At 37.6% G+C, this 57,671-nt stretch carries 53 protein-coding genes and 1 pseudogene (1 of these 54 running past the window's edge); 28 read left to right on the forward strand and 26 right to left on the reverse strand.

The window, feature by feature from the left end:
• Positions 1–165: 165 nt before the first annotated feature.
• Both AC4IF5_RS08655 and moaA read right to left on the reverse strand, forming a co-directional pair.
• A complete protein-coding gene (locus AC4IF5_RS08655) occupies positions 166–1,362 on the reverse strand; it encodes a molybdopterin molybdotransferase MoeA (protein WP_490733593.1) in 1,197 nt (398 codons plus the stop codon).
• Between the two features lie 8 nt (positions 1,363–1,370).
• On the reverse strand, positions 1,371–2,360 hold the full coding sequence (moaA, locus tag AC4IF5_RS08660; protein WP_490733595.1) for a GTP 3',8-cyclase MoaA: 990 nt from the start codon (positions 2,358–2,360) through the stop codon (positions 1,371–1,373).
• 354 nt (positions 2,361–2,714) lie between these two features.
• Here moaA and AC4IF5_RS08665 point away from each other — a divergent pair, with 354 nt between their 5' ends.
• The 3 genes from AC4IF5_RS08665 to AC4IF5_RS08675 all read left to right on the forward strand — a co-directional run bounded on the left by AC4IF5_RS08665 (position 2,715) and on the right by AC4IF5_RS08675 (position 6,660).
• Positions 2,715–3,581: a helix-turn-helix domain-containing protein gene (locus AC4IF5_RS08665; RefSeq protein ID WP_490733597.1), complete on the forward strand. Its 867-nt coding sequence runs from the start codon at positions 2,715–2,717 to the stop codon at positions 3,579–3,581.
• Between the two features lie 436 nt (positions 3,582–4,017).
• On the forward strand, positions 4,018–5,481 hold the full coding sequence (locus AC4IF5_RS08670) for a tetratricopeptide repeat protein (protein ID WP_490733599.1): 1,464 nt from the start codon (positions 4,018–4,020) through the stop codon (positions 5,479–5,481).
• A 759-nt stretch (positions 5,482–6,240) separates the two neighbouring features.
• Complete coding sequence (locus AC4IF5_RS08675; RefSeq protein WP_490733601.1) at positions 6,241–6,660, forward strand: hypothetical protein; 420 nt, start codon at positions 6,241–6,243, stop codon at positions 6,658–6,660.
• Between the two features lie 222 nt (positions 6,661–6,882).
• Here AC4IF5_RS08675 and AC4IF5_RS08680 read toward each other — a convergent pair whose 3' ends face one another.
• The 5 genes from AC4IF5_RS08680 to AC4IF5_RS08700 all read right to left on the reverse strand — a co-directional run bounded on the left by AC4IF5_RS08680 (position 6,883) and on the right by AC4IF5_RS08700 (position 10,391).
• Entirely contained in the window at positions 6,883–7,320 is a 438-nt protein-coding gene (locus AC4IF5_RS08680) for a hypothetical protein (protein ID WP_490733603.1), read from the reverse strand.
• Positions 7,321–7,327: 7 nt separating this feature from the next.
• Positions 7,328–7,675: a DoxX family protein gene (locus AC4IF5_RS08685; protein WP_490733605.1), complete on the reverse strand. Its 348-nt coding sequence runs from the start codon at positions 7,673–7,675 to the stop codon at positions 7,328–7,330.
• 232 nt (positions 7,676–7,907) lie between these two features.
• Positions 7,908–8,321, reverse strand: a complete 414-nt coding sequence (locus tag AC4IF5_RS08690) for a hypothetical protein (RefSeq protein WP_490733607.1) — start codon at positions 8,319–8,321, stop codon at positions 7,908–7,910.
• Between the two features lie 334 nt (positions 8,322–8,655).
• On the reverse strand, positions 8,656–9,267 hold the full coding sequence (locus tag AC4IF5_RS08695) for a response regulator (protein WP_490733609.1): 612 nt from the start codon (positions 9,265–9,267) through the stop codon (positions 8,656–8,658).
• A 5-nt stretch (positions 9,268–9,272) separates the two neighbouring features.
• Positions 9,273–10,391: an ATP-binding protein gene (locus tag AC4IF5_RS08700; protein WP_490733611.1), complete on the reverse strand. Its 1,119-nt coding sequence runs from the start codon at positions 10,389–10,391 to the stop codon at positions 9,273–9,275.
• 877 nt (positions 10,392–11,268) lie between these two features.
• Between AC4IF5_RS08700 and AC4IF5_RS08705 the strand changes: the two genes are divergently transcribed.
• The 8 genes from AC4IF5_RS08705 to AC4IF5_RS08740 all read left to right on the forward strand — a co-directional run bounded on the left by AC4IF5_RS08705 (position 11,269) and on the right by AC4IF5_RS08740 (position 19,624).
• Complete coding sequence (locus AC4IF5_RS08705) at positions 11,269–11,622, forward strand: helix-turn-helix domain-containing protein (protein WP_490733612.1); 354 nt, start codon at positions 11,269–11,271, stop codon at positions 11,620–11,622.
• Between the two features lie 483 nt (positions 11,623–12,105).
• On the forward strand, positions 12,106–13,380 hold the full coding sequence (locus AC4IF5_RS08710; protein WP_490733614.1) for an aminotransferase class I/II-fold pyridoxal phosphate-dependent enzyme: 1,275 nt from the start codon (positions 12,106–12,108) through the stop codon (positions 13,378–13,380).
• Positions 13,373–14,005: a TetR/AcrR family transcriptional regulator gene (locus AC4IF5_RS08715; RefSeq protein ID WP_490733616.1), complete on the forward strand. Its 633-nt coding sequence runs from the start codon at positions 13,373–13,375 to the stop codon at positions 14,003–14,005. The genes AC4IF5_RS08710 and AC4IF5_RS08715 overlap by 8 nt, the downstream gene beginning before the upstream one ends.
• Positions 14,006–14,104: 99 nt before the next feature.
• Entirely contained in the window at positions 14,105–15,190 is a 1,086-nt protein-coding gene (dnaX, locus tag AC4IF5_RS08720) for a DNA polymerase III subunit gamma/tau (protein ID WP_490733618.1), read from the forward strand.
• A gap of 32 nt (positions 15,191–15,222) precedes the next feature.
• Positions 15,223–15,801 carry a hypothetical protein gene (locus tag AC4IF5_RS08725; RefSeq protein ID WP_490733620.1) on the forward strand — a complete coding sequence of 193 codons (579 nt, stop codon included), beginning with the start codon at positions 15,223–15,225 and terminating at the stop codon, positions 15,799–15,801.
• A 396-nt stretch (positions 15,802–16,197) separates the two neighbouring features.
• Positions 16,198–17,280 carry a chorismate mutase gene (locus tag AC4IF5_RS08730; protein WP_490733622.1) on the forward strand — a complete coding sequence of 361 codons (1,083 nt, stop codon included), beginning with the start codon at positions 16,198–16,200 and terminating at the stop codon, positions 17,278–17,280.
• Between the two features lie 183 nt (positions 17,281–17,463).
• Positions 17,464–18,390 carry a ribosome small subunit-dependent GTPase A gene (rsgA, locus tag AC4IF5_RS08735; protein WP_490734077.1) on the forward strand — a complete coding sequence of 309 codons (927 nt, stop codon included), beginning with the start codon at positions 17,464–17,466 and terminating at the stop codon, positions 18,388–18,390.
• Positions 18,391–19,207: 817 nt separating this feature from the next.
• Positions 19,208–19,624 carry a nucleoside-diphosphate kinase gene (locus AC4IF5_RS08740; RefSeq protein WP_034722935.1) on the forward strand — a complete coding sequence of 139 codons (417 nt, stop codon included), beginning with the start codon at positions 19,208–19,210 and terminating at the stop codon, positions 19,622–19,624.
• A gap of 80 nt (positions 19,625–19,704) precedes the next feature.
• Here AC4IF5_RS08740 and AC4IF5_RS08745 read toward each other — a convergent pair whose 3' ends face one another.
• Positions 19,705–21,549 carry an alpha-L-fucosidase gene (locus tag AC4IF5_RS08745; RefSeq protein ID WP_490733625.1) on the reverse strand — a complete coding sequence of 615 codons (1,845 nt, stop codon included), beginning with the start codon at positions 21,547–21,549 and terminating at the stop codon, positions 19,705–19,707.
• A 607-nt stretch (positions 21,550–22,156) separates the two neighbouring features.
• On the opposite strand from AC4IF5_RS08745, the gene chrA reads away from it, so the two are divergent.
• The 4 genes from chrA to AC4IF5_RS08765 all read left to right on the forward strand — a co-directional run bounded on the left by chrA (position 22,157) and on the right by AC4IF5_RS08765 (position 24,945).
• Complete coding sequence (gene chrA / locus AC4IF5_RS08750; protein WP_490733627.1) at positions 22,157–22,381, forward strand: MNIO class RiPP chryseobasin precursor ChrA; 225 nt, start codon at positions 22,157–22,159, stop codon at positions 22,379–22,381.
• Positions 22,382–22,384: 3 nt separating this feature from the next.
• Positions 22,385–23,482 (forward strand): MNIO family chryseobactin maturase, encoded by a 1,098-nt coding sequence (gene chrH, locus AC4IF5_RS08755; protein WP_490733629.1) that lies wholly within the window; start codon positions 22,385–22,387, stop codon positions 23,480–23,482.
• Between the two features lie 30 nt (positions 23,483–23,512).
• A complete protein-coding gene (chrI, locus tag AC4IF5_RS08760) occupies positions 23,513–24,001 on the forward strand; it encodes a chryseobasin maturation helper ChrI (RefSeq protein ID WP_490733631.1) in 489 nt (162 codons plus the stop codon).
• 314 nt (positions 24,002–24,315) lie between these two features.
• Positions 24,316–24,945, forward strand: a complete 630-nt coding sequence (locus AC4IF5_RS08765; RefSeq protein WP_490733633.1) for a hypothetical protein — start codon at positions 24,316–24,318, stop codon at positions 24,943–24,945.
• A gap of 77 nt (positions 24,946–25,022) precedes the next feature.
• On the opposite strand, the gene rpe is transcribed toward AC4IF5_RS08765, so the two are convergent.
• Both rpe and chrP read right to left on the reverse strand, forming a co-directional pair.
• Entirely contained in the window at positions 25,023–25,673 is a 651-nt protein-coding gene (gene rpe, locus AC4IF5_RS08770; RefSeq protein WP_490733635.1) for a ribulose-phosphate 3-epimerase, read from the reverse strand.
• A 108-nt stretch (positions 25,674–25,781) separates the two neighbouring features.
• Positions 25,782–26,855, reverse strand: a complete 1,074-nt coding sequence (gene chrP / locus AC4IF5_RS08775; RefSeq protein WP_490733637.1) for a chryseobasin maturation metalloprotease ChrP — start codon at positions 26,853–26,855, stop codon at positions 25,782–25,784.
• Positions 26,856–26,906: 51 nt separating this feature from the next.
• On the opposite strand from chrP, the gene AC4IF5_RS08780 reads away from it, so the two are divergent.
• Positions 26,907–27,611, forward strand: a complete 705-nt coding sequence (locus AC4IF5_RS08780; RefSeq protein WP_490733639.1) for a DUF4294 domain-containing protein — start codon at positions 26,907–26,909, stop codon at positions 27,609–27,611.
• A 26-nt stretch (positions 27,612–27,637) separates the two neighbouring features.
• On the opposite strand, the gene AC4IF5_RS08785 is transcribed toward AC4IF5_RS08780, so the two are convergent.
• Positions 27,638–28,054 (reverse strand): NUDIX domain-containing protein, encoded by a 417-nt coding sequence (locus AC4IF5_RS08785; protein WP_490733641.1) that lies wholly within the window; start codon positions 28,052–28,054, stop codon positions 27,638–27,640.
• Between the two features lie 207 nt (positions 28,055–28,261).
• A complete protein-coding gene (gene mnmC2 / locus AC4IF5_RS08790) occupies positions 28,262–28,936 on the reverse strand; it encodes a tRNA (5-methylaminomethyl-2-thiouridine)(34)-methyltransferase MnmC2 (RefSeq protein ID WP_490733643.1) in 675 nt (224 codons plus the stop codon).
• A gap of 85 nt (positions 28,937–29,021) precedes the next feature.
• Here mnmC2 and AC4IF5_RS08795 point away from each other — a divergent pair, with 85 nt between their 5' ends.
• The 4 genes from AC4IF5_RS08795 to AC4IF5_RS08810 all read left to right on the forward strand — a co-directional run bounded on the left by AC4IF5_RS08795 (position 29,022) and on the right by AC4IF5_RS08810 (position 32,352).
• A complete protein-coding gene (locus AC4IF5_RS08795; protein ID WP_490733645.1) occupies positions 29,022–30,092 on the forward strand; it encodes a branched-chain amino acid aminotransferase in 1,071 nt (356 codons plus the stop codon).
• 275 nt (positions 30,093–30,367) lie between these two features.
• Positions 30,368–30,880, forward strand: a complete 513-nt coding sequence (locus tag AC4IF5_RS08800) for an FKBP-type peptidyl-prolyl cis-trans isomerase (protein WP_490733647.1) — start codon at positions 30,368–30,370, stop codon at positions 30,878–30,880.
• Positions 30,881–30,961: 81 nt separating this feature from the next.
• A complete protein-coding gene (locus AC4IF5_RS08805) occupies positions 30,962–31,999 on the forward strand; it encodes a peptidylprolyl isomerase (RefSeq protein ID WP_490733649.1) in 1,038 nt (345 codons plus the stop codon).
• 131 nt (positions 32,000–32,130) lie between these two features.
• Complete coding sequence (locus AC4IF5_RS08810) at positions 32,131–32,352, forward strand: hypothetical protein (RefSeq protein WP_490733651.1); 222 nt, start codon at positions 32,131–32,133, stop codon at positions 32,350–32,352.
• Positions 32,353–32,442: 90 nt separating this feature from the next.
• Here AC4IF5_RS08810 and AC4IF5_RS08815 read toward each other — a convergent pair whose 3' ends face one another.
• The 8 genes from AC4IF5_RS08815 to AC4IF5_RS08850 all read right to left on the reverse strand — a co-directional run bounded on the left by AC4IF5_RS08815 (position 32,443) and on the right by AC4IF5_RS08850 (position 41,733).
• Positions 32,443–32,688 (reverse strand): hypothetical protein, encoded by a 246-nt coding sequence (locus AC4IF5_RS08815; protein WP_490733653.1) that lies wholly within the window; start codon positions 32,686–32,688, stop codon positions 32,443–32,445.
• Between the two features lie 986 nt (positions 32,689–33,674).
• Positions 33,675–35,033 carry a M20/M25/M40 family metallo-hydrolase gene (locus AC4IF5_RS08820; RefSeq protein ID WP_490733654.1) on the reverse strand — a complete coding sequence of 453 codons (1,359 nt, stop codon included), beginning with the start codon at positions 35,031–35,033 and terminating at the stop codon, positions 33,675–33,677.
• Positions 35,034–35,035: 2 nt separating this feature from the next.
• Positions 35,036–36,394, reverse strand: coding sequence for a M20/M25/M40 family metallo-hydrolase (locus AC4IF5_RS08825; protein WP_490733656.1), 1,359 nt, complete (start codon positions 36,392–36,394; stop codon positions 35,036–35,038).
• Between the two features lies 1 nt (position 36,395).
• A complete protein-coding gene (locus tag AC4IF5_RS08830; protein WP_490733658.1) occupies positions 36,396–37,802 on the reverse strand; it encodes a M28 family peptidase in 1,407 nt (468 codons plus the stop codon).
• A gap of 55 nt (positions 37,803–37,857) precedes the next feature.
• Entirely contained in the window at positions 37,858–39,102 is a 1,245-nt protein-coding gene (locus AC4IF5_RS08835; RefSeq protein WP_490733659.1) for a DUF1015 domain-containing protein, read from the reverse strand.
• Positions 39,103–39,104: 2 nt separating this feature from the next.
• Entirely contained in the window at positions 39,105–40,070 is a 966-nt protein-coding gene (locus AC4IF5_RS08840; RefSeq protein WP_490733661.1) for a D-2-hydroxyacid dehydrogenase, read from the reverse strand.
• Positions 40,071–40,194: 124 nt separating this feature from the next.
• Positions 40,195–41,259 carry a 3-phosphoserine/phosphohydroxythreonine transaminase gene (gene serC / locus AC4IF5_RS08845; protein WP_490733663.1) on the reverse strand — a complete coding sequence of 355 codons (1,065 nt, stop codon included), beginning with the start codon at positions 41,257–41,259 and terminating at the stop codon, positions 40,195–40,197.
• Between the two features lie 123 nt (positions 41,260–41,382).
• Positions 41,383–41,733, reverse strand: a complete 351-nt coding sequence (locus AC4IF5_RS08850) for a 4Fe-4S binding protein (protein ID WP_490733665.1) — start codon at positions 41,731–41,733, stop codon at positions 41,383–41,385.
• 59 nt (positions 41,734–41,792) lie between these two features.
• On the opposite strand from AC4IF5_RS08850, the gene AC4IF5_RS08855 reads away from it, so the two are divergent.
• From AC4IF5_RS08855 to AC4IF5_RS08865, 3 genes are read left to right on the forward strand one after another with little or no spacing between them, the layout of a single operon-like run.
• Entirely contained in the window at positions 41,793–42,827 is a 1,035-nt protein-coding gene (locus AC4IF5_RS08855; RefSeq protein WP_490733667.1) for an acyl-CoA reductase, read from the forward strand.
• 47 nt (positions 42,828–42,874) lie between these two features.
• Complete coding sequence (locus tag AC4IF5_RS08860; protein ID WP_490733669.1) at positions 42,875–43,315, forward strand: peptidylprolyl isomerase; 441 nt, start codon at positions 42,875–42,877, stop codon at positions 43,313–43,315.
• Between the two features lie 36 nt (positions 43,316–43,351).
• A complete protein-coding gene (locus AC4IF5_RS08865) occupies positions 43,352–44,041 on the forward strand; it encodes a Bax inhibitor-1/YccA family protein (RefSeq protein WP_490733671.1) in 690 nt (229 codons plus the stop codon).
• 623 nt (positions 44,042–44,664) lie between these two features.
• Here the strand turns inward: AC4IF5_RS08865 and AC4IF5_RS08870 are convergent.
• From AC4IF5_RS08870 to AC4IF5_RS08890, 5 genes are all read right to left on the reverse strand, one after another.
• On the reverse strand, positions 44,665–44,913 hold the full coding sequence (locus AC4IF5_RS08870; RefSeq protein WP_490733673.1) for a DUF6952 family protein: 249 nt from the start codon (positions 44,911–44,913) through the stop codon (positions 44,665–44,667).
• Entirely contained in the window at positions 44,913–45,221 is a 309-nt protein-coding gene (locus tag AC4IF5_RS08875) for a thioredoxin family protein (RefSeq protein ID WP_292014833.1), read from the reverse strand. Before AC4IF5_RS08875 ends, AC4IF5_RS08870 begins: the two co-directional genes overlap by 1 nt.
• 141 nt (positions 45,222–45,362) lie before the next feature.
• Positions 45,363–45,995 (reverse strand): peroxiredoxin, encoded by a 633-nt coding sequence (locus tag AC4IF5_RS08880; RefSeq protein WP_490733675.1) that lies wholly within the window; start codon positions 45,993–45,995, stop codon positions 45,363–45,365.
• A gap of 145 nt (positions 45,996–46,140) precedes the next feature.
• Positions 46,141–49,080, reverse strand: coding sequence for a M16 family metallopeptidase (locus AC4IF5_RS08885; RefSeq protein ID WP_490733677.1), 2,940 nt, complete (start codon positions 49,078–49,080; stop codon positions 46,141–46,143).
• A 31-nt stretch (positions 49,081–49,111) separates the two neighbouring features.
• Positions 49,112–50,305 carry a pyridoxal phosphate-dependent aminotransferase gene (locus AC4IF5_RS08890; protein WP_490733679.1) on the reverse strand — a complete coding sequence of 398 codons (1,194 nt, stop codon included), beginning with the start codon at positions 50,303–50,305 and terminating at the stop codon, positions 49,112–49,114.
• Between the two features lie 329 nt (positions 50,306–50,634).
• On the opposite strand from AC4IF5_RS08890, the gene rsmG reads away from it, so the two are divergent.
• The 5 genes from rsmG (at position 50,635) to AC4IF5_RS08915 (ending at position 57,512) form a co-directional block, all read left to right on the forward strand.
• Positions 50,635–51,270, forward strand: coding sequence for a 16S rRNA (guanine(527)-N(7))-methyltransferase RsmG (gene rsmG / locus AC4IF5_RS08895; protein ID WP_490733681.1), 636 nt, complete (start codon positions 50,635–50,637; stop codon positions 51,268–51,270).
• Between the two features lie 62 nt (positions 51,271–51,332).
• Complete coding sequence (locus tag AC4IF5_RS08900) at positions 51,333–51,740, forward strand: hypothetical protein (RefSeq protein WP_490733683.1); 408 nt, start codon at positions 51,333–51,335, stop codon at positions 51,738–51,740.
• Positions 51,740–52,276, forward strand: a complete 537-nt coding sequence (locus tag AC4IF5_RS08905; protein WP_490733685.1) for a DUF922 domain-containing protein — start codon at positions 51,740–51,742, stop codon at positions 52,274–52,276. The genes AC4IF5_RS08900 and AC4IF5_RS08905 overlap by 1 nt, the downstream gene beginning before the upstream one ends.
• Positions 52,273–54,960, forward strand: coding sequence for a PD-(D/E)XK nuclease family protein (locus AC4IF5_RS08910; RefSeq protein WP_490733687.1), 2,688 nt, complete (start codon positions 52,273–52,275; stop codon positions 54,958–54,960). Before AC4IF5_RS08905 ends, AC4IF5_RS08910 begins: the two co-directional genes overlap by 4 nt.
• Positions 54,961–55,145: 185 nt before the next feature.
• On the forward strand, positions 55,146–57,512 hold the full coding sequence (locus tag AC4IF5_RS08915; RefSeq protein WP_490733688.1) for a patatin-like phospholipase family protein: 2,367 nt from the start codon (positions 55,146–55,148) through the stop codon (positions 57,510–57,512).
• Positions 57,513–57,595: 83 nt separating this feature from the next.
• Here the strand turns inward: AC4IF5_RS08915 and AC4IF5_RS08920 are convergent.
• A pseudogene (locus AC4IF5_RS08920) lies at positions 57,596–57,671 on the reverse strand (cytochrome-c peroxidase); it runs 1,005 nt beyond the window's last position.

Below are 57,671 nucleotides of genomic sequence, written 5' to 3' on the forward strand. Positions count from 1 at the left end.
TTCTCTGGTTCTTCAGAATTTAATTATTATCTAATTTAATACTAAATCCTTTTGCAAATCTAAAGGCATTCGTGGCATTATATTTTTAATTCATATAATAAAAGTATCAGTAATTTTTTTCGCCACGAATGCACGAATGATTTTATTAATGGATTCGCAGTGTTTTTAATAATTATATTTCCATATTTTGTAAACTTCTCCCTTTCTAAAATTATTCTGTCCCAAAGAAAGTTCCATAAAAGCATTCGTGTCGGCAAGATGTGAAAAATCTCCTGATCCGTTCGTATTCACCGACTCGGCAGTAAGCTGTCCCAATTGATTGACACTAAGCTTTACCTGCGCAAAATACTGAAGTGGAAAAGGAAAATCAATATCGTTCTGTAAAACGGCAAACTGAGGTGAGCTCCCGGAAATTGCCAGCGATTTTTCCAACCATGGTATAAAATACCGGTGCAGGCACATGAATACCGAAACAGGATTTCCGGGAAACGCAAAAACAAGCTTCTGCTCTTGATTTTTACCAAACCAGAAAGGTTTTCCCGGTCTTTGCTTTATTTTGTGAAAAAGCTTTTCTATTCCCAGTTCTTCGCAAGCTTTAGGTAAATAATCAAATTTTCCCATGGATACTCCGCCACTCATAAGAACAACATCATATTGATGAGTACAGCGGGATAGCTCTTTTTTAATTTCCTCATAATCATCTTTAAGATGGAGAGTATCTGCTTCAATATTATATTTTTTCAAAACGGACTGTATCGTAATTCCGTTCGAGCGTCTTAATTGGTATGGGCTTGGTAGGGATTCAGGATCTACCATTTCATCCCCTGTGGAAATGATGACAATTTTAGGGAGCTTTTTTACGGATATAGAAGTTTTTCCAATGGATGAAGCTATTCCTATGATGGCGGGAGTGATGATCTGATTGGCTTTCACCAGAACTTCGCCTTTCTTTTTATCTTTTCCTTTCAGGTGGATATTCTGCCCTTTTTTTATATCCACGTTCAGATTGGCGATTCCGTTATCCAGGGATATATCTTCATAACGGATAACAGTATCTACAGAATGATCCAAAGCGGCCCCGGTCATGATTTCAATACATTCATTCCCGGAATCAATAGAAATGGAAGGTTCTCCCGCGGATTGTACTCCTTTGACTATGAAAGATCGGATTCCTTTTTCATACGCATCAAAGCGGATTGCGATCCCATCTACCGTGGGTCTGTCAAAGGGCGGGAAATCCCGGTCTGCCGTAAGGCCTTCTGCTAAAACCCTTCCTGATGCCTGATCATATGAAATATATTCTTTTCCAAAATCCTGGATTTGGGAAAGTATAATATCTTCTGCCTGTTGTACGGTGATCATTTCCATAGTTATCCTCCTATTGTAGCCATAGACTGATGAATTTGTGAAACTGTCATAGTTTGTTTTTCAGCTTCCCATCCGTCTTTGGGCTTATGATGTATACTGTTGATGATTATATTGCTAAGTTCTTCATCGCTCGCTCCGGAACGGATCATATCTTTTAAATTGATCCCACCGCCTTCATACAGGCAGGTTCTCAATATACCGGAAGGAGTGATCCGTATCCTGTTACAGTCTCCGCAGAATGAACGTGTGTAGGCGGCAATGATTCCAACATCTCCTGCAAAACCTGGTATTCTGTAGTTGTATGAGGTGGAGCTTTTAGGGTCCTGCACCTTCTCTATATCAGGAAAATGGTCTTTGATATAATGGTAAATTTGCGGATAATTCCACTTGGGCGCTATGTCAGAGTCATTATTTCCATTGAAGGGCATTTCTTCGATAAAACGTACATCTATTGGAAGTTCTCTGGTAAGCCGGACCAAAGGAACAATATCCTCAATGTTGCGGTCCTCCATTACTACCGTGTTTATTTTCACTTTGATATGGTGCTTCAATAAACTTTCCAGTGTTTTCATTACCTTATCAAAACTTTTTCGGCGGGTTATCTCGAAGAAACGGTCTTCATCCAGCGTATCAAGACTGAGATTGACAGATTTTACTCCGAATTCTTTAAGCTTTGGAATATACTGTACGGTCAGAAGCCCGTTTGTAGTTAAGCTTAAATCTCTAAGCCCATTAAGAAGTGATATCTTCTCAATAAGACCGATACAGTTTTTTCTTACAAAAGGTTCACCTCCGGTTATTCTGATCTTATCAACTCCAAGACCTGTAAATACGGAACATATTCTGAGCATTTCCTCATCGGTCATCAGGTCGTTCTGCTTGATCCATGCAAGTCCGTTTTCCGGCATGCAATAAGTGCATCGGAGGTTGCACCGGTCTACAACGGCCAGTCTCAGATAATTGATATGTCTTCCGAATTTGTCTGTTAACATGTTTACAGGAAAAAGAACCTTATACAAATATACTTATTGTTTTAACGATAGTCCAAAAATATCAATACTGAAAATTAAGCCTGAAAAGAGAAGCTGATAAGTTTTAAAATCAGGGAACATAAGGAGATAGAGCAGGATCGTTCCTGATTTTATGTGATACCTTCATGATAAACTATATGAAAAGATGATATTCTTGTCACGGTTTCTGATATTTCTAAACGGGTAAGAAGGATGTATCTTTGCGCGCTGTTGAAAAAAACGGGAATTAATAGATTACCTTGTGTAAAAGAAACAATATATAGGGTATTTTCATAAATTAGTATGCAGTATTGCTTGTATTGTAAAAAGAATGGTATGATAATAGAAAAGGAACTGATTAATAAAGATTCGGTAGAGGAGGTATTTAACAAAGGAATAGATGTCGTTTTTCAGGATGAGATCAGTGGAGAGTCGTTAAATTTTTTCCCTGATAACTGCTTTACCATTATCCTTCTGGATGCATGTAAGGGTGGAAAATGCATTACCGGTCTTGATCAATATGATTTAAAAACTCAGCAGTTATTCATACATCTTCCCAAAAGAGAATACAAATGGGACCTGGCTCCGGACACTATGGGAAGGAGGCTTATCATTAATGATGCTATTCTGAGGACATTTTCACCCACCCTTAAATTTACTTTTTCTTCCTACAGCAAATACGAAATGATACAGCCTGATGATGAAACTTATCACCGGTTCAGTCTGGAGTTTAATGCCATTAGGAAAGAAATTGCTGCCGATGTTGTTTTCCCGGAACTTATCAATGCAAGAGTACGTCTTTTGGCCCTGATTATTAATCTGTGGGTAGAACATGCTTATGGCAATAAAGCGCTGAGCACCCCGGATAATCTTGCTTTTCGTTTTCATATGCTGGTAGACAAATATTATAAAACCCAGAAGAATGTGGCCTTTTATGCCGAAGAATTGTGTATTACCCCAAATTATCTGGGAGTAATCTGCCGGAAGCAATATAAAATTTCGCCGCTTGAATTCATTAAAGAAAGAATCATTCTTGAAGCGAAAAATTTACTCCATAGCTCAGATAAGTCAATTAAACAAATAGCTTTTGAACTGGGCTTCCAGAACTTTTCTCATTTTTCCTATTTATTCAGGGTGAAAACAGGTTCTACTCCGAAAAATTATAGAAAGAAACTGGAAGAGAAAGATTCTGATCCTGAATAAACATAAGTCACTGTGCGAAATACACTTACTGTATTTTCTCCAATGCTGATTGTTTAAGAAATGTTTTCACTGTTTTTTTGCCATTAGTGCACGGATAAAATCATTAGTGTATTATTGACGATTAAATATTTACGTTTTACCACAATCTATTGGTTATTGTAGCCTTGTTTCCTGTATAACAGGTCCGGATTATTTTTGCTGATCCGTACGATGGCCGTATCTTCATCCATAGTGAAATCTTGAGTTTTTGTCACAATATTAAAGATCAGTTCTCTTTGGAGCCATGAGAAAATGAAATGATCTTAAGGATTGGAATGTTATTTGTAATGCAATACAGAAGTTTTTGACGGATAGAATGGATTAGAAGTCAGATATTACACATACATAACAAATGAATTAGGATTAACAATGATGGTTTTTTTTAAAAATAACAAACATGCTCCCACCTCAAAATAAACTCAACAGAATATACCATTTCCCGGGTACTTTTCTTGTACTATTGATTTATTGTTTTTTAGGCAGCAGGTTGGTATATGCACAGGGATCCTTTTCTCCTAAAAGATTTGACAGTATCCTGCTTAAAAGAACAGAATCATTGCGTATTCAGGGAGATTACGAGAACCTTGTACGTCTTAATAAAGACTATCTGAACATGGCAGAAGAAAAAGAATACAAAGAGGGTATTATTCTCTGCTATATCAATATTTCCAATATCTCTGCAACGATAGGGAACTATAAAAGAGGGCTGTCTTATCTTTTCCTGGCTGAAAAAGAACTTAAAACAGTTAACAGTCAGGCCCTGAAGGCCAGACTTTACCAGGAACACGCTCAGCTGAACGGAGTGATCGGTCTGTATAAAAGTGCGCTCGACCTTAATGCAAAAGGATTGTACTATCTGAAAAATGTTTCCGATCAGGAGAAAAAGAAATTTTACCTCTATAGATTATATGCCCACAGGGCTGATTTTCTGTATAAAGCCAATAGACCGGATTCAGCTTATATTTATTTACAGAAAGGAAAAAGAATCGACGGTAAAGGATTTCTTCTGAATACTCTTCTTGCCAGACATCACCTGCAGTACTCAAAAATGTTGGATTCTACCCGGATCTATCTTCAGAAAGCTTCAGAAAAAATGGTTACCACAGGTAAGGTCAACATACAGAACGGTTTTTTGTATCTGACCTATGGAGATTATTATTATGAGGTGAAAGATTATCATACCGCTTTGGATTACTACAATAAGGCTCTGGATAATTATAGTAAGACCAACAGGCTTTATAATATACCGGGGATATATGAATCCCTTGCGAAAACGTATAAAATGCTGGGTGAGCCTGAAAAGGAGAAAGAAGCTATGCAGAAATATGCGGAAGAAAAGAAAGAGCTGGAAAATATTCAGAATGAAGCGATTAATATTTCGATAGACCATATGCTTGCGGATAAAGACGAAGAATCAAACGCTTTTCATAAGCGGATCTATCTTTACGGCGGTATTATTCTGGGATTGTCTGTTCTGATATTTATCCTGCTTTACAGGCATAACAGAGGACTTAGAAGAAGAAAGAACAAGTTCAAAAGCGAAGCGCTTTCACTGAAAAGCAGAATCAATGACTCATTTGATGAATTGGTGATGCTGGCTAAAAAGAATGATTCAACATTCCTGACACGGTTTCAGGAAATCTATCCCGGTTTCTGCCCGAAGCTGTTGGAGATCAATCCGAAATTGGGACCTTCAGAGCTTACTTTCTGTGCCATGATCAAACTCAACTTTACTTCCAAAGAAATTGCGGAATATACCTTCATCCAGCATAAGTCTGTACAGCAGAAAAAGCACCGTCTCCGAAAGAAGCTGGATGTACCCAGTGACCAGGAACTGTTCATTTTCTTTGATTCCTTATAATGTCGGAAGCCCTGTCAGGTTTACATTGACATCTATTGAGAAATATGAAGAGCGTGACAATGGTTTTCCGTTACCGTATTTTGTTGCTTGTTTGTAATGCATTTTTGTCAGACTGATATAAAAAAAGATGTATATAGGTGGTACATAGACATCCATGCTTTTCTTGCCTGGCACTCTAAAATAAATTACTCTTTTAGGAAATTGTTTGATTGGGTTTCTGTCTTAATGTTTAAGAGGTGACTCATGATGGCTGTAATTTCTTTTTTATGTTCGGGATGGCATGGCATTCCTGATATATCCTTAATAGAAAATTCTTTAATGGAACTTTTGCCATTGGATTTGAAAGAGCAGGATATTTATGAGTAAATGTTTGTTTTTGCTTTTTGATGTGGTTCCTGTTTTTCCTTTTATGATCTGGCTGGGTTCAAAAAACCGGCTGAAGAGTACCCGTCTGTTTTAATTTTACCTTAAAAGGCCGTGAAAAGGCTTTAGTAGTAGGAAAACAGTAAATGTGGTACATATGTAGTAGGAGAATATTGTTATTGTTTTTAATAAGTTTTTAAAATTTGCAGCATGAAAGAAGGGGGAGAAAAATTAACCAAATAAAGATTCTAAAAACACAAAATGATATCCCCCTCTTTTAATAAAACGATCTCAGGTATGCTGGAAAAATGTAAGACGAGCTTCATCAGAAAAAATGTTTTGAATTAGGAAATAAAATCATAAATTAAAGTAAAATTCATTCAAAAATTAAAACATATGAAAAACACAAAATTTTTAATTACAGCAATGACAGTTGTAATGTTTGCTTCAGGAGTTTCAGCACAGATCACCCCAAAAGGGGCAGGTTCAGATAAAGATAAACATGGATGTAAAGGATCAGCAGGATATACCTTTTCGGTAATAAAGAATGACTGCGTAAGACTTTTTGAACAAAAGATACAGCTGAAAGAAGTAGACTCCAGGAAATCATATACTTCCAATGCGGCGATCATCCTGAGTGAAGACGGGAAAAAAGCAGAGCTGTTCCTGCCTTCATCTGACGGAAGCCTTATTCTTGAAAAAACAGCCTCGAAAAAAGCTGTTGTTTATAGAAAAGGGCAGTATACTTTGACAAAAGTTAAAAATAAAAATGCCTACACACTGAAACTGGCTAATAAATTAGTTTTTAAAAGTTAAAAAACACAATTGATAGAACAATCTCAATCTTCATAGAGTATTACCACACCAATAAAATGGTGTGAATAGAGGCTGGATCAGAAATGAGCCAGCCTTTTATTTAAAGCTACAATGTATGAATAAAAGAATTTTTGCATTCGTGGCAAAAAATAAGAACAGCATAATAATAAGCAAACATCTTTCAGTCTTTATTACATCAGGATAGTTTGGAAAGAGGTATGCTTATCTGGCCTGCCCGATATCGAGTCGTTCAAATTTTCCTTCGTTGTTTTTATGGAACTTAAAAAATACAGGAAATGTTCCCCATTGTCCCGCCTTAAAATTGCCATAAATATCCTTGCCGTTATTTTCAACACGGTCTATACTCAGAAACAATTCTTTACCCAGGGCATTTGAGAAAAAAGACTTAAAATTCACTGTATTTCCATCGTCGGTCATGACAGGATTTTCTGTGAAGAAACCATACCAGCTTTTATCACCTGTCTGTAATGCTTCTATAGCTTGTTTTACGGCTGTGTCTGTTATTTTTGATAGATCCATTGTCTGTTGTTTTTTTAAAAGTTGTGTTTTGTTTTTTTGTTTTTCCTTAGAAGGGGTTTGTCCACAGGCGATGAATGAAAAGCTTATGGCCAACAGGGTAATCAGTAGGTGTTTTTTCATAGCTGTTTCAATTTTTAAGAGGATGCTGCAGGTAAATGATGATCAGATTCAGACACAGGAAGGGAAGTTCTATTACCATGCCTTTTAGATCCTTATTCATCAAGTGAAAGCAGATGATCAGCAGTATGCCGGCTGCCATCAGAAAATTTCCCCAGACAAATGTTTTGGGAAATAAGATCATGACGGAAGCGAGTAGGGTGACAGCTCCATTGATCATAAGTCCGGTTTTGTCAAAACCCCATTTTCCAAACATTTCTGCCATTTCAGGCTTTCCCGAAATCATTGCTATTCCCTGTTTAAAGCCCATAAAGACAGCAACCAGGATCAATACGGAATTAATAATCTTTACAATCATTTTCAGTGTTTTATAGTGTATTAATTTTTAATGATACCTTAATAGTTTTAAGTCAATCATTAATAATACAAATATGAAGGAAATGAATGACTTACGAATGGTGAATTTTTCGGAAAATTACATTTCTTAATCAGATCTTGCCTTAAATAGCCGTCATTGGATCGTTGCTCATCACAAAAGAAGACCACAGTTGATTGTAAACTGTGGTCTTCTACAACTAAGAACTATTTAACTACGATTCTGTTTTCAGGTAACCAAAATGTAAAGTTGGCTCTTTTCCGAATAAGCAGGAGAAAATATTCTGAAATTCGTGAATATATTTACATTTTATGGCATTACCATATATTTTAAGTCCCTCCAGTATTTTTCTGGAGCTCAGGTCGATGTCGTATTTTATAAAGGTCTCCGGTCTTTCATACCGTATCCGTTGATCTGAACTGTAAGTTCTTGAAAATCCTAATTTTTCAAGCCATTCCTCTGTTATTTTAATAGGCTTTATAGAATCTGCCGGAACTGAAAGGCTTTGAATATCATTTTCAATTTTAACAAAATATGCCTGCCCGATACTCTGAAAAATCTCAGTGATCGTATAAATCTGGTTTTTGTACTCGACTAAGTTTTTGATTTTTAGATCTGCTACATTCATAATATTTTGATTTTTAGTAATGATAGGGTCATTTATAAACTGCAAATATTATGCCTTGCATTGCTTCGCTAAGCCTTGTTTTAGTGATGATTAGGTTAAATTTTTAATATGAAAAATTAATATTATGTTAAAAGATGTGGATTTATCATCAATACAGGAAATGGATGCTGAAATCCAATGTGGTATCTGTGTGGTACTATATTTTTTCCTTTCCTGGAAGTGCTGACTGTTGATAGCTGCAGAGCTGTGGTAACAGATAGCATAAGGACCACTATGAAAGCATTCCAGGAATAAGCACGAAGAAGATATCCGGTACCGCTTCTATATAAGAAGATCAATGCATCATGTCATACACTTTGATCAGCTCAGCGATATTATTTACATCAAGCTTCTGAAAGATTCTTTTTTTATAGGTACTTACAGTAGACATCTGAATATTGAGCCTGTTGGCGATTTCAAGATTTCCATTTCCGTCAGCCAGGAGTTTAAAGATTTCATATTCCCTTGAGGACAGCTTTTCTGAAGGATTGTCCCTTTTATTCTGAATGATAAGCCCTATCAGGTCTGCAGGATAGAAATAGCCCTTTTCGATCACGGTCTTTACTGCATTTTTTATTTCTTCCTCACTGCTTTGTTTGTTCAGATATCCTTCGGCACCTTCTCTGATGTATTGTATGGCAACATCTTTATCATATCCTGAGAATACAAGGATTTTGATCGTTTCCTGGATGCTTTTGAGCTCGGAGATCATTTTTTTGTATTGCGTTCCAGGCATGTCAATATCTAAAATAAGAAGGCTGTAATGCTGAGTAGCCAGCATGTTTTTGACCTGTTCATAGTTTTCTGCAAAATCGATTATAAGGTCAGGATAGGCGGATTCCAGTACCAGGGCGGTTCCTGCTCTTACTACGTAATGATCATCAGCGATTAAAAGTCTTTCATTCATATAAATCAGTTTTTATAGAGTGTGATTTCCACAACAGTTCCTTTAGGGTGATTTTGCGAGAAGCTCATTTCAGCATTCATTTTTTTGACCAGATGGATCACCATATGCAGTCCGAGCCCTTTTCCTTTAAAGCTTGGTGTTTCCAGTTTAGGATTTCTGAACAGGTGCATATAAGTAGTTATCTGGTCTGCAGACATTCCTGCACCCGTATCTGATATGGTTATGGTGGATTTTTGATTGTTTTCTGTAACATTCAGCATGATTTCTCCTTCAGAGGTGTTTTTGACTGCATTATCAAGGATATTATGAATAACAGCTGTCAAAATACTTTCATTTACTGTGGTGTAAACCTTGTTTTCTGCTGTATTGATAATGGTGGTTCCTCTCTCTTTTGCAATTTCACAGAATAACCTTTTCTTGATTTCCAGAATTCTGTTAATAGGATACTCATGCTCTTCAAGAATATTCTCAGCTTTGTAAAGTTCGGTATATTCCTTTAAGTTCAGCGTGAACTGATAAAGCTGTTCAGATGACTTATAAATACTGTCAAAATATTTTTTCTGAAGTTCTGCATCATCTGATTCATGAAGCTTTTGAGAAAGCATGGCGATGAACCTTATCGGTGTTGTAATGTCATGACTGATGGTCTCTACCAGTTTTTTCTGGTATTCAGTCTCCCTTTGCAGATCACTTTTTATACTTTCAAGTGTAAGAGAAGTTTCCTTAAGCTCTGAATTTTTATTGTGAACGATCTGCTTCAGAGCTTTGTTTTTTATCCTTAAAAAGTTGGTCATCAGCTGGACTATGACAATAATGGCAATCAGAATGATGACTGAAAGAGAAACCCGGAATAATAAAGTCTGATAAAAAAGAGGGGGAATCCTGAACCGAACCGTTTTCTCTTCAAACTTTCCAGTGGGAGAAACCAGCATTCTTACGCTAAGAGTATATTCTCCCGGACTGAGGTTACTTATGGCGTATTTCAGTTCATTTCCGGTAGCAACCGGTTCCCACTCCGCGTTTTCTTTACCGGATATTTTGGCTTCTATGTAAAGATTTTCCGGATTTGAGAAATCGCAGATGTTGATATACAAGCAAGCAAAAAACAATGCCCAAACTTTCATATGTGCAAAACTGATCTATACTTTTTGCATCAAAGCAAAAAGCGGTTAATAATAGTTTTTGTACAAGTCGAAGTTTTTTTAATAGGTAGGAACGATTGAGAATAAATTTTTATCATTAAGCTTTCTTGGTCTTTTTGTGTCTTAGATTTTTATGTTGTAAAAATAGTGAATTTATAGACATAAACAGGCATGTCCGGAATTGTTTTCATATGAGTTTTATCTGTATTTATTAGGTCTGGATAGGATTTGACAGGTTTGTTTGTAGAATTATTTCTACAGAAAGTGAGTATTTATTCTATAAAATAAATTTGTTATAGGGTCCTTAATGTAATTTCCGGTTTTTCGGATGTGTCGGTTATTGAAAAATTTCAGGACTGAAGTGAAAAGGATATTGTTGTATATGATTTTGATTTTCAGTTGTTTTTTTTTGAATTTAAATGAGGTTTTCATACGGTTGGAATTGAAAATTACAGAAGGGTTTTTAGCTTTAAATTAATATGGTATGCTGTATCGTTTTTGTAGTAAAAGTTTTACAAAAGGACTGTGTTAATTCTACATAGAATTTTTGATCCGGTTGAGCTGTGTTCTTACTTTTGCAAAACAATTCCGGCACTCACGTAATGAGGCCTGATCAATTAAAAATGATTCTGAAAATACAAATGATGCACATCGAACAAAAGATCTCTTTTTAAGAGATCTTTTGTCGCTTTTAGTGCAAAAAACAGAAAACACCACTATAGTATTCCTTAAAGCTTCTGCATAGGCGCTAAAGCCTGTTTTTATAGATAGTGAGCTTTTAAATATCCGAAAAGTTCACCATGTTGTTTTATTTCTTATTATTAAATTTATATATTTAAATAGATCATAAAATACAAAGATGAAAAGAAGTGAAGAGATTACCCAGCAGTATTTTGCCTTTTTGGAAAGGCACATTCAGGATGTTGTTTCCGGAACGGTTCCTGAATTTATGGAAGTCAATGAGATTGCCGGCGAGCTTGCGGTTTCCCATAAGCACCTTACTGATACCATTAAAAAAGAAACGGGGCAGCATCCCTGTTATTTTTATGATGAAAAAATTATTCAGGAGGCTAAAAAAATGCTTGCCGTTCCAGATAAATCTGTGGCCGAGATTGCCCGTATTTTTACTTACGACCCATCCAACTTTTCAAAATTCTTTAAAAAGATGACCGGAATTACTCCTGGAGAATTCAGGACTTCCAGGAGGATATAAACAACGTGAATTTGGAGTAAGAAAGGTTGGAAGCCGGAAATTAATATTTACAAATAATTTCTGGTTGTTATCGTAAAACTTGAATTAAGTGTTTGATATCAAAGTTGTTTCATGGGGTTCTATTCCCTGTTCCGGGACTAATAATCTCCGATTTCTGCTGTAAGAAGTTCTTCTATGAATAAATAAAGAAAAAATAATCTTTTATAAATGAGAGGGTTGTGAAAAATAACCACTTTTTTTTATTATTTATTTATTAATATTTCTTTATTGTTTACTTTTTTTATTAAATTTAGGGGAGAAAACTAATTTATTCAATAAAAAATAGATGTTTAAAGTTACAGATGTATAAAAATACTTTGGTTTCCAGATAATAAGAATAAAATTATTGTGTCTTTAATAATAATTAATCTTTTATGGAAGCTTAAGCCTTTTAAATAGTCATATATTTGTTTCTTCGAACCACAACAATAAACAAAATTAAGGATGAGCATCAATTTCACAACAGCAACGTTCAGGGACTTCGAGAATATCCCGGATCACGATATGGCCCAGAGAGCAGAGATTTTTTATGAATTTTTGGACTATATGAGGTCAAACGGTCATATGAACTACAGATTGAAAAATAATTCGGGATGTAGCTCTGTAATGAATGTAGATATAGAAAATACACAGCAGGATTATGTAAGTTTTGTTTCCAATGATTATCTGGGATTTACCCAGCACCCGAAAGTGAAGCAGGCAGCCATTGAAGGAATCCAGAAATATGGAACAGGAGCGGGAGCTTCACCCCTGATCGGAGGACATTTTGTCTTTCACGATGATCTGGAAAAAAAGATTTCATCTTTCTTTGGAAGAAAGCAGGAAGAAGCGGTTATATTTACTACCGGATATACAGCCAATAGTGCGACCCTTCAGATTTTATTGCAAAAAGAAGATATAGCCATTATTGACATGGCAGTGCATACAAGTGTACATGAAGGATGTGCTTTTACGAACACAAAAACATTTCCGCATAATAATCTGGAAGCTTTGGAACACATTTTGAAGACATCTGAAAATAAATTCCGTACAAAGCTTGTAATCATCGATGGTATATATTCCCAGGATGGGGATGTATCTCCTTTAAAAGAGATCTATAACCTGGTGAAAAAATACAATGCCTACCTGATGGTGGATGATGCTCATGGGGTAGGTATTTTAGGAGAAAACGGGAGAGGAGCGCTGGAAGAAGCAGGGCTGATGGATAAGGTAGACTTTATCACGGGGACATTTAGTAAAACGTTCGCAAATGTAGGAGGATATGTGATCTGTGATAAAAAAATGGCTGCCTTTATAAGGTTTCAGTCCCGCCAGCAGATATTTTCTGCTACAGCACCACCGTCTGTCATGGGAATTACCAAGGCTATTGAGCTTATTGATGAAGAACCTGAGTGGCGCATAAAGCTTTGGGAAAATATAAATTATTTTAAAAAAGGATTAAATGATATAGGATTGGATACAGGAAATACCTGTTCTGCAATCGTTCCGGTAAAAATTGGAGACCCTAATATAACCGGTGATGTAGGAAAGCTTCTTATAGAGCGTGGTGTTTATACAAACCCTATCTTATATCCGGCAGTAGCGAGGAAGGATGCAAGGATCAGAATGGCTGTAATGGCCACTCATGAGAAAAAACATTTGGACAAAACGCTAAATGCATTTGAAGATATCAATAATAAATTGCATATTGCAAAAAAATTTAATAACAACCATGCCTAGGAAAGTTGTACAAGGTCCTATCAGAGATAAGGAGAAGACTAAACAGAAACTGTTGGCCGCAGTTGGTAAAATTTTAAGAGTAAAAGGTTACTCTGGCCTAAAAGTAAGCAAAATTGCAGCAGTAGCTGGTTTTGACAAAAAATTAATCTATGAGTACTTCGGAAGTACTGATAAGCTGATTGATGAGTATATCAAATCACAGGATTACTGGAGTAATAATCTGGCAGGCACTAACGCTGAAATCGATTTATCAGATGGAGGAAAAGAACTGTCTAAAATTGCTTTAATCAATCAATTTGAAAGCCTTAAAAAGAATAAAGAGCTTCAGAAAATTATTCTTTGGGAGCTTTCGGAGCCTAAACCGATCCTCAGAAAACTTGCTGACGAACGTGAAGAAATGGGGGATGTAATGTTTAAAAATATTACAGATCCTTATTTTGGAGAAGACAAAGCAAAAAGGTTCAGGGCTATTATGGCTTTGCTTATTTCAGGAGCTTATTATCTGAATATTCATACAGCAGCTAATGGAAGTACTTTCTGCGGACTGGATATGAAGAGTGAGGATGGAAGATCCGAAATAGAGAAAGCAATTGTGGAAATAATAGATTTTGCTTATCAGAAATAATCGTTAAAAGTTTTCCGATTTGACCAGAAATACGTTTTTTCTTGATAATTTGAAAACTTTTAATTTTCAAATTAAAACTATATTTCTTATTTTTGGCCAATGGAAAATTTTATAGTATCTGCAAGAAAATATCGTCCTCAGGAGTTTGATACGGTTGTAGGACAATCCCATATTACGGATACTTTAGAACATGCAATTGAAGAAAGCCAGCTGGCTCAGGCGCTGCTTTTTTGCGGACCTCGTGGTGTGGGTAAAACTACTTGTGCCAGAATCCTGGCAAGAAAGATCAATGAGAAAGATGGTTCGGTTTCAGAAGACGGCTTCGCGTATAATATCTATGAGCTGGATGCAGCGTCCAACAACTCAGTAGATGATATCAGGGAACTGATAGATCAGGTACGCTTTGCTCCTCAGGTTGGTAAATACAAGGTATATATCATTGATGAGGTGCATATGCTGTCTTCTGCCGCTTTCAATGCTTTCCTGAAGACCCTTGAAGAGCCGCCTGCTCATGCTATTTTCATTTTGGCGACCACAGAAAAGCATAAGATCATTCCAACGATCTTATCCCGTTGCCAGATCTATGACTTCAAGAGAATTACAATTGAAGATATCCAGGCACACTTAAGAAATATTGCCCGGAAAGAAAATATCCAGTATGAAGATGATGCCTTGTACCTGATCGCCCAGAAAGCTGATGGGGCATTAAGAGATGCTCTTTCCATTTTTGACAGGCTTTCTACATTTTCCCAGAAGAATATTACACTGGCAAAAGCAGCCGAAGTGTTAAATATCCTGGATTATGATCAATATCTGAATATTGTGGATCTTGCCAAGGAAAATAAAATTCCTGAGGTGCTTTCCGCTTTTAATGATATTGTAAAGAAAGGTTTTGATCCCCATATTTTCATAGCCGGATTGGGAAATCATTTCAGGGACCTGATGATGGCCCAGAATACTTCTACTATTGATCTCATTGAAGTAGGAGAAAAGACAAAATCCAAATTTATAGAGCAGGGACAGAAGTGGAGCGCCCAGCAGCTGATCGACGGTATTGAGATCTGCAATCATGCGGATATTAATTATAAAAACTCTAAAAATCCCAGACTTACGGTTGAAATTGCACTGATGCAGCTGGCTTCCCTGACAGCTAACTCAGGCGATACTAAAAAAAAAAGTTCCTGATACTGGCTCCGTTTCTCAGTGGGAAGCAGGAGGTGAAAATTCCTGAAAAAGTTCAGGAGAAAAAAGAAGTTAAGGCAGAACCATCCGTAGTATCTGAAAATGTCCAGATACCTGCTATAACAAAAACCACAAAACCCTTATCAAGACCGGGAATTTCTTCCGGATTCAGCATCAATTCCTTTTTGACCAAAGAAGAGAAAGTGGAAACAGCGGAAAACATTGCTGTGAAAACTGAAAATCTTCCCCAAAACCATTTTACAGATACAGATCTGCAGATGGAATGGAAGATCATGCTTAAACAGCTGCAGGTAAAAAATAATTTTGTTTTTAATGCCGTAAAAACCTTTAAGCTGGTAAAATGTGATGAGCATAAGGTCAAAGTTTTTTTTCCTTCCGATTCTGCCAAAGTGGAATTTGATAAAATAAGCGGAGAATTTTTCAATCATTTCAAAAGAAAAGTTCAGAACCATGTTATTGAGGTTGAATACGAGAGAGACGTTGAAAATCTGAAGATTGAAGTGGTCACTAAAAGAAAAATATTCGAAAAATTCATAGAGAAAAATCCACTTTTGAAAGATCTTGATGATTTAATGAAGTTTGATTTGACATAATTTTTATATATTTGTCAAAGTTTTTTGTGGAAAATAAATTTCTGACAAAAACAAATTGCAACCAGAAACGCTAAAACAAAGACATTTCCAGAGAAAAATGGAAAAACTATCTAACACATATCTGTCTTTCTTTGCACCCGCTAATTACTTTTTTAGCGGTTATTTTAGCTTTTCTGCTTCTTATTATAGAAATTTCAGAACGTATTACCGATTTTACTGGTATTGTTAACTGAATTTCTTTCCAAAAAATACAGGAGAAGTAGAGCCCTTTTATTATCCTGATTCCTTTAAACAATTTTGAACGGCATTTTTTGAAAAGAATTATAAATTAAATTTTATAATCAAAGGGCTATTGCTGTCAACTAAAAAATATAAAAAAACAATAAAATTTAGAATATGAATTTAAAAGATTTGAAAAACGAGTGGATCAATGGGCTTACACAACCCTTAATGATTGCAGGACCATGTAGTGCGGAAAGTGAAGCTCAGATGCTTGAAACAGCCAGAAGAATTAAAGAATCCAATGCGCAGGTATCAGTGTTCCGTGCAGGAATCTGGAAGCCCCGTACCAAGCCAAATGGCTTCGAAGGAGTAGGAGTGATCGGTTTGAACTGGCTGAAAAAAGTAAAGGAAGAATACGGTTTCAAAACCGCTACTGAAGTGGCCAATGCTCACCACGTTTTTGCTGCTCTGGAAGCGGATGTAGATGTCCTTTGGATCGGGGCCCGCTCTACGGTAAATCCTTTTACAGTACAGGAAATTGCAATGGCGCTAAGAGGTACAGACAAGCCTGTATTTGTTAAAAATCCTGTGAATCCGGACCTTGCATTATGGATTGGTGCTTTGGAAAGACTTTTGGGACAGGATATTAAAAACCTAGGAGTGATTCACAGAGGATTTTCAACCTACCAGAAAACCAAATACAGAAATAACCCGAACTGGCAGATCGCCCTTGATTTCAAAAGTCAGTTCCCAAATATTCCAATGCTGATCGATCCGTCTCATATCTGCGGAAACAGAACCGGACTGGCAGATGTTACCCAGGAAGCGCTTAACGTGGGATACCAGGGAGCAATTATCGAAACGCACTCCAACCCTGATGAAGCCTGGAGTGATGCCTCCCAGCAGATCACACCTGAAGTGCTGGCAGAACTTATTGGGAATTTGAAAGTAAGAAATACCAATCTTGCAGGCTTTGAAGGAGAGATGGGAAGACACAGGACATTGATCTCCGACCTTGATTTCCAATTGATTGAACTCCTATCTCAAAGGATGAGAATCTCTGAGAAGATCGGTAAGCTTAAGAAAGAAAATGATATCGCGATCTTCCAGCCTGAGCGTTGGAAAGTGATCACAGAATATGCTACCCAAAAAGCAAAAGAAACCGGAATGTCCCAGGAATTTATAGAAAAAGTGTTCAAAGCGATTCACGAAGAATCTATTGAAGTTCAGAATAATATAATGATCGATAGGGATTAGTGCGGCTGACAGGCAGCCCATGGGTTAAGAGTCAGGGATTTTCTTACTCTTTCATGAAAAACCTCCGGACAAGATAAAAATCAGGGCTTAGGTACCGGGATTTAGGAGAATTGAAGCATTTGTTTTAGACCTATTTCCTGAATCCTAAGCCCTAATTCCTTATATTTGCATCCAGTATTATCTATGAAAGGAAAAATCATTAAATCTACAGGCAGTTGGTACCAGGTTCTGGAATTGGAAACAAATCAGATTTTCGAGGCCAGGATCAGAGGGAAATTTAAATTAATTAAAACCAGACTTACCAATCCGCTTGCTGTAGGAGATTTTGTTGAGTTTCAGCTGGAGCAGGATGATATTGCCTGGATCACCAAAATAGAGCCACGCACCAATTATCTGATCAGAAAATCCGTAAACCTTTCAAAAGAAGCCCATATTATTGCTTCCAATATTGATCTGGCATGCTTTATTTTTACATTGAAACATCCGGAAACTTCGTTAGGCTTCCTGGATAGATTTCTGGCATGCTGTGAAGCTTATAATATTACCCCATTGATCCTGTTCAATAAAATGGACGTTTTACATGAAGAAGAAATTGAAATTGTAAAGGATATAGAATTCCTTTATCAGGAAATTGGCTATGATACTTTAGAAATTTCTTCATATTCAGGATTAAATCTGGATCAGCTTCAGGAAACTCTTAAAGATAAAACTTCCGTATTCTTCGGCCATTCCGGCTGTGGAAAGTCTACATTGGTGAATGCGCTGCAGCCGGGACTTAATTTAAAAACTTCCGAGATCTCAGATACCCATTTAAAAGGGAAGCATACCACAACTTTTGCCCAGATGCATTTCTGGCATTTCGGCGGAAATGTGATAGATACTCCGGGAGTTCGTGAATTTGCCATGATCGATATTGAAAAAGAAGAGGTACAGCATTATTTTCCTGAGATTTTTAAAAAGAGGGAAGAGTGCAAGTTTCACAACTGCCTTCATATTAATGAGCCCAAATGTGCTGTTATTGATGCCCTTGAAACCGGAGAAATCCAGCATTCCCGCTATGCCACATACATTAAACTCATGGACGAAGCAGAAGAAGCTTCACAGAAATAGCCGCTGTATCCTTATCAATAGAAAAGCCTGATGTCCCAACCTAAATTTGCCTCAGTTTTTAGGTGAGCTTTCATCATTTTCTTCAAGCTGACATATGAACCTGCTTTTGTCATTTTGAATGGTGCCAGGTGGAATGAAGAATCTTTTTTGAAAATAAGTTTGAGATTTTTCGGCTTCACTTCGTTTCGCTCAAAATGGCAGCCTGTAAAATTGAAACTAAAAATTTAAACAGGCTCTACGTTTATTATCCTATAAAATAATTGTTAATGATAAGGTTGATGAAATTCTCATCAGCTTTTAAAATCTGAGTTATTTGTACGATAATAATTGGTTAATGAAAATATTTTTAAGCTTATAATTGGCATAAAAATGATTTTTTACTTTTAAATGAAAAATATTTTTTGTTTTTAGAATAATTCTCCTTTTTGTCAGACATTTTTCTGACATAACTCCACTTTTTTCAAATTTTTGCCAGCCTTACAATAACAGGATTTTAAAATCATGAATAAAAATATTTATCTCATTGATTGAAATAGAAGCAATAACGTAATGATGTGATTCTATTTGGTTTTTATTTTTAATAGGATGTTAATAATAGGGTTGATTTTTTACAAATAAAAAACCCAGCCGAAGCTGGGTAAAAACTAATAACCATGAAAACTCAAATTAAACATGAGAATCGCAATAGAATAAACAATTACTGTGCCAAACTTTGGTGTGCGATTTCTTAATAAAAGTTATTTTTATGTTAAAAAAAATTAAAATAAAAATCAAAGATATTTTTTGTAATTTTGCGCCATTAAAAAAATATACATTTATGTCTAACATTACATTCACTATGATTAAGCCTGATGCTGTTGCAGACGGACATATCGGTGCAATATTGGGTAAGATTGCTGAAGGAGGTTTTAAGATCAAAGCTTTAAAACTAACTCAGCTTACAGTTGCTGATGCAAAAAAATTCTATGAAGTACACGCAGAAAGACCATTTTATGGTGAGTTGGTAGAATTCATGAGCTCTGGTCCTATCGTAGCTGCTGTTTTAGAAAAAGACAATGCAGTGGAGGACTTCAGAACATTGATCGGTTCTACTAATCCTGCAGAAGCAGCAGAAGGTACAATCAGAAAAATGTTTGCAAGAAGCATCGGAGAAAATGCAGTTCACGGTTCAGACTCTGACGAAAATGCATTGATCGAAGCTCAGTTCCATTTTTCAGGAAGAGAGATTTTCTAAGAAAATTATCTTACAAAATAAAAAATCCGGAGAATTTTCTCCGGATTTTATTTTTATAAACAGGGGACGATGAAATGATCTTAAAGGTTATTTTCAATAGCACCTATTTTCTCTCTGTAAAGCTCTAATGGTTTGTTGAGCAAAACAGCGATAACCGTCATGTTTTTATCAAGCCTTTCTTTGGGAATATCAATATAAATGATTCCCGGCCTTTCACTCCAGTAGAGTTTATTATAAATCGTATGAGGAAGTAAAGTCCCTTCACCTACAATTCTTATTCTTGCAATTTCATTTTTTATTCCCTTTAAAGCGATAGGCCCGGATGGAGTTCCTTCGACAAAAAGATAAAGGGTTTGCTTATCCTTTGAAAGAGCACTCATTCCAGGGTAATGTCCGTCAGGTAATCCTTTCTCTGTTTCAAAAAAAGCTTCCGCGTGTTTGCTGATCCAATTGGTGGTTTCAGGATTGGTCTGAGCCGTTTTTCTGAGCTTCATATCAAGACCGTCACTTGTCAGCCCGCTGCCCGTGAACAGATTATGGCCACTATGAAGAGCATTGGCTAAATTGTATGCGGCCAGCCGGGTATTTTTATTTTCCATCAATGTATTCAGCTGAAATTCTTCTTGCTTAAAATCTTTGAGAAAAACGGGAGGAGTATCGAAGGTCAATTCTGCAACAGTAACATCTTTATCAAATCTGACTTTTGAGAAATTCAACGTAAGTGTTTTTTCTCTATAATCCATATTGACTACAGCCTGGTCGTCTCCAATGATTTTTACAGAAGCAGGCTTTGTTGCCAATCCATAAACTTTTGTGAGACTTTTAGCTTCTTCCAGATAAAGGAACAACGACTTTTTGGATGTTGATAGCGCGGATTTTCCTTTGTAATTTTCAAAGGGAATGCCACGACCGGTTTCATAGACCGCCGTTGTATTTTTGGAAATCCATCGGCCAAGGTTTTTCAGGATTTCAACCTGTTCTCCGGGAATTGTTCCGTCCGGTTTAGGGCCGATATCAAGAAGAAGATTACCTCCCATACCAATAACGTCTGTCAACGTCCGGATGATCATATTGGAAGTCTTATAATGATGATCATGAGGCTGGTATCCCCACGAGTCATTCATCGTGTAGCAAAGTTCCCAGTACGGATGTTGCGGAGCGATAACAGGAATGCCCTGTTCCGGCGTATCATAATCACCATGATCAGTGAGCCTGGAATTGATAATGATATCAGGATTATATTTCTTTAAAATATTCAGGGTTTGCGGAGCTTTCCATTCTTCGGAAGTATGTTCCCAGTCTCCGTCGAACCATAGCAGATCAGGGCTGTAACGGGAAGAAAGTTCGGTAAGCTGGGTCTGATAATAATGAATGAAATCTTGCCAGCGGTTGGGATCATTTTTTATTTCATATCGTTTCTTAGTGCGGGTATTAATATCATAGTAAGGATGACTCCAGTCCGGTAATGAAAAATAAAGCCCTGTCTTCAATCCCGAGCTTTTAAGGCTGGAGATGAATGGGTTTAGAACATCTTTTTTGGCGAGGGAATGATTGGGAACAGTGATCGCTTTTTCAGCATTTGAGTTCCAAAGTGAAATGCCGTCATGATGTTTGGTAGTGATGACTGCATATTTCGCCCCTGATTCTTTGATCAGATTCACCCATTGGTCCGGCTGGTATTGAGAAGCTGAAAATCCATTCAGCTGTTTCATGTAATTTTCATGATTGATATAATTGTTAAAGAAAGACCAGGATTCAGAAATTCCATTGACGGAGTAGATTCCCCAATGAATAAAAATCCCCAGTTTGGCATTTCTGAACCATTCCATTTTCTTACTGCTGTCCACTGATTGAGCCTGTGCATTGATATTGTGTAATGATAATACGCATCCAAGGATCACAGCTTTAATCAGACTGTTTTTCATATGAGCTTATTTTTAATATTAAAGCTATTTAAACTTTTCCAATGAAAACCAAAAAAGCTAAAAAAAGATTAAACACTTAAGTTGCTTTTAAGTCACAAGCCTGCTGCACAATAAGTACACCTGAGCTTTATGAAAATCTTTGATTTTCTTCTTATGTGAACTTTTTATACAGCATCATTTTAAATTAACTTAAGTGGACTGAAGTGTTTAGAATAAAAGCTTTTTCAAGTCAAAAAATATCTATGATTCTTATAAGATAAAAAGTTTAAACAGATTCATTAAATATAGTCAAAAGAATATATATTAAAGTATAAAATAGGTTTCTATTATTTTTCATGGTGACTGATATCAGAAGGACGTTCTTTTTATTGTATCTTTATTTTTGAACGTTGAAATCTGGGAGGCATGACGCTGTTGAAAAATTAAAGCGAAAAATAAGAGAGCTGAATCAAAAGCAAAAAGGAAATCAGAAAAAAACTTGTAAAAAACAATAAAAAATAGCTAAAATAAAGGCTGAAACTAAATGATGAGAGTGAGATAAGCGTTGTAACAGATCATTATCATTATAATGGAACACTTATTGCAAATTTTTATTTAAAAAAAGATTATGAAAATTCCAGCGTTATTAATGGCCAGTTTATTGGCGGTGGGAGTGTCTGCCCAGACTACCAAGTCTGCCACCAAAACTAAAAAGCCTGTAAAGAAAGTAAAAAAAGTGGCTGCTGTGCGTGACACAGCTGAAAAGCCAAAGCCGGGAAAGCCTAAAGGTGTTGTAAGAAAAGATACCCTTGTATTAAGTGAGCATGGCTGTCCTGCCTGCGGAATGGGATAGCCTATGGAAAAGCCGCTCTTAGGATTATCGATGATGGCAGAAGCTGATTTTGTTTCTGCTGTTTTGCCGTTATTGCAGAATAATTCCGTTGATGTACTGGAGTGGTCGTTTGATACCTTTTATGATGCGAAAGAGCCGGACTGGCTGAATGAGCTACTTAATTTTTATTCAGAAAATAACCGGCTTATAGGGCATGGGGTGTATTATTCGTTATTTGATGCCCTATGGACCGAAAGACAACAAATTTGGCTTAAAAAATTAAAAGAAGAAGTCCGTAAAAGGAAATACAATCATATTACCGAGCATTTTGGTTTTATGAATACTGAGAACTTTCACCAGGGAGTGCCTTTGCCGGTATCTTTACACCCCAAAACACTGCAGATCGGGAAAGACAGGCTTTACAGACTTCAGGAGGCTGTTGACATCCCTGTCGGAATAGAGAATCTTGCCTTTTCATTTTCCATAGATGATGTGAAAGAGCAGGGGGTATTTCTTGACCGGCTTGTAGAAGATACCAACGGTTTCCTGATCCTTGATCTTCATAATATTTATTGCCAGTCCTGCAATTTCGGAGTGGATATGCAGGAAATAATCAGCTTATATCCATTGGATAAAGTCAGGGAGATTCATCTTTCCGGGGGAAGCTGGCAGCAGAGTGCTTATGGCAAAAAACCTATCCGTAGAGATACCCACGATGACTGTATTCCTGAAGAGATTCTGTCTGTATTCCCTTCCGTACTTTCTCAATGTTATTATCTGGAGTATGTAATCATTGAAAGGCTTGGGCACACGATAAAAACCGATGAGCAAAGGAAAAGTTTTTCTGATGATTTTAACCGGGTTAAAAGGATGACAGAAACTTCAGATTATAAAATCCGGAAAAAAAGTCGCTGGGCCAAAAAAGAAACCGTATTTCCGGAAGATCCTGTTGAAGATCTGATCTTACATGAAGAACAGTCAAGGCTGACAAAGCTTCTTTTCGATAGTGCCGGGGAAGAGACCATCAAAGCTCAGAAATTTCATTATTTTAAAACAGAAAACTGGGATCCGGAAATGATACTCACCGCTCAAAATATCATTAGGAAATGGAATCCTTATTAATTCTATCCTGATCATCACAAAACTCATTATATGAAAATGGCAACTTTAGTGTTAATCATCACCGCCGTCCTTACCGCTTTGATAGGAGGGCTTTTTTATGCATATTCCTGTTCTGTAGTTCTGGGGCTTGGTAAGCTTTCTGATATAGAATACCTGAAGGCTATGCAGCATATCAACCGGGAAATTCTAAATCCGGTATTCTTCATGAGCCTTATGGGAACGGCAATCCTGCTTCCCGTATCGGCATTTCTGTTTCGTGGACAGCCGCCCTTTATCTTTCTTTTGTTGGCAACATTAGCTTATCTGACAGGTGTCTTTGGGGTAACTGTTGCAGGGAATGTCCCCATGAATGATGTGTTGGATAAGTTTGATATTTCCAATGCAACTACTGAAGCGATTAAGCAGATGCGTGATAATTTTGAAAACCGGTGGAATTTTCTTAATCATATACGAACTGCTTTTTCAGTGATCAGTATAATCCTGGTGGTCTGCGCCTGTATCTGGAATAAGGAAGCTTAAAAACTGAAAAGGATAAGTAAGTAGAAATACCTAAATGAAAATTCAGTATTTCTACCGATGCGATATATTGCTCTTTATTCAGATCTTTGTATAGATAGCAAAAGCGAATTTATACATTAAACATTTTTGAGAAAAAATTAATAACCAAGACTACTCAAGTTCAAACAAAGGAAAGGCGGCCAATTGGCTGCCTTTTCCGATTATTTCTTTTTGGTAATTAGAGTTTAACACCTCTTAAGAAAGGGTGTTTTTCCTATTAAACTGCTATTGGTTTATTTTGATCTTTGTCCCAATCATAATTAAAATTAAAACCAATGAAACATTTAGAAGAACTTTTCAGTTTGAGATTTTTATCTCTGAAAAAACTTTACGCCATTTTGGCTTTTGCTGCAGTGTTTTCTATAGCAAGCTGTAGTAAAGATGATGATGACCCTATTGTTCCACCCGTAGCTTATATCGTTGAAAATCCTTTGGACAAATATCATGAAACGGCTGGTTTTACAACGACTACCAATTTTATAAACTCAGGAAATTATGAATTCGGGCTTGCTTTTTCACCTAATGTCAAAGGAAAGATCAGTGCAATAACCATAAAGCTGCCTGATGCCAATCCGAATGTAAGGGTAACCTTCTGGGATTATACTACTAAAACCGTATTGAGAACAGAAACGGTCAATGTTACAGCCTCTAATACTTTGATCACTAAAGAGATCCCGGAACTGGCTTTGGAGAAAGATAAAAAGTATATGATTACAATGAATTCCAATGACTGGTACAAGAGATCAAAGCCTGATAACAGTAATGCGGTATATCCTATCACTGCGGGAAATATCAAGTTCCTGGAATATAAATGGGGAAGTGGTACAGCCCAGACGTTTCCGGTTAATACCTCACTGGATTATAATGGAGGAGACCTAAGCTTTAATTTTCAACAGGTAGACTGATAACCATATCTTAATTTTTTTCAACAGAAAAGGCAGTTCCTCATGAAACTGCCTTTTCTGTTAATATATAGAGTTTTTTAAATCTTTAAAAGCTCAATAGTTCTTTCCGGGCTTTCTGCAGAAAATACAGCATTTCCAGCGACTAAAACATCAGCTCCGGCTTCAAAAAGCCTGGAAGCATTGTCAAGGTTTACTCCTCCGTCCACTTCGATAAGAGCTGTAGAATTATTGCTCAGGATAAGATCTTTCGTTTCAGCGATTTTCTTGTATGTATTTTCAATGAATTTCTGACCTCCGAATCCTGGATTCACACTCATCAGCAATACAAGATCCACATCAGCAATAATATCTTCAAGCATTAGGACAGGAGTGGAAGGATTCAGAACGACACCTGCTTTGGCTCCTTTACTCTGAATATGGTGGATGGTTCTGTGAAGATGTGTACAGGCTTCGTAATGCACAGATACAAGATCGGCACCATGATCAATGAATTCATCAACATATTTTTCGGGTTCCACGATCATCAGATGAACATCCACGAATTTTTTAGCATGCTGCTGAATGGTTTTCATCACAGGAAAACCAAATGAAATGTTAGGTACAAATCTTCCGTCCATTACATCAATATGGAACCAGTCGGCCTGAGACCTGTTTAGCATTTCAATGTCTCTTTGCAGATTCCCAAAGTCTGCAGATAAAAGGGATGGAGCAATAAGCTTCGTTTTCATTTTTACTTTATATTAGATATTTAGAGTCAGGATTCAGGAATCAGGATAGGGGTTATTCACATGAGATAACTTTTATACCTATTTTGGATGTCTTGCATCTTGATTCTATTAATGATACTTCAGTTTCATTTCCGGCTTGATCTTCAGAATTGTTTCGTAGATAAGTTTGATGACATTTCCTACATCTTCTTTAGATACCATTTCTACCGTTGTATGCATATAGCGCAAAGGTAAGGAAATTAAAGCACTTGGTACCCCTCCGTTCGAGTGGGCGAAAGCATCCGTATCCGTTCCTGTTGATCTGCTGGCAGCTGCTCTCTGGTAAGGAATCTTTTTGGCTTTTGCCGTATCAATGATCAATTCCCTGATCGTGTGATGCACACTTGGAGCGAAGAATACAACCGGACCGGCACCACATTTCTGATCACCTTCTTTCTTCTTCTCAATCATAGGAGTTGTGGTATCATGGGTAACATCTGTTACGATGGCGATATTCGGTTTGATGGTATCAGCAATCATATCAGCCCCGTATAAACCTACCTCTTCCTGTACGGAATTGGTAATATAAAGGCCGAAAGGGATCGATTTTTTATTTTCTTTTAAAAGTCTTGCCACTTCAGCGATCATAAAGCCACCGATTCTGTTATCTAAAGCTCTGCAGACAAAATACCTGTCGTTCATTTCGAAGAATTCATCAGGGTAAGTGATCATACAGCCTACAAAGATTCCCATTTCTTCCACTTCTTTTTTGGAAGTCGCTCCGCAGTCGATAAAGATATTTTCTATTTTAGGGGTAGGTTCATTCTGATTGGTTCTGGTATGGATCGCCGGCCATCCGAAAACCCCCTTTACAATTCCATTTTCTCCATGGATGTGTACCACTTTCGAAGGGGCGATGGTCTGATCTGAGCCCCCATTTCTGATCACATAGATCAGGCCGTCATCCGTGATATAATTAACATACCAGGAGATTTCATCTGCATGGGCTTCAATCACTACTTTAAATTCTGCTTCGGGATTAATGATACCATAGCATGTTCCGTAATGATCTACCTCAATTTTATCTACATAAGGCCTGATATAGTCCATCCATGCTTCCTGTCCCTTGTGTTCATAACCTGTGGGAGATGATGTGTTCAAATATTTTTCTAAAAATTTCAAAGATTTCTTTTCAAATTTCATAAAAAGGAATGATTTTTGCGTTCGTTTTTTGTTCTTATAAGTGTAAAAATAATGAATTTTAGTAAGATTATCTGTCTTTTTATTTTCTTTTTGGGAGTCTGTGTTTTCGGCCAGAAGGATGCTGTGGTAGCCAAACCACTCAATCAATATCCGCCTGAATCCCTGAAAGTGGATGAATTTGGCAATAAATATTATTATGACGAGCAGCAGCAGGTCAAGATCTATGAGGTCAACGGGGAGCCTGTCGTTGTATTGGATGAACTGGTTTTGGTGAATAAGCCGAGATTCAATAATCAGCTGGATAAGAATTACTATTATTTTCTGAATAAAAAGCTCTATAGAGTATATCCTTTATTTGTCACTGCTCTGCAACAATACAGAGATATTCAGAATGATATGACCGATTTGGATAGCAAAGCCAAAAGAAAATTTGTAAGGGAAAGGCAGAATATGCTTGCAGATCAGTATGAAAAACAGCTTAGAGACCTTACCACTACAGAAGGACAGGTTTTTGCAAAACTCATGAACAGGGCTACCGGAAAAAACGTTTATGAGATCATTAAAGAGCTGAGAGGAGGATGGAGCGCTTTCTGGTGGAATGTAAAAGGTAAAATGGCTGATATTGACCTGAAAGACCGTTATGATCCCCATAAAAACAGAACGGATGAGTTTGTAGAGTCATTACTTCAGTCCAACTGGAACTCCGGCTATCTTCAGCCTTATCCCGGAGCTAACGATTTTAAAGTAAAGAAATAAGATAAAAAAATACCTGTAAGTAAGTCTTACAGGTATTTTTCTTTTAATTTATCAAATACAATCTTGTCTACAGGAAGAGGAAAGGGATTATCCGGTCTGTCTATCTCGATCCATTCTGTTTTTTCGATGCACGGATCCAGAATCAGAAAATCTTCTTCATTGACAATATTTACGATATAATATATGGTAAGAAGCTGTTCGTTTTCTCTGAAACGGGAAACCAGAAAATTCTCCTGAGTATAAAAGTGTTCTACAACATCTACCTTCACATTGAGTTCTTCATCGAATTCACGGTGCAGGCATTCCAATACTCCTTCACCATACTCCAGGCCACCTCCCGGAAATTTCATTAAAGGTTCGCCGGCATATTCCTCAAATAAGGTCAGTACTTTTTTATCTTTTATCGCACAGGCATACACTCTAATGTTGATCTTGTCTATCATATATATAATGTATAATATTTTGTATAGCTAAGGTAAGGAATTTTTATGAGGGAATGGCAATAAGCAAAGAAAGCTGAGAAGGCTTATAAAGCGGAGATAATTGGGGTTAGAAAGCGGGTGTCGAGTGTAATTTGTTGATATTCATTTATTTATAGTTTCTGCTCGTAATAAGATCCTGTTATCTTTACTTTCTCAGCCTTCTTTGCCTCACTGCTTTAACGCATTAATCATCTCCCTCTTCCCTGGCGGCCCCTGCTTTTTCTCTACCTTGAAATTGAGCTCCTGAAGAATTCTTCTTACACTTCCTTTAGAAGAGTAGGTCGTTAATAATCCGTTAATGGCCATTTTGTCAGAAACCAGTTCAAATAATGGCTTTTCCCAGAGATCAGGCTGTACTCTTGCACCGAAGCAGTCGAAGTAAACAAGGTTAATCTTAGGTAAATCAATGCCCTTTAGATCAAAAAAGTCACATTCTATCTTTTTTAAATTGAATCCACTGATGATTTCAACTGACTTTTCCCAATCTGCCAGATGAATTTTCTGATAAATATTTTTGAACTCAGGGTTATCAAAAAGCTCAAAATATGCCAAATCGTTTATTTCGGATTCATTTATGGGGTATTTTTCGAGCGAAAAATAATTGATGACATGATTTTTGTCAGTTTTTAAATATTCATTAATTGTCACTAAAACATTCAAACCTGTTCCAAAACCGAGTTCTAAAATATTAATTTCGCAATCATTTATCAGATTAAGTCCATTTTTAATAAACACATGTTCTGCTTCCTGGAGTGCTCCGTGATGAGAATGGTAGTTTTCATTTAAATCATTGATAAACAATGTTTTACTACCGTCGTTTGTGGTCTTTATTTCTCTTTTCAAGCTATTTTTTTGTCAAATTTACTCTAAAATTTTTATATTTAGAAAATTATGTTAAATTTGTAGAACATCGTAAAAATTTTAAAAAATGATAATTCAAAAAACTGAAAACTCCAGAATTTCTACATTCGACCCGAACAATTTTTCATTTGGAAGTAATTTCATTGATCATATGATCATATGCGAGTATGAAAATGGAAAATGGGGTGATGTAAAATTAGTTCCTTACGGTCCGATACCATTTACACCTGCTATGATGGGGGTGAACTATGGACAAGCTTGTTTTGAAGGTATGAAAGCCTACAAAGACAAAGATGGGCAGGTTTTCCTTTTCAGGCCTGAAAAGAATTTTGAACGTATCAACAAGTCAGCAAAGCGTCTTGCCATGCCTGAGGTGACTGAGGAAATGTTTTTAGACGGTTTAAAAGCATTAGTAGATATTGACAGAGACTGGATTCCTCAGGGAGAAGGAATGTCTTTATATATCAGACCATTGATTTTTGCTACAGAGGAAGCTTTGAAAGCAAGAGTTGCCAATAAATATATGTTTGCCATCGTTGCAACACCTGCGAAAAGCTATTATTCAGAGCCTGTTTCTGTAAAAATATCCGATCATTATTCAAGAGCGGCAAACGGAGGAGTTGGTTTTGCGAAAGCGGCAGGAAACTATGCAGCTTCTTTCTATCCTACACAGCTGGCCATTGAGGAAGGATATGAGCAGATTATCTGGACTGATGATGCTACTCACGAGTATTTTGAAGAGAGTGGTACTATGAACGTATTTGTAAGAATCAACGATACCATCTATACACCGCCTACTTCGGAAAAGATCCTTGACGGAGTGACGAGAGACAGTTTCATCCAATTGGCTGAGAGAAGAGGAATTGAAGTAAAAGTTGAGCCTATTGCTGTAAAGACTGTAATTGAAGCTCAGAAAAATGGTACTCTGAAAGAAGTGTGGGGAGTAGGTACTGCAGTGGTAACTACCATATTCCAGGCATTAGGATATGAAGGACAGAAATTAGAGCTTCCAAAATTATCTGATGAAGAAAGCTACGCCGCAATACTTAAGAAAGATCTTGTAGATCTGCAGACTAACCTTTCTGAAGATCCGTTCGGATGGAGAGTAGCGGTAGATCACGTTTTGGAAACAGTTTAATCTTAACTGAATTTAATCAATCATATAGAGCCGGGAAGTTCCCGGCTTTTTTGTATTAATGATGCTGATTGCAAGGGTAAAGGATTGCTCTTTATTAGATATTTATTCTTTTTGATAGGGGGAGCTTTATGGTTCATCTTCTTAAAACTTAATTATATCTTAATGATTTAAATCCTGTCTTGATTTCATTATGATGAATCTGTACTGATAGATTCGCATATTTCTTCCTCAAGTTTTGTTATTGATTCACGAAATGTGTATTTTCGCAAAAGTTTATGAAAAAAATACTCTTCATATCAGCCACAGCCCTGTTGAGCTGCAACAGAAATGCACAGACGGCCCATCCTCCTGTAGGAGGTGTTTTGAGTCAGAAAGATCTGGATGTTTCTAAAAACAGGATGAAAAATCTGAATACCATAGAAAGAGGTCAGATCCAGGATTGGATCAATGGTCAGTCTGTGAAGTATTATCCTACGCAGCTGAATTACTGGGTGACGGTAGAAGGCTATGATAAGAGAGAAAGAAGGCCGGATGAAAGCCATATTTCCTATTCCTATGATCTCTATGATTTTGATCAGACCAAAATTTATGATCAGCCCATTGAAAGAAGAGATGCCAGATTTGGCCATTTTGATGAACTGAAAGCGGTAGAAAATGCTTTACGTTTTATACATGATGGAGAGGAAGTAACGCTTTTGGTACCGTCTTCTTTGGCCTACGGAACTTTCGGAGACGAAAAGAAAATAGATAACGATATCCCATTAATCATAAAATTAAAAGCATTATAATACATGAAATTGTTTAACAAGAATATAATTCTGGCAGCGGCAAGTATTTCGCTGATGAGTTGTACCCCAATTTATAAAAAAATGAACGTAGACAAAGAAACTTACGAAGGTCTTAATGACGGACTTTATGCTAATCTTCAAACCACAAAAGGTAACATGATCGTGAAGTTTGAAGACAAGAAAGCACCAGTAACTGTAGCCAACTTTATCGGTCTTGCAGAAGGAAAAATCGATAACAAAGCTAAGGCTAAAGGAGTTCCTTACTATGACGGAACTATTTTCCACAGAGTGATCAAAGATTTCATGATCCAGGGAGGTGACCCTCAGGGAACAGGAATGGGAGATCCTGGATATAAATTTGAGGATGAAAGAAATGACCTTACGCATACGGGAAAAGGTATTCTTTCTATGGCGAACTCCGGACCCAATACAAATGGCTCTCAGTTCTTTATCACTGAAGTTGCTACACCTTGGTTAGACGGGAAGCACACGATCTTCGGAAAGGTAGTAAAAGGTACAGAAGTGATCGATGCCATTGCTAACGTTGAAAAAGGAGCCCAGGATAAGCCTAAAACGGATATCGTTTTAGAAAAAGTATCTGTTTTCGGAAAAGGTGATGAGTACAAAAACTACGATGCGGCGAAAACTTTCAATGAAGGTAAAGCTAAGATCGCAGAGAACAATAAAGCTTTCATCGCTAAAGAAGAAGCGGAAAGAAAGAAAAAAGAAGAGGAGTTCAAAGCAAATCAGGAAAAATTAGTTGAAAGCTTAAAAGCTGGTATGCAGAAAACTGAATCAGGTCTTTACTACAAGATCACTAAAACAGCTGACGGTAAAGCGCCAAAAGCTGGTGACAACGTATCTGTACACTATGCAGGAAAGTTAGTAGACGGTACTGAGTTCGATTCTTCATTCAAGAGAAACGAGCCGATCGAAATTCCAATCGGAATGGGAAGAGTGATCAAAGGATGGGATGAAGGTATCCTGTTATTAAAAGAAGGAGAAACTGCCACTTTATTGATCCCGCCGGCAATGGCTTATGGAGAAAGAGGTGCAGGAGGAGTGATTCCGCCAAATTCCTGGTTAGTTTTCGATGTTGAGCTTGTGAAAGTAAAATAATTGAATCTTTAAGATATGAAAGCCGTCCTGTAAAGGACGGCTTTGTTTTTTATAAAGTACCGTAGAAATACGGTTTTCTGTGAAAGCAAATTATTTCTATCTTTATCAGTCACCTAATACAAAATAAAAATATGTTTGATCTGAATTACGATTTAATAAAGCAGGAAATTGAATCAGAAACCTGTAAAGAGCACAACCTGCATCCGGAATTTGTAAAGACGGACGAAGGCTTTGGAATCAGAGCCTGCTGTGAACCCTTTAGGCTGGAACTGGTTACAAAATCTGAAAAAATGATTGAGGAGGAAACTACAAAGTTCCTGGAGAAAATGATGAAGGATATTTTTAAGGAATAAATTTTATACGATGTAATGATAACACACCCTGTTATTATCAAAAAAACCGCCTCATCAAGGCGGTTTTTCAGTAAAAGAAAGATTAAAAAGTTATATGTTTCTACCTGATCTTTTCTTCATTCCCGTTCCGGCTAAGGAACTGATGAATACAAGGCCGAAGCCGATATAAGCGGCAAAGGCGGTCAGGTATATTATTAAGCTGTTTAAGCTTGGTTTTGAGGTGTATACCAATATAGAAAAGGCAGCAAAGCTCAACACCAATAACAGGCTCCAGATATGCATTTTTGCGGCATCTTCATTTCTCTTAAAAATCATTTCAAAAAAGGCTCTCATCATTACTAACATTTTAAGGGTTATACATTATAATTAATAGAATAAAGGCGTGCTCATCACGGTAAAAAGAATGGCATATTCTTTTACTGGGCTAAGGTTCACGATGGCTTTGCCGTTTATTTATATCATGATACCGGGCTTACGTCCGGGATTTTTCATTTTTTTGAACCAATAATGATCCATGGGCTTATGAGTGATACCAGTTAGATACGGGGCATAAAACTACAGTGAAAAATCAACAGAGGGTTGATTGATCACGTTCCCGTATCTTTTACGGCATCGTAGAAAAAAAAGGATTCATATACATCAATATGAACTTGAATCAGTGGAAAACTGAAAATCCACAGAAAACCTTTTTTCTCATCCTTAGTGCTTTTTCTAATTTTTTTTCAAAAATGTATCAGCCAATTTCATGCCAAAGTGATAATTTTGTTATTAACAGTCTGTTTTAGGGTAGTGTAAGGGGCTGTTTTTCAATAAGTCTTGTCTATTATTTCATTAAACGAAGAAAAAAGTTTTATTTTGGGGACAATTATATACAATAAGAGGATGAGAAAAATATATATCGGGCTTGTTTTGCTTCTCAGTAGTCTGGGATATGCGCAACAGCTTTCAGAAGTAGAAAAAAGAATGTCCGAATTAGCTGGCATCTGAAAAGTTTGACGTAAAATTGGGAATCATGTGGAAAAATAGATCATTCGTGGAAGAGTTTTTTATATAAGCTTAAAAACAGACAAAAGTTTAAAAGATAATATTTCAGTTTTTAAAACCTGTTCCTTTGAATTCTTAATGTTATTGGTGAAATCATTTGTGTCATTTGTGTTTAAAAAAATATAACCTTCACCAATAGAACGCATCAAAAAAAAATAATAAAAAATCTACGCAATCATCTGTGCAGATCCGTGAAAATCTGTGGTTAAAAAAAGAGCCCATACAAATCCTGCTATTCCAGAATTTATATGGACCTCTTTATATTTTAGCCTTTTATATTACCAGTTTTTATCGATCATATAAATAATCTGGGTCATGGCTGCAGCGCCTAATAAAAGTTCTCTTCTGTTCACCTTTTCAAAAGTATCTTCTTCCGTATGGTGGATATCAAAATAGCGCTGTGAGTCCGGCATCAGCTCTGCGGCGGGAATTCCCATATCATGAAGCGGATAAAGATCTGTTCCGGAAAATCTTTCTTCAAAATTATAGACTCCATAGGGAAGGAATAATTTTGACCAGCTCTGAATTTGTTTTCTCTTTGTATCATCCATATCCAGGGCAATACCTCTTGGGGCAAAACCACCCGCATCGGATTCTATGGCAAAAAGGTGTTTTTCATTCTTCTCTTTGGCTGTTTTACCATATTGTATTCCGCCTTTTACTCCATTTTCTTCATTGGCGAAACAAACGACCCTGATGGTATGGTTATTTTGTATTCCCAGTTTTTTGAACGTCCTTAGAACTTCAATACTCTGAACAATTCCGGCACCGTCATCATGGGCTCCTTCTCCTACATCCCAGGAATCGAGGTGTCCGCCTACGACGATGACGCTTTGATCTTTTTTACCGGTTATCTCTCCAATCACAGAGTGGGAGAGCTTTTCTCCTTTCATTCCGCAGTTGGAATTGAGTTTAGCTGTTATTTTCTGGTTTTTTAATAGAGCTTCGAGTTCGTCTGCGGTAGCGCTTCCTATGGCAACGGCTGGTATTTTGGAAATATTTTCCTCATAACGCATGGCTCCGGTGTGGGGAACATCATCAAATGCAGAGGAAAGTGATCGGATGATCGCAAACTTACCTCCCTTTTTAGCTGTTAAGGAAGCTGCGGTTGTTCTGTATTTGGCAGCATCACCATACCCTTTGAAAGTTTCTATAAAAGACTGGCTGAAAGGGTAGTTGAAGAACAGGATCTTGTCTTTTACCTTATCAGCAGGAAGCTGGTCGTATTCTTCCATCGATTTTACCATAATGATTTCACCGGAAACATCTTTTCCTCCTGTTCCTTCGGAATTGCCTAACGAAAGCATTTTAAGGCTTTTCCAGCTTCCGTTTGGGGTCTTGATGTGCAGGGATTCTTTACCCCTTTCCCAAACAGGGATCATGACTTCCTGAAGCCATACCTTATCTGCTCCGGCGTTACGGAGTTTCTGTTCTGCCCATTTTACGGACTTTTCATAGGCTTCTGAGCCGCTTAAACGGTGGCCAATGGTTTTGGTGAGCTCTCTCAGCTCGTTATACCCCTTTCCGTTATTTAAAATCTCTGTGGAAATGTTTCTGAACTGAACAGAATCTTCTTTGGTCTGGGCAAAAGCAACCATTCCAAAAAGCAATAATGAGGTTCCTAATATCTTTTTCATTGTTACCAATTTTTATCGATCATATAAATAAGTTGTGTCATCACAGCAGCACCGAGAAGAAGTTCTCTCCGGTTCACTTTTTCAAAAGTATCTTCTGCAGTATGGTGAATGTCAAAATAGCGTTGCGGATCGGGGACGAGCTCCGCTGTGGGAACTCCCATATCATGAAGCGGGGCAATATCTGAACCTGAATATTTTCCTTCAAAGTTATAGACACCGTAAGGTAAAAACAGGTTTACCCAGCTTTTGATCTGATTTCTTTGGGAATCATCCATTTCCAGTGAAATTCCTCGTGGTGAAAAGCCTCCTGCATCGGATTCTATGGCAAAAAGATGTTTTTCGTTGTTTTCTTTTGCTGTTTTTCCGTATTGTTTTCCGCCTTTTGTTCCATTTTCTTCATTGGCAAAGCAAACGGCTCTGATGGTATGGTTATTTTGTATTCCCAGTTTTTTGAATGTCCTTAAAACCTCAATGCTCTGTACAATCCCGGCACCGTCATCATGGGCACCTTCTCCTACATCCCAGGAATCAAGATGTCCGCCAACGACGATGACGCTTTGGTCTTTCTTGCCTGTAATTTCACCAATGACGGAGTGGGAGAGTTTTTCTCCTTTCATTCCACAATTGGAGTTGAGCTTTGCTGTTACTGTCTGAGTTTTCAACAATGCTTCAAGCTCATCTGCGGAAGTGTTTCCAATGGTGATAGCCGGAACTTTGGAAATATTATCTTCATAGCGCATATTACCTGTATGAGGAACATCGTCAAATGCTGAAGAAAGGGACCTGATAATGGCAAATTTACCTCCTTTTTTTGCGGTTAAAGAAGCAGCTGTACGCCTGTAAGCACCAGCTTCCCGGTAGGAGATGAAAGTCTGTACATGTCCCTGGTTAAAAGGATAATTAAAGAATACGATCTTGTTCTTTACTTTTTCTGCGGGAAGCTGATCATATTCTTCCAGTGATTTCACCATAATGATTTCACCGGAAACATCTTTTCCTCCTGTTCCTTCGGAATTTCCTAAAGACAGCATTTTCATGCTTTTCCATTTACCGTTGGCTGTTTTGATGTGCAGGGATTCTTTACCTCTTTCCCAAACCGGGATCATGACTTCCTGAAGCCATACCTTATCTGCTCCGGCGTCACGGAGTTTCTGTTCTGCCCATTTTACGGACTTTTCATAGGCTTCTGAGCCGCTTAACCGATGTCCGATGTTTTTTGTAAGTTCCTTCAGTTCATTGTATCCTTTTCCGTTGTTCAGAATTTCTGTAGAGATTCTCCTGAACTGTATGGAGTCTTCTTTGACCTGGCCCAATAGAAAGGCTCCTAATGTTAATAATGATAAGGTGACGATCTTTTTCATATTACCAGTTTTTATCGACCATAAAAATCATTTGTGTCATCGCTACCGCTCCGAGAAGAAGTTCTCTTTTATTCACTTTATCGAAAGTATCCTGTTCGGAATGATGATAATCGAAGTATCTTTGTGTGTCTACCACAAGCTCTGCTAAAGGAATATCCAGTTTTTTTAAAGGTGAAATATCCTGAATAGCGTCTGTCTGGTCAAAATCATAAACGCCATAAGGAAGAAAATATTCTTTCCAGGGATATACCAATCTTCTTCTTTGAGGTGACATATCCAAAGAAAATCCCCGTGGGGAATAGCCTCCTGCATCTGTTCCTAAAGCAAATATGTGTTTTTCATCTCTCTTTTTCACATAAGCCGTGTACATTTCTCGGCCTTGTCCTCCGTTTTCACTGTTTGCGTACAAGACTACCCGGATGGTGTGATTATTTTGATACCCGAGTGCTTTTAATGTTCTTAAAACTTCGATACACTGAACAACTCCGGTCCCATCATCAATTGCCCCTTCACCAATATCCCACGAATCAAGCTGAGCACCTAAAACAATCACTTTAGAATCTTTTTTGCCCTGTATTTCAGCAATAATATTGGGGTTTGTAGTGTCTCCTTTTGATTCAGCAGTCATGTTGATTTTAGCAGTGACTTTTTGCTTTTTCAGTATTTTTTCCAATTCATCTGCCGATCTTACGCCTATTGATAAAGCAGGAATTTTAACTTTATCATCCGGTTCGTAGTAAATCATTTTGGCATGAGGGGTATCGTCATCAGCGGTTGTCAATGATCTTATAATTAATGCTTTTGCACCTGTTTTGGCAATTACCGAAGCGGAAATTAATTTTGATTTTGCAGTCAGTAAATAGGAATCACTGGTATTGATGATTTTAGGGTCCATAGGAACATTCACGAAGACTATTTTGTCTTTCAACTGTCCTACTGACATCGCATTAAGCTCCGAAGTGGAATTAATTAAAACAATTTCACCTATCAGGTCTTTTCCGCCTGTTCCTTCAGAGTTTCCGAAAGAAAGCATTCTGATATTTTTCCAATCTCCATTTCCTGCTTTTATCTGTAAAGATTCTTTTCCTCTGATCCAGACGGGAGCTTTGGCTTCTTGTCTCCAGATCATTTCAATGCCAATTTCTTTGAATTTTTTTTCTGCCCATTCTACTGCTTTCGCATATCCGGGAGTCGCGCTGAAACGTGGTCCGATACCTTTGGTGAGTTCTCCAAGCTGATCATAAGCCTTACCATTGGTCATGATCTCGTCTGAGATCTTTTTGAATTCATCGTGATAATTTAATTTTACAGGAATCGCTGTTTTACCGGCAGGTTTTTTCTGGGGCTTTTTTTGAGAAAATAAAAATCCACTCAAAAAGAGTGGAAGTATAATGAATATTTTTTTCATTTTTTATTTACCTTTCTTTTTCCGATGATAAAAGTAGGGAAAAAATAGGAATTTATTAAGGTTTCATGTCGTACATTAACAGGGCTGTAATCAATTTTGGCTCAATAAATGTACATTTCGGAGGCATGCTCAGCTTCAGATCTGAAATTTTGATCATATCATTAAAGCTTACAGGGTATATTCCAAAGCCTACTTTTCCTTCGCCGCTATCCACTTTTTCTTTTAGAATATTGATCCCGTCAATATTGGAAGTTCCTTTTACATAAGAGATCAGCTCAGAGCTGTCAGGATCTTCGATCTTTAAAATACTTTTGAAGATGTACTTGTCTATAAGGTGATGATCAAGGTTATCCAGAGACATTTCTTTGGAACGAAGGTCATGCTTTACGTGAAGAGAGTAAAATTTACCACCCATATACATAGAGATATGGAATTTCTGAGAAGGGTAGTACGGTGTCTCTCCTTTTTCATGAATAAGGAAATATTGCTCGAGCTCTTTCAGGAAATCTTCATTGGAGGTCCCGTTCAGATCGTGTAAAATTCTGTTGTAGTCATGAATTTTAATCGATTGGTTTGAAACGATGAAGCTGTATACAAAGTTGTAAAGTTCCGTACCGTTATGTCTTTTGTTTTTTTCCTTGTGACGTTTGGCATTCAGAGCGGTAGACCCGATCCTGTGGTGTCCGTCAGCAATATAAAATGAATCGATCTGATCGATCACTTCTTTAAACTGCTGTAGCTTCAGACGGTTGTCTATTCTCCAGATCTTATGTCTGATTCCGATAGAATCTACGTGATTAAAGATCGGCACATTTTTTTCCTCATGATTCATCAGCAACTCGATTTTTGAGTTGGCAGGATAGGTAAGCAGTACAGGTTCCGCCTGCAGGTTTACTTTTTCAAGGTAATGAGCCAGTTTTTCTTTTTTCTGAGGAATGGTACTTTCGTGTCTTTTTATTTTTCCATTCCAGAAATCTTCAATACTTGCCAGTCCGAGAAGCCCTCTGAAAATCTGTTTGTTGGGATAGATCTGCTCATAAAGATAGTAGGCTGAATTGTCCTGGACCAATTTCTTTTCTTCCAGAAGTTCTTCAAAGGTAGAACGGATCTTTCTCAGGTTCCGGTCAATATCTTTAGATTTACTTACAACGTATGGTTTGATCATATTGATGTAAGTATTTTCAACTTGAGCCTTCTCTGCGATCTCTTCCTGGGTGAAATTATCCAGTGGATGGGTAGGGAAGGTACTCTCAATGTCTCTATGAGGTCTTATTCCACGGAAAGGTTTAAAAACAGGCATATTTATCTTATAGTTTCTTTTTGTAGCTTAATAATTTGTTCTGCAAGTTCGATCCCGATTTTCTCTTGCGCATCTATCGTATTTCCGCCTACGTGAGGGGAAAGGGACAATGCAGGATTCATTAATAAAGGCAGTTCCGGGTTGGGTTCATTTTCAAAAACATCCAATGCCGCTCCGGCTACTTTACCTGAATCTATAAAATCGATCAGCGTCACTTCATTGATCACACCGCCTCTTGCAGTATTGACAATATAAACACCGTCTTTCATCTTTTCAAACTGAGGGGTGTCTATGATATACTCATTCGTTTTTGGAGTATTGATACTGATGAAATCCGCATCTTTGAGGAACGCATCCATATCATTGGTGGAAGTGATTTCAAAGTTGACTGACTGCCCGTCGAAGAAATTCAGGGTAAGAACTTCTGTTTTGGGACTTCTTGTCAGAACCTGTACTTTCATTCCTAAAGCGATTCCTATTTTTACGACTTCCTGGCCAATGCTTCCAAAGCCGATCACTCCTAATGTTTTTCCTGAAAGTTCATACGCATTGCTGAATGACTTTTTCATGGCATTGAAGTGGGTTTCTCCCTCCAAAGGCATCAGCCTGTTCGATTCATGAAGGAACCTTGCCAATGCAATGAAATGTCCGAATACCAGCTCTGCTACTGATTTTGAAGATGCTGTAGGGGTATTGATGACCTTGATCCCTTTGCTCTTTGCATATTCTACATCAATATTATCCATTCCGATACCCCCTCTTCCTATAATCTTAAGGTCCGGGCATGCATCGATCAGCTCCTGTCTCACTTTCGTTGCACTTCTTACGAGAAGAACGTCCACATTATTATCGTTGATAAAGTTAATAACGTGATCCTGGGCCACTCTATTGTCCAGAACTTCAATTCCGGCTTCTTTTAAAGCGAGCTCTCCTGCTTTTGAGATTCCATCGTTTGCTAAAACTTTCATGTATTATTTGATTTAAAGATTGAAAAATTTAAATATTTCAACATTTTAAAACTGAGGCGCAAATTAATAAATTTAAATTAACTGCTTTTTAATTTTTCAATCTTTGAATTTTTGAATCCTTAAATTATTTGACAGATCTCATTACATCCACCAAAACCTGTACGCTTTCAATCGGCAGGGCATTGTATAAGCTGGCTCTGTAGCCTCCTAAACTTCTGTGGCCGTTCAGTCCGCTGATGCCTGCTGCTTTCCAGGCGTTGTCGAATTCTTCTTTTTTGCTTTCATCTGTGATCTTGAAAGAAACGTTCATTAACGAGCGGTCTTCTTTTACACAGAATGTTTCGAAAAGAGGGTTGCTGTCAATCTCATCATATAAAAGCTTCGCTTTGGCTTCATTTCTCTGCTCCGCTGCCGCGATTCCTCCGTTGTTCTCAAGATGCTGTAGTGTCAGCAGAGAGGCGTACACCGGGAATACCGGCGGAGTATTGTACATGGATTCTTTAGAAATATGCTGTGAGTAGTCCAGCATAGACAGCATATTTTCTCTTCCTGTCTTCCCAAGGATCTCTTTTCTGATCACCACTAAAGTAACTCCTGCAGGTCCCATATTCTTCTGAGCCCCGGCATAGATCAGATCAAATTTAGAAAAATCCAGCTGTCTGGAGAAAATATCGGAGCTCATGTCACATACCATCAGGGTATCAACTTCAGGGAAGCTTTTCATCTGGGTCCCATAGATCGTGTTATTGGAAGTACAGTGGAAATAGTCATATTCTGCTCCCACAGTATAACCTTTAGGAATGAAAGAGTAATTTTCTTCCTTTGAAGAGCCTACTACATCTACAGTTCCTAATTTTTTTGCTTCTTTAATGGCTCCAGCAGCCCATGTTCCCGTATCCAGGTAAGCCGCTTTTCCGCCTACCTTCATCAGGTTGTAAGGAACCATTGCAAACTGCATGCTGGCACCGCCTCCTAAATAAAGAACTTCATAATCATCACCAAGATTCATCAGTCTTTTTACAATTGCACGTGCTTCGTCCATTACAGCAACGAAATCCTTGCTTCTGTGGGAAATTTCAAGAAGAGATAGTCCGATACCATTGAAATCCAGAATTGCCTGTGCTGATTTTTCGAATACCTCCTGTGGTAAAATACATGGTCCTGCGCTGAAGTTGTGCTTTTTGTTCATATTTTTATTTTTTGGTTGCTGTCAGAAATTTTTTCATTCCTTTAGCTTTATTGTGGTTTATATGTTAAGTTTACTGGGTTTTGGGTTAAAAAAAGCCGTCTCAATATCATGAGACGGAGTTTTTTATTCGCCGTGTAAGAATGCTTTTTTATCAAGCAGTGCTTCTTCTGATTCTACATGATCTTCGTCAGGCACACAGCAGTCTACCGGACATACAGCAGCACATTGTGGCTCTTCATGGAATCCTTTGCATTCTGTACATTTATCTGTTACAATGAAATAGACATCATCACTTACAGGCTCCTGAGGTGCATTGGCATCTACAGTAAGTCCTGAAGGTAATGTTACTGTGCCTTGAAGAGCTGTTCCTTCAGAAGCTTTCCAATCTACGGCTCCTTCATATATTGCATTATTCGGGCATTCCGGTTCGCAAGCCCCGCAATTAATGCATTCATCAGTTATTTTAATAGCCATCGCTAATTTTTTTTAAATTTGCACAAAATTACAAAATATTCCCCAATTTTAAAGTAATTATGAATATCGAAAATCAAGTTTTAGGACTTATTAAATTAAGTGACTATATAAAAACGTTTTTATCTAAAAAACAGGAAGATCACAATGAAGATGATGTAAATATTGAATTATTATTAAAGAAATCCGAAATAGAGAATCCGTGGTTTACCATTGATAATCAGAAATTTGCCTTACAGCAATGGACAGATCTTCTGACCGAAGGGAATATCAGAAACTGGCTTGGAAATTATTCGATCTCTAAGATTCCAAAGAGAGTAGGACTGATCTTAGCCGGAAATATCCCTATGGTAGGTTTTCACGATGTGCTTTCTGTGGTTTTAAGCAATCATATTCCTGTAATTAAGCTGTCGTCAAAGGATAAATATCTGATCCCGTTTTTATTAAAGAAATGGAATGAATTCTCTGACGGACAGGTTCAGTTTGAATTTGTAGAAAAATTAGAGAATTTTGATGCGGTGATCGCTACGGGAAGTAATAATACGGCAAGATATTTAGAATATTATTTTAAAGATCATTTAAATATTATCCGTAAGAACAGAACTTCAATTGCCGTTTTGAAAGGAGATGAAACAGATGAAGAGCTTCAGCTTTTAGCAAAAGATATTTTCCAGTATTTCGGGTTAGGCTGCAGAAATGTAACGAGAATTTTTATTCCGAAGGATTTTCTGATCGACAGGCTGTTTGAAAACTTCCTTGGGTTCCAGGATATTATCAATCATAATAAATATGCCAATAATTATGACTACAACAGGGCTGTATATCTTTTGAACCAGGAAAAATTCTGGGATAATAATTTTGTGATGCTGAAGGAAGATGATAAGCTGTTCAGTCCGCTTTCTGTAATCAACTTCAGCAGGTATGAATCTCTGGATGATGTGAAGAACTTTATTGCTGAAAACGAAGAAAATATTCAGTGTATTGTAGCCGGAAATGCATTGGGATTGAACTCAATTTCGTTTGGTGAAGCCCAGAATCCCGGTCTTGATACGTATGCAGATAATGTAGATACGATGAAATTTTTAGAACTGGTCTGATTTTCGTATCTTCCATCACTTATTTCACCTAATAACAAACGGAACATATGAAAAAAATATTTCTGGGCCTTGCTATCGTGGGCGGACAGTTAATGTTTGCGCAGAAAGTGGTTGACCTGAAGGTTGAGAACAACCAGAAAAAGGAGCAGCCGGCTACGATAAGTAAAGAAAAGGTCAATATCTATAATGATAACTTTTTTAAATTTCTAAGCGCCCTGCAGTCTTCCGACCAGAAAACGGTCAACGAACTGCTTTCTGATAAAGTTAAAGAGATTGTTACAGAAGACGTCCTTAAAAAGGTTAAAGACGGTATTGACCCGGATCAAAAACTTGAAATTTTAAAAGTAGGGTATTACATAACCATGGATGGTGCAAGTCATCCTAATATCAAATACAAATATTCCAGAGATACAGAAGAAGTGGTGAGTGCTGTATTTGAAGATGACGGAAAGATCCTTGGAGTGATGCCGGCTAAAAAAGACAAATAAATTTTATTTTCGATTTAATTAAAAAAAATATTAACTATGATGACAGATGTTTTAGTCGCTCATTCTTCAGAAGTGGAAAAAGCGAATTTTTACAGGAAGACGTATTTGCATGTTGCTTTGTCTATTCTTGCGTTTATTGGTATTGAGACTATTTTACTAAAGACGGTACCGGTGGAAATTATTGCCATGATGTTTGGCCAGAGATATACCTGGTTACTGATCATCGGTGTTTTCTGGCTGGCTTCTATTCTGGCTTCCAAATGGTCGCTTTCACAAAGCAAATCAACTCAGTATTTAGGATTAGGCTTTTATATTGTACTGGAAGCTATCATTTTTATGCCATTGCTGTTTATTGCAACCAATATGGCGGGCGGTGCTAATGTTATTTTTCAGGCTGCAACTCTGACGGTTGCTATGTTTGCAGGTATTTCGGCTGTTGCTTTTACTTCAAAAAGAGACTTTTCTTTCCTAAGGAATATTATCGTAATCGGTGGATTCATTGCGATCGGGCTGATCGTTGGAGGAATGATATTTGGTTTTAACCTGGGCTTATGGTTTTCAGTCGGGATGGTCATTCTTGCTTCAGCATCCATTTTATATCAGACAAGTAAACTGAAAGACGCGTTTGGAACCAATCAGTACGTAGGAGCGGCGCTACAGCTTTTTGCTTCTATTATGCTTTTGTTCTGGTATATTTTAAGTATTTTGATGAGCAGAAGAAGCTAATTCAAATGAAGGCTATTCAATAAAGTATGATCCCGGTGATGTTTTCATCGGGATTTTTATTTTTAGCAAAAGCAGTATGGTTTTTTCCAATGCAATTAATTAAAGTTCTCGCAGATTTTGGGGATTGAGCAGATCAATCAATCGGGAACAGTAATTTTTTACCACAAAAGATTAAATATTTTAGCTCTTTTTAAGTGACAAGCTTTGCGTATAAAAATTGTACTTAAGTTTTTTGAAAATCTTTATGTGAACTTTTTATGCGGTATAATTTGTAAACTTATTAAGGGATACCAAGATGTTTAAAAAACGTTTTTTTGTGATTTCATTTTTAAGTCAATCCCACTCAGAAGGATGTTTGTAATCGTAGATGTGATATAGGTAAATCTGTTACTAAAACATAAGAACCCAAAAAATCCTGATGACATTTCACCGGGATTTTAATTGGATATTCTTTAAAATTTTTCATGCAAATCTCAGCTTCATGTGACTGGTTAAAGTCTTCTGAAGTATATTTTACGGTTGAAAAGATTCTTAAAGAATAGAAAAAATATAGGAATGAGGAAAAACCTCAGGTATTGTATTTTGTGTTTTTCAATCTTTTGATTATGGCTAACCGAAAGATATTATTTATCGATAGACCCCAGCACCTTCTGTGCAAAAGAGTTTAGCGCATCTTTTTCGCTCATTCCGCTCTGTACGTTAGCATGAACTTCTAAAGCGCCACAAATATTTGTGATCAGTTCTCCTGCTACATTGAGATCCTCTTCGCTTGTTCCTCTGAATTCACAGAAACTTTCCAGAACTTCTAAAGTTTTTTCAAGATTTTCAGGATTCTGATTCTGATAAAATTGTCTGATTACCGGTAGTTTCATTATGATAATTCGTTAAAAAGGTTGATTAAACTTTCAGCCTGGTTAGACTGTACCTGATTGACCAATTCACCGTTTTTAAAGATGGCGAAAGTAGGTAAGTTGTCCACTTTTGCTAATTTTCTGCTTTCAGGAAGCTTTTCAGCATCTACATATAAAAATGGAATTGATTCGTTTTCAGATGCTAATTTTTTAAATTTCGGCTTCATGATCCGGCAGTTTCCGCACCATGTCGCACCGTATTGTACAACTACTTTTTCGTTGTCATTTACAATATTTTGTAATGTATCTTCGGTTAATTCTGTATACATGAGTGTTAAATTTTAAGAATTAAAATTTAACAATGTAACAATTTAAAAAGTGTATCAATATAACAATTGGAGAATTACTGAATTTCTATTGTTACAAGGATGCATTGTTACATTGTTAAATTAATAGATTGTTAAATTGTATTAGTTCTTAGCTAAGTATTCTGCAGTAGAAGTTCTGTCAGCTTTCATTGCTTCTTTTCCTTCCTCCCAGTTTGCCGGACATACTTCACCGTGCTTTTGAACGTGCGTATAAGCATCGATCAGTCTTAAAAATTCTTTTACGTTTCTTCCAAGAGGCATATCGTTTACCGCTTCGTGGAAAATTTTTCCGGTTTCGTCGATAAGGTAAGTTGCTCTGTAAGTTACGTTAGAACCTGTGAAAATTTCATTTCCTTCTTCATCGTATTCGAAATCCTGATCTACGATTCCCAATGCGTTGGCCAGTTGTCTGTGAGTATCAGCTAAAAGTGGATAAGTAACTCCTTCGATACCTCCGTTATCTTTTGGTGTGTTCAACCATGCGAAGTGCACTTCGTTGGTATCACAAGAAGCACCGATCACTTTAGTGTTTCTTTTTTCGAATTCACCTAAAGCCTCCTGGAAAGCGTGAAGCTCAGTAGGGCATACGAAAGTAAAATCTTTAGGGTACCAGAACAAAAGAACTTTTTGTTGGTTGTTTTTTGCTTCTTCAAGGATGTTGATTCTAAGATCGTCACCCATTTCAGACATTGCGTCAATTGTTAAATTTGGGAATTGTTTTCCTACTAAAGACATAATTTTCTGTTTTTATATTTAAATTTCTGATGCAAATATAGAAAGATTTGTCTATCAGTCAAATGAATATTGATAAATAAAATCTATAATTGTTTTTGATGTGTTATTACAAAAAAGCCCTGAAACCAGGGCCTTTTTACTTATTTTAGTAACCAAATATTTCGGTTAAGCTGAGTTTTTTTATCTCTCCTAATTTCTGCATATCGGCCTCATTTACTTTATCTTGAGAAGCAACCAGACAATAGGTGTAATTCTTGTTTTTCATTTCTTTATCATGAAAAGCGTTGATGTCTGCAAAAGACAGCTTAGGAGCCTGTTCATAGACGTTCTTTCTCATGTCGAAACTGTTTCCGAGCTTTTGGGATTTCAGATAAGAGAAAATAATCCCGTCCTGAGTAATCCTTTCAGAAGCGATTGATTTTTTCAATCCACTTTTCGCGGTTTCGAACAACTGTTCAGATTTTGGAAGGGTGGTCAGAAGCTCATTCATGGCTGTAGTAGACTCATTGAATTTATCAGCCTGAGTTCCTACATAGGCCATGATCATATCTTTATCCGTTTTCTTACCCGGAAGCGCAAAATAGGAATAAGTAGAATAGGCTAATGCTTTAGACTCCCTGATCGTCTGGAATACGATGGAACCCATTCCTCCTCCGAAGTAATTGTTGAATAAACTTACGGTAGGGGTAATGGCTGGATTGTACTGTTCAGAGTTTCTTACCCAGAAGATCTCCGCCTGTACCATGTCATAATGGGCAAACAATACTTTATTCTTATCTGTAGGAATCTGAGTGAAAGTCTTTGTTTTCGGAAGCTCTTTCAGGGTTGCAGGAAGCTTGTGAACAGGTTTTAAAGATGCCACAACTTCGTTCCCTGATTTTGGACCGTAGTAAAGTACTTTGTGCTTAAAATTAAACAGATCATGAAGAACATTGATCAGGTCTTCCGCCTTTACCGCATCCAGCTCGGCATCGCTTAAAACATTATTGAAAGGATTCTGCGCTCCATATTGGGCGTAGCTTCTGAGTCCTGCCATAATGATGCCTTTGTTCTGCTTTGCATTGGCTCTGGCTTTTTTCAGTCTTGCTTTGTAAGCATCCAGTGCAGCCTGGTCCGCCTGGCAGTTTTTGATCAGGTCTTCAAATAAAGTAATGGTCTTATCAAAGTTCTCATTTAATCCCTCTAAAGATACGTAGGTCTCTTCATTCCCTGCACTCACATTGAAGCTTGAAGCAAGTTTGTAGAATTCTTTGCTGATCGCTTCGGAGGACTTGTTCTTAGTTCCGAGATACTGAAGATATTCTGCGGCCAGGGGAAGGATCTTATTGTTCCATTTTCCTGAATCAAAATGATAATACATTCTGAAAAGGGCGTTGTCTGTATTTTTTACAGAAAGAACTTCCACTTCTCCCAGCTTGTTTTTAGCAATGTCCTTGTCGTAATTTAACCAGACCGGAGCAATCGCATTTTCAGGCATTTCATCGATCTTTTTAAGGAAAGGAGACTGGTCTTCTCTGTTGACGGACACAGGAGTGATGGTAGGTTTGTCTACTTTCACAATGCTCTTGTCTTCACCTTTTTTCTTGTAAACCGCTACATAATTGTTGCTTTGAAGATATCGGGTTGCAAAATCCATGATATCCTTTTTCGTAAGCCTGGAAATTTCATCTACATATTCCAGCATTACTTTATGATCGACCTCTGAAGTGAATTCATCCATCAGGATACTGGCTCTTGACGAATATTTTTCATCCTTCTGAATGATGCTTTTCTTTTCATTGTTGACAATAGACTGGATCAGGTCATCAGAAAATTCCCCTTTTCTCAGTTTGTCTATTTCCTGAAGAAGAAGGTTTTTCACTTCATCCAGAGACTGTCCTTCCGTTGGCCTTCCTTGCAGAAGCAATACAGAGTAGTCTTTTAAAGCATAAGGGAAAGCTCCCGCTCCTAATAATTTCTGTTTTTTTACCAGGTCAAGATCAATCAATCCAGCCTGTCCGTTGGTAAGCATGCTTCCTACAAGATTTAATAACCTGGCGTCTCTCGTTGATGCTCCCGGAAATCTGAAGCCGAGCATTACGCTTTCAGGATTAGGACCTACAACTTCCTTGATCACAGGAGAGGTGATGGGTTTTTCCTGTCCCACTTTATATTCAGGAACGGGTTTCGACTTCATATAAGAGAAAGCTTTATCAATCTTTGCAATCACTTCATCCGGATTGAAATCCCCTGACATAATGATCCCCATATTGTTGGGAACATAATAATTGTTGAAATATTCTCTGATAGCATGCAGAGAAGGGTTCTTCAGGTGCTCGATTGTTCCGATGGTCGTTTGCTTTCCATAATTGTTGTTAGGGAAGAGGTTGGCGAACATGGTATCAAAAACCTTATCTCCGTCATCATCAAGGCTTCTGTTTTTCTCTTCGTATACTGCCTCAAGCTCTGTATGGAAAAGTCTCAGAACAGGCTCTCTGAATCTTTCTGATTGTACGGCAAGGAATTTATCGATCACATTGGCAGGAACGTCTTCCGTATATACCGTTTGTTCAAAAGAGGTGAAGGCGTTGGTTCCGTCAGCCCCCATGCCGGCCATCATTTTGTCATACTCATTAGCGATCGCATACTTGGCAGCCTCTCCGGAAATCCTGTCAATTTCTTTGTAGATCTCCTTTCTTTTAGCTTCGTCCTTAGTCTGGTTGTATTTCTCATAAAGAGCATCGATCTGATCCAGAAGAGGCTTTTCTTTTGCCCAGTCTTTGGAACCGAATTGGTTGGTCCCTTTGAAAAGCATATGCTCCAGGTAGTGGGCAAGACCTGTATGGTCCGCAGGATCGGTTTTGCTTCCTGCTTTTGTTGCGATATACGTCTGAATTCTCGGATCCTTATTTGTAGGACTTAAAATGACTGTTAAGCCGTTTTTTAAGGTATAATATCTTGCTGAAGTAGGATCATTGGTTACATATTTGTATTTATAACCGTTAGAAGTAGCTTCTTTCCATTGGAAATCCTGTCCGTAAGCATAACCTGCAAAACTTGCGGCGGCAATGCTTGTGACGATCGTTAGTTTTTTAAACAAATTCATTGTTGTAGGTGTTGTGTTTTATTTTTTATTTTTAGCTGAATTGTTCCAATAATTCTTTAATCCGTTTCATGGCCTCTCTCAGATCTTCTTCAGAAGCTGCATAAGAGAATCTGATACATTCCGGGCTTCCGAAAGAATATCCTCCTACACATCCTACACGAGCATTTTCTAAAAGGAACATCGCAAAGTCGTCAGAGTTTTTAATTTCTGTTCCGTTCAATGTTTTTCCGATATAATAAGAAATATCCGGGAAGAAGTAGAAGGCGGCTTTAGGAAGCAACACCTTGAATCCGGGAATTTCTTTGATCAATTCATACACAAGATCCCTTCTCTTTTTGAAAGCATCAATCATATACCTGTATTCGGAAGGATCTGTCTTTAAAGCGGTGATGGATGCTCTCTGAGCCACCGTATTGGCTCCGCTGGTCATCTGTCCCTGTACTTTTTCGCACGCTTTTGCCAGCCATTCAGGACAGGCGGAATATCCGATTCTCCATCCGGTCATAGCAAAGGCTTTTGACATTCCGTTGATCACGGCAGTCTGCTCATATACCTCCGGAAACTGTGCGATAGAAGTTGTTTTTGTTTCATAATTGATAAATTCGTAGATCTCATCTGAAATGATCGTTACATGCGGGTATTTCGCAACTACTTTAGCGATAGATTTTAATTCATCGTATGTGTAATATCCTCCGGATGGATTGCATGGTGAGCTGAAAAGTATCGCTTTGGTCTTATCTGTAATGGCTTCTTCCAGCTGTTCTGCCGTAACTTTAAAATCCGTTACATAAGAGGTAGGAAGTATTACAGAGTTTCCCCCCATCATTTTTACCATTTCATCATAGCTTACCCAGTAAGGAGCCGGAAGCAAAACTTCATCCCCATCGTTGATGATGGCTGCCAGCACATTCAGAATAGCCTGCTTGGCACCATTGGAAACGCAGATCTGAGCCGGTTTGTATTCTAAATTATTGTCTCTTTTTAATTTATGGGCAATAGCCTCACGCAGTTCCATAAATCCTGGAACAGGAGAGTAGTGGCTGTAGTTTTGGTTGATGGCATCGAAAGCGGCCTGCTTGATATTGTCAGGGACATCGAAATCCGGTTCTCCCAGAGTTAAGCTGATCACGTCTATTCCGCTGGCTTTCATTTCTCTGGCTTTGTTAGACATTACAAAAGTCTGTGAGTATCCTAATCTTTTTACTCTATCTGAAAGTTTATCCATGTATTTTTTTGAATTTTAACAAATATATAATAAAAACGGTTTCTGGGAGATATAAAAATGACTTCAGTTTAAAGATTTTTATCAGGTTTTGATCGTATCACAATATTTGGAAATAATAATATTTTCTTTGGCTTATTGAAGCAATTTTAACCCTATTTTAGCAAAAACTTACCCCATGAAAATGTTAAAAGTCTTATGAAAACGAATAATCCTATTGAAAAAAATAGTCAGAAACAGGAGTAAGGGACGGTCTTATTTTTGAATATAACTGCCGTTAAAATTTGAACAAAGCGAATAAAAACTTATTTTTGCTGACTATAATAATTCACATGTCTACATCGTTACTATTAAAATACTTTCCGGGTCTTACAGAAACACAGTTAGAACAGTTTGCAAAACTGGAAGCTTTGTACAATGAATGGAATGAAAAGATCAATGTAATTTCCAGAAAAGATATGGAATCGCTGTATGAAAAGCATATTCTGCATTCTTTGGGAATTGCGAAAGTGATGGAGTTTGCTCCGGGAACTAAAGTATTGGATATTGGAACCGGCGGAGGTTTTCCCGGGATTCCTTTAGCTATTCTATTTCCTGAAACTGAGTTTACGTTAATCGATTCTATCGGTAAGAAGATCACTGTGGTAAAGGCTGTAGCAGAAGGAGTAGGGTTGAAAAATGTAACGGCTGTCCACGGAAGAGCAGAAAAATTAAAAGAAAGGTTCCATTTCGTAGTCAGCAGAGCGGTAACTCAGATGCCTGAATTTTTAAGATGGCTGAAAGGAAAATTTGAAAAAGAACAGTTTAATCCTAAACATAACGGAATTTTATATTTGAAAGGCGGAGATCTTGCTGAAGAGCTTGCCGGAATTAAATGCGAAATTTTCAACCTTAAAAACTATTTTGATGAAGAGTTCTTTGATACTAAAAAAGTAGTATATGTATCAAAAGGTAATTTTAATTCCTGATCTGATAGGATTAAGGAATAATTTTTGCTAAATATTTATTAATGATCACAAAACTAAAGGTTATGAAAAATCTTTTAAATCTTGGGTTTTCAGCGTTATTGTGTGGCCTGCTTATGGTGTCATGTAATGATGACAATGATTACGAGACTATTGAATCTATTGACAAGATCAAAATAGACAGCGTAAAGATCGTAAGTGATACGATGGATGTTTATGCGATACAAAGTATAAAGACCTATTCCACCTATCCGTCTCAATGTGAAGGTTTTTACGGGTATGACTATATCTACAGCAATAATCTTGAAAGAACGGTGACAGCTTATAAATACAGAACCAACGGACCTTGTGCCGAGGGAAATTATTCAGGAACCAACCAGATCAATTTCAGCCCACAGAAAAAAGGAACCTATACTTTTAAATTCTGGAACGGCGGTGATAACTGGATCACCAAAACAATTGTGGTGGAATAATGAAGCTGGCCCTGGTGTTTTGTTTACTTGCTGTTGATTGGATATTCGGGCAGAAGATCTTCTGGCAGGAAGGGCAAAAACTGACGTGGGATAATTTTAAGAGTCCCATCAGCAGAAAGGGCAATCCGGATGTTGCAGCATATACAAACTGCGGCTGGGAATTTTCTGTGGTGACATCCGGCAATCCGAAGTCACCTGCTGCCATTCAGATCAAAGCAATATTCAATGAAGATAAATCCTGGAAGGATGTGACAAAAATCAATGATTATATCCTGTTGCACGAGCAGAAGCACTTTGACATTGCAGAGCTGTTTGTAAGGAAATTCAGAAAGGCAGTTACAGAAAAGATCAAAACCTCAGGTGACTATGATAAATATTTTAAAACCATTTATAATGGGATATCCAAAGAATATAAAAACTTTCAGATCTCCTATGACAAAGATACCCGTCATGGGATGAGCAAAGAAAAACAGGCAGAGTATAATGCTGTTATTTCTGAAGAACTAGAAAACCTAAAAAGCTATCAATCCCCTTGAAATTCCTCAATAAGATCATTCATGAGCTGTTGGCGCAAAACCCGGATCTATCTGCGTTCAACATCATCCTGCCCGGGAAACGTCCCATTGTGTTTATCAGGCAGATCCTTGAAGAAAATAATTATTCGGGATTTCTACCCGATTTTCTGACCGTAGAGGAACTTATTAATAAAATTGCGGATAAACAGCCTATCCAGGGAATTCCACTCTGGCTTTTCTCATTTGATGTTTACCGGAGCCTGAACCTTCTTCCTAAAGATGATTTTTCGGATTTTCTGAAGTGGTTTCCGACCTTGCAGAAGGATTGGGATGATATTCTGAAGTTTTCAGACAGTGATCAGGCGGTTCTGCAGTATATGTTCGATGAGGAAAGGATCAAAGAATGGGCCCAGAACCTTGGAGAGGACGATGATGTCCCGAGAAAGAAATTCCTTAATTTCTGGCAGAATATGAACGTTTTTCTCCCGGAATTAAAACAGAGGTTACAGGAAAGGAACTGGGCGACCTCAGGAATGATCCATGAGACTGCCAAGGCTAAGATCAGTGACTTTGCTAAAAATACTTCAGAACAATTTGTTTTCTGCGGTTTCAATGCTTTTACGCCCGTTGAGGAAAAGCTGGTGAGAAGCCTTTTGCAATGGAATAAAGCCCAATGCTTTTTTCAGGCAGACCGTTACTATTTTGATGATGAGAAGCAGGAGGCCGGGAAATTCCTCAGAAACCATAAAACCTGGAAAGAATTTGATGATAACCGGGCTTTCCGGTGGATCGAGGATGATTTTAACCAACCTAAGAAGATCAAAGTATATGAAGTTTCCGGAAATGTAACGCAAACCAAAGTTCTACCGGAGATCTTTAAAGAAATCGATAATAAAACCTATTCCAACACGGCTGTAGTATTGTTGGATGAAAATCTTCTTCCGGCGAGCCTGGATGTAATGCATGACGTTGAAAACCTGAATATTACCATGGGATTTCCGTTGAAGAATTTATCCTTTTCCAATGCTGTAAAAAGACTTTTTTATCTACAGAAACAGCTGGAAAAAAATAAATCCTCATATTACTACCGTGATATTTTTCCTATTCTGGAAGAACTGCCTAAGTCGGCGGAAGATGAGCAGATCATCAATGATTTTAAAGCAAAAGTAGAAGAAAGGAATATTGTTTATATTTCCGGAAAGCTTTTGCATGAGCTTTTAAGCGGACTTTCTTATTTCAGCCTCCTTCAGAAGGCAGTCAGCACCTATGCTTATCTGGACATGCTTATATCGTTCTGCCAGCAGGTAAAATGGCTTGAAATAGATGATATCCAGTACGAGAATGTCTCTCATTTTGAAAATGCCTTCAGGATCATCAAAAATCAGCTGACCCCTTACCATATTGAGATCAGGATGGAAACGCTTGAAATTCTGATCAACCAGCATATTAATTCCGAGAGTATAGATTTTCAGGGAGAACCTTTGCGGGGACTACAGATCATGGGACTGCTGGAAACGCGTCTCCTGAATTTTGAGAACGTTATCATGCTTTCTGTGAATGAAGGGAAACTACCGCTCGGAAATTCACAAAATACCTATATTCCTTTTGATATCCGAAGGTTCTTTGATCTTCATACCTTTCTTGAAAATGACAGCATCTATGCCTATCATTTTTACAGGCTGATCCAGGATGCAAAAAATGTACATTTGCTGTATAACGCATTGAGCTCAGGAGTTAATACCGGAGAGAAAAGCAGGTTTGTCACCCAGATCGAAATGGAGAGCTCACACCAGATCGAGCATTTGATCATTGAGAATTCTTCCGAGCCGATTATGACCAAGCCCATAGAAATTTCAAAGACCAGGATCGTGCAGGAACGTCTTCAGAAATGGAAAGAAAAAGTATCTGCTTCCCACCTCACAAGTTACCTTTATAATCCGATAGATTTTTACTTATCCAAGATTCTGAATACCTCGGAAACGGATGAAATTGAAGAGGAGCTATCGGTGAAAAATTATGGAAACCTGGTTCATTATTCACTTCAAGAAGTTTATGAAATTCTTAAAGGTAAAATTTTAAAAGAAAGCGATTTAAAAGCTTCAATTAAAGGAATTGATCAATATATAAATATAGCGATTGAGAAGCTTAAACATCAGCCTGAATTCTATGAGAAAGGGATGAACTACATCCATAAAGCCATTGCCAGAAAGGTGATCGAAAATATTCTAAACCACGACCTTGAGCTGATACGGCAGGGAAACAAATTAGAGATCGTGGATATTGAAAGAAGGTTTGAAAATGTGGAATTCTATCTTGACGGAAATGATAAGATTTCCTTCTTCGGATTTATTGACAGGATTGACAGGTTGAACGGAACCCTGAGAATTATTGACTATAAGACGGCAAAGATCAAAAATCTCAGCGTGAAGATCGATGACGAGAATATAGAGAAGTATTTCCATAACAGTGACAGAAAGCAGGCGCTTCAGCTCTGTATCTACCACTATGTAGTACAGCATCTTCCCGAGTTCTGGGGATTCCCGATAGAAACAGGGATCTGGAGCTTTGCTGATGCCAAAAAAGGAATGGTTTCTTTACAGTTTGATAAAGGAAATATAGATGATGCCATGAAATCGGTCAAAAGCCTTATCCTGGAAATTCTGAATCCGGATATTAATTTTGTGGAGACAGTGAAAGCATATTAAAAATATTTAATGGGGAATTATTGCTTATTTTTTTTGTTGATAACCAATATTTTAAGGGTTGTTTTTTTAGCTTAAAATCTATTCACTAACTCCTGAAAAACGTTGGCTCAGCCCATATTTTTTGTGTATCTTTACTCCTTAAGTAAAACTTTTTAAGTCTATACTGCACAAATCACGGAGCACACATGAAAAAAAGCCTGATATTTTTAGCGATCGTTTTCTCTCTGATTATCAAATCTCAGCAAAAGAATGATTCTCTGGACCTTGCTCTTCAAAATGTAACCAAAGATACTAAATTTGGACTGGCACTCAGTGGTGGCGGTGCGAAAGGATTTGCCCATATCGGTATTTTGAAGATGATTGACTCCCTTGGGATCAAGGTGGATTATATTACCGGAACCAGTATGGGAGGAATTCTGGGTGGTCTGTATGCAATGGGCTACAATGCTGATCAGCTGAAGCAAACGGTCTATAAAGTAGACTGGAACAGAATTCTCAGCAACAAAATTCCTTACAGTAAGGTCAATATCAGCGAAAAAGATGAATATGACAAGTATATTCTCGAATTTCCTGTTGTAAAAGGAATTCCGACGCTTCCCAGCTCGTATATTGAAGGACAGTATATGGGAGAGGTCCTTAATACCCTTACGTTCAATGCCAAACATATCAATGATTTCAGCAAACTGAGGATTCCCGTAGAACTCACTTCCTCAGATATTGAAAATGGAGGGCTGGTGATGCAGAAAAAAGGATCTTTGCCGCTGGCTATCCGCTCTACGTTGGCTATCCCTGCTGCTTTTGCCCCGGTTTATATTGATGGAAAGCTCCTGGTAGACGGTGGATTGGATCGCAATTACCCTGCGAACGAGGTCCGTGAAATGGGTGCTGATTTTGTCATTGGAGGATATACCGGCTTCAGGCTTTTTACCAAAAAAGAAATCGAGAATCCGATGAAAATGATCTATCAGACGCATGCCATCCGTTCTGTGGAAGATTTCAAACACCAGAAAGAACTGTCTGATATCCTGGTAGACTTTGTAGACCCGTTAGGAGATATTACCACAAAAGATTTTGCCAGATACAGGAAGATTATCAGAATTGGAGAAATAGAGGCCAAAAAGCACCTCCCTGAATTTGTAGCGCTTGCAGAAACCCAGAGGAGGCTGGGGATAAAGTATGAGCATACAATGATAGAGGAAGTAAAGCTGCCTACGACAAAATTTACTTTCAGTGAAGAGGATGGCACTCCTCTGACAGATGCTGTGGAAATCGAGGTCATTAAGAAACAAATGGGACTGACCGAAGGAAAGTACTATGATGTAAAAACCGTTAATGAAGCGATAGACCGGGTTTTTGGAATGCGCCAGTACGTAAAGGTCTATTATACTTACACCAATACCGGAGACGGTCTTACCATGAATATTTTCGTGAAAAAGGCTAAAAAAGGAGCTTTTAAACTTGCCTTGCACTATGATACTGAGCAGTCTGTAGGGATTATTGTGAACTATACCTATAGAAATATTCTTTTGAACAGGTCAAGATTTCTGGCGACTGTTGATGTTTCAGAACGTTTTAAGGCCAGACTGGCCTATCAGCAGTTCTTAGACAGGGGAGAGCGCTTATGGATGGATTTGGAGGCTAAAATGATCCATCTTAAAAGTAATGATCTTAATTTCAGATTGTATGGGGTAGGCAGTGAAGGGGGAAGTGACAATTTTCCCAACCATATGTACAGAAATATAACAGCAAAAATTGCTCTGAACTATAACATCAGTCCTAATGCTTTCATTTCCGTGGGAACTGAATTCAGTACAGAAAGAATGTACAGCTTGCTGGATAAGGTAGACCAGGCCAAAATAGATAACTACAGCAAAAAACTTTATAACCACAGTAATTTCAATACCTTTTTGAAATTCGAACAGAACAATCTCAACAAAAAATATTTTTCAACAAAAGGAAATCACTTTCAGGTAAGCACAAGATTCTATTATGGAGACCGGTATGAGCTGTATGATCTGAATACGGTACAACCTCTGCTTTATCCCATATTAAATCCTAAGGAACCTTATTATTATCAGCCTGAAAATCTGGTCTCTTTTACTTTAAATGAAAATTTTGCCTATCCTGTTACGAGAAGGCTGACAGCAAAGGTCAATGTGTTTCTGGGAACCAGTTTTGGTGCCAAAAGGGAAGATCAGGTTCCCTATCTTTTTCTCAATCAAAAATATAATCTGGGGGGAAGTGAGTACAATTATGACCTGTTAAGTCCTGAATTCAACGGTTTAAGGCAAAAAGAACTTCCCATGACCTCTGTAGCCAAAGCGGGAATATCATTACAGTACAGAATCATGAAAAGACTCTATCTTACTCCTTCGTTCAGCTATGGAAAGGTCAGTGAAGAGTACTCTCCGTTTAATGACAGTTTTGGTATGTTTGGGTATGGAGTGAATCTGGGCTATGAATCTCTTCTAGGTCCGATCAGCCTTAATATTTCCAGAAACAACCAGCTGGATTTTTCAAGAATCTATTTCAGTATCGGCTTTAAGTTTTAAGGATAAATAAAAAACACCTTTTTAAATGGTTAGTTTAAATAAGGTGTTTTAGGGTTTTAGTTATCAATTATTTAAAATATATTCTATTTTCTTGGTATTTCCGGACGGGGCATTTTATAATAGCTTCCGGACATGCTTTTTAGAAAAGCAACAATGGCA

It is taken from the genome of Chryseobacterium sp. UF-290, assembly GCF_058245615.1.

What these genes read in the sequence shown, in the direction of transcription:
- rsgA (WP_490734077.1), top strand. Translation starts at nt 17,464, where the DNA reads ATGAAAGGAAAAATCATTAAATCTACAGGCAGTTGGTACCAGGTTCTG.
- AC4IF5_RS08785 (WP_490733641.1), bottom strand. Translation starts at nt 28,054, where the DNA reads ATGATAGACAAGATCAACATTAGAGTGTATGCCTGTGCGATAAAAGAT.
- AC4IF5_RS08890 (WP_490733679.1), bottom strand. Translation starts at nt 50,305, where the DNA reads ATGGATAAACTTTCAGATAGAGTAAAAAGATTAGGATACTCACAGACT.
- AC4IF5_RS08800 (WP_490733647.1), top strand. Translation starts at nt 30,368, where the DNA reads ATGAAAAAAATACTCTTCATATCAGCCACAGCCCTGTTGAGCTGCAAC.
- AC4IF5_RS08900 (WP_490733683.1), top strand. Translation starts at nt 51,333, where the DNA reads ATGAAAAATCTTTTAAATCTTGGGTTTTCAGCGTTATTGTGTGGCCTG.
- AC4IF5_RS08825 (WP_490733656.1), bottom strand. Translation starts at nt 36,394, where the DNA reads ATGAAAAAGATCGTCACCTTATCATTATTAACATTAGGAGCCTTTCTA.
- AC4IF5_RS08870 (WP_490733673.1), bottom strand. Translation starts at nt 44,913, where the DNA reads ATGAAACTACCGGTAATCAGACAATTTTATCAGAATCAGAATCCTGAA.
- AC4IF5_RS08780 (WP_490733639.1), top strand. Translation starts at nt 26,907, where the DNA reads ATGAATTTTAGTAAGATTATCTGTCTTTTTATTTTCTTTTTGGGAGTC.
- AC4IF5_RS08795 (WP_490733645.1), top strand. Translation starts at nt 29,022, where the DNA reads ATGATAATTCAAAAAACTGAAAACTCCAGAATTTCTACATTCGACCCG.
- rsmG (WP_490733681.1), top strand. Translation starts at nt 50,635, where the DNA reads ATGTCTACATCGTTACTATTAAAATACTTTCCGGGTCTTACAGAAACA.
- moaA (WP_490733595.1), bottom strand. Translation starts at nt 2,360, where the DNA reads ATGTTAACAGACAAATTCGGAAGACATATCAATTATCTGAGACTGGCC.
- AC4IF5_RS08765 (WP_490733633.1), top strand. Translation starts at nt 24,316, where the DNA reads ATGAAACATTTAGAAGAACTTTTCAGTTTGAGATTTTTATCTCTGAAA.
- AC4IF5_RS08745 (WP_490733625.1), bottom strand. Translation starts at nt 21,549, where the DNA reads ATGAAAAACAGTCTGATTAAAGCTGTGATCCTTGGATGCGTATTATCA.
- AC4IF5_RS08740 (WP_034722935.1), top strand. Translation starts at nt 19,208, where the DNA reads ATGTCTAACATTACATTCACTATGATTAAGCCTGATGCTGTTGCAGAC.
- AC4IF5_RS08875 (WP_292014833.1), bottom strand. Translation starts at nt 45,221, where the DNA reads ATGTATACAGAATTAACCGAAGATACATTACAAAATATTGTAAATGAC.
- AC4IF5_RS08695 (WP_490733609.1), bottom strand. Translation starts at nt 9,267, where the DNA reads ATGAATGAAAGACTTTTAATCGCTGATGATCATTACGTAGTAAGAGCA.
- AC4IF5_RS08810 (WP_490733651.1), top strand. Translation starts at nt 32,131, where the DNA reads ATGTTTGATCTGAATTACGATTTAATAAAGCAGGAAATTGAATCAGAA.
- AC4IF5_RS08685 (WP_490733605.1), bottom strand. Translation starts at nt 7,675, where the DNA reads ATGATTGTAAAGATTATTAATTCCGTATTGATCCTGGTTGCTGTCTTT.
- dnaX (WP_490733618.1), top strand. Translation starts at nt 14,105, where the DNA reads ATGGAAAATTTTATAGTATCTGCAAGAAAATATCGTCCTCAGGAGTTT.
- AC4IF5_RS08680 (WP_490733603.1), bottom strand. Translation starts at nt 7,320, where the DNA reads ATGAAAAAACACCTACTGATTACCCTGTTGGCCATAAGCTTTTCATTC.
- chrH (WP_490733629.1), top strand. Translation starts at nt 22,385, where the DNA reads ATGGAAAAGCCGCTCTTAGGATTATCGATGATGGCAGAAGCTGATTTT.
- AC4IF5_RS08880 (WP_490733675.1), bottom strand. Translation starts at nt 45,995, where the DNA reads ATGTCTTTAGTAGGAAAACAATTCCCAAATTTAACAATTGACGCAATG.
- AC4IF5_RS08860 (WP_490733669.1), top strand. Translation starts at nt 42,875, where the DNA reads ATGAAAAAAATATTTCTGGGCCTTGCTATCGTGGGCGGACAGTTAATG.
- AC4IF5_RS08655 (WP_490733593.1), bottom strand. Translation starts at nt 1,362, where the DNA reads ATGATCACCGTACAACAGGCAGAAGATATTATACTTTCCCAAATCCAG.
- chrI (WP_490733631.1), top strand. Translation starts at nt 23,513, where the DNA reads ATGAAAATGGCAACTTTAGTGTTAATCATCACCGCCGTCCTTACCGCT.
- AC4IF5_RS08840 (WP_490733661.1), bottom strand. Translation starts at nt 40,070, where the DNA reads ATGAAAGTTTTAGCAAACGATGGAATCTCAAAAGCAGGAGAGCTCGCT.
- AC4IF5_RS08670 (WP_490733599.1), top strand. Translation starts at nt 4,018, where the DNA reads ATGCTCCCACCTCAAAATAAACTCAACAGAATATACCATTTCCCGGGT.
- AC4IF5_RS08915 (WP_490733688.1), top strand. Translation starts at nt 55,146, where the DNA reads ATGAAAAAAAGCCTGATATTTTTAGCGATCGTTTTCTCTCTGATTATC.
- AC4IF5_RS08885 (WP_490733677.1), bottom strand. Translation starts at nt 49,080, where the DNA reads ATGAATTTGTTTAAAAAACTAACGATCGTCACAAGCATTGCCGCCGCA.
- AC4IF5_RS08665 (WP_490733597.1), top strand. Translation starts at nt 2,715, where the DNA reads ATGATAATAGAAAAGGAACTGATTAATAAAGATTCGGTAGAGGAGGTA.
- AC4IF5_RS08730 (WP_490733622.1), top strand. Translation starts at nt 16,198, where the DNA reads ATGAATTTAAAAGATTTGAAAAACGAGTGGATCAATGGGCTTACACAA.
- AC4IF5_RS08830 (WP_490733658.1), bottom strand. Translation starts at nt 37,802, where the DNA reads ATGAAAAAAATATTCATTATACTTCCACTCTTTTTGAGTGGATTTTTA.
- serC (WP_490733663.1), bottom strand. Translation starts at nt 41,259, where the DNA reads ATGAACAAAAAGCACAACTTCAGCGCAGGACCATGTATTTTACCACAG.
- AC4IF5_RS08690 (WP_490733607.1), bottom strand. Translation starts at nt 8,321, where the DNA reads ATGAATGTAGCAGATCTAAAAATCAAAAACTTAGTCGAGTACAAAAAC.
- AC4IF5_RS08905 (WP_490733685.1), top strand. Translation starts at nt 51,740, where the DNA reads ATGAAGCTGGCCCTGGTGTTTTGTTTACTTGCTGTTGATTGGATATTC.
- AC4IF5_RS08805 (WP_490733649.1), top strand. Translation starts at nt 30,962, where the DNA reads ATGAACGTAGACAAAGAAACTTACGAAGGTCTTAATGACGGACTTTAT.
- AC4IF5_RS08865 (WP_490733671.1), top strand. Translation starts at nt 43,352, where the DNA reads ATGATGACAGATGTTTTAGTCGCTCATTCTTCAGAAGTGGAAAAAGCG.
- AC4IF5_RS08675 (WP_490733601.1), top strand. Translation starts at nt 6,241, where the DNA reads ATGAAAAACACAAAATTTTTAATTACAGCAATGACAGTTGTAATGTTT.
- AC4IF5_RS08850 (WP_490733665.1), bottom strand. Translation starts at nt 41,733, where the DNA reads ATGGCTATTAAAATAACTGATGAATGCATTAATTGCGGGGCTTGCGAA.
- AC4IF5_RS08855 (WP_490733667.1), top strand. Translation starts at nt 41,793, where the DNA reads ATGAATATCGAAAATCAAGTTTTAGGACTTATTAAATTAAGTGACTAT.
- AC4IF5_RS08815 (WP_490733653.1), bottom strand. Translation starts at nt 32,688, where the DNA reads ATGATGAGAGCCTTTTTTGAAATGATTTTTAAGAGAAATGAAGATGCC.
- AC4IF5_RS08705 (WP_490733612.1), top strand. Translation starts at nt 11,269, where the DNA reads ATGAAAAGAAGTGAAGAGATTACCCAGCAGTATTTTGCCTTTTTGGAA.
- AC4IF5_RS08700 (WP_490733611.1), bottom strand. Translation starts at nt 10,391, where the DNA reads ATGAAAGTTTGGGCATTGTTTTTTGCTTGCTTGTATATCAACATCTGC.
- AC4IF5_RS08715 (WP_490733616.1), top strand. Translation starts at nt 13,373, where the DNA reads ATGCCTAGGAAAGTTGTACAAGGTCCTATCAGAGATAAGGAGAAGACT.
- chrP (WP_490733637.1), bottom strand. Translation starts at nt 26,855, where the DNA reads ATGAAATTTGAAAAGAAATCTTTGAAATTTTTAGAAAAATATTTGAAC.
- AC4IF5_RS08835 (WP_490733659.1), bottom strand. Translation starts at nt 39,102, where the DNA reads ATGCCTGTTTTTAAACCTTTCCGTGGAATAAGACCTCATAGAGACATT.
- AC4IF5_RS08820 (WP_490733654.1), bottom strand. Translation starts at nt 35,033, where the DNA reads ATGAAAAAGATATTAGGAACCTCATTATTGCTTTTTGGAATGGTTGCT.
- AC4IF5_RS08710 (WP_490733614.1), top strand. Translation starts at nt 12,106, where the DNA reads ATGAGCATCAATTTCACAACAGCAACGTTCAGGGACTTCGAGAATATC.
- chrA (WP_490733627.1), top strand. Translation starts at nt 22,157, where the DNA reads ATGAAAATTCCAGCGTTATTAATGGCCAGTTTATTGGCGGTGGGAGTG.
- rpe (WP_490733635.1), bottom strand. Translation starts at nt 25,673, where the DNA reads ATGAAAACGAAGCTTATTGCTCCATCCCTTTTATCTGCAGACTTTGGG.